We start from the raw sequence: 57671 nt of genomic DNA, 5'->3' as shown, positions 1-57671 counted from the left end.
TGCTGTCGCTGTCGGTTCAGGCGGCGAAGTTTACCGAGGGCGATTACTACAAGGTATTGGATCTGCCAAAGTCCAGCAGCCCGGTGGTGACCGAATACTTCTCGTTTTACTGCCCACACTGCAACAGCTTCGAGCCCATCATCCAGCAGCTGAAGAAAAACCTGCCGGACAATGCCAAGCTGCAGAAGAACCACGTCTCTTTCATGGGCGGCGCGATGGGTAAGTCGATGAGCAAGGCCTACGCTACCTCCGTGGTGCTCGGCGTGGAAGACACCATGACCCCAGTGCTGTTTGCCCGCGTCCATGACATGCAAAAACCACCGCGCAACGACGACGAGCTGCGCCAGATCTTCCTGGATGAAGGCGTCAGCGCAGAAGACTTCGACGGTGCCTTCAACAGCTTTGCCGTGAACTCGATGGTGAACCGCTTCAACAAAGCCTTCCAGGACAGCGGCCTGACCGGCGTACCGGCGATTATCGTCAACAACAAGTACCAAGTTGAAGCCGGCAAGGTCAAATCTATCGACGAGTACTTCGAGCTGGTGAACTACCTGCTGACCAAATAAGTCCGTCCAGCCGATCCGCCAAACAAGACAAAAAGGCCTGCGGGCCTTTTTGTCTTACTGCTCGCTTGCTATGCCCTCTCCGCTCCTATACAGCCTGCGCAGTTAACTGACGCAGCAACCTATCCATTGCCCGGTACCCCAGTGCCTCGGCAAGATGCCCCCGCTCTATCGCTTCGCTCCCAGCCAGATCGGCAATCGTCCTCGCCACTTTGATGATCCGGTGGTAGGCCCGGATCGACAGGCCGAGCTGGTGCAAGGCGGTTTCGAGAAATTCCGCATCCTGCCTGCCAAGCTTGCAGAAGGTATCCAGCTCACGCGTCCCCAGCAGGGCATTAACCCGACCGCTGCGCTCGACCATGCAGGTTCGCGCGGCCAATACCCGTTCACGAATTACCGCACTGGGCTCGCCCCGATCGCCACCATCGGCCAGTGTCCCGCGCGGCAGCGCCGGGATCTCAATCGACATATCAAAGCGGTCGAGGAGCGGGCCGGACAAGCGGCTGAGATAGCGCAGTATGGCCTGCGGGTTGGTACGCGACTGGTTGCCCTCGTAAAAGCCGGTCGGGCTGGGATTCAAGGCACCGATAAGCTGGAACCGGGCCGGGAAAGTGGTCTTGCTGGTGGCGCGGGAGATCACGATCTCGCCGGACTCCAGCGGTTCGCGCAGCGAGTCCAACACCTTGCGCTCGAATTCCGGCATCTCGTCCAAAAACAGGATACCGTTGTGGGCAAGGGATATTTCACCGGGTCGGGGGACCGAGCCCCCACCGACCAACGCCGCCATCGAGCTGGAATGGTGAGGGGTACGGAAGGGACGCTGGCGCCAATTACTCTCATGGATATGCTGCTGGGTCAGCGAGGCAACCGCAGCAGTTTCCATCGCCTCCTCAATGGACATCGGCGGTAGCAAATCGCACAACCGGGACGCCAGCATGGTCTTACCGGTGCCGGGCGGGCCGAGAAACAGCAGGTTATGACCGCCGGCAGCGGCAATTTCCAGCGCCCGCTTGCCTTGCTGCTGGCCAATGATATCTTGCATGTCACGGGCCGGCGCGGATTGCTCTTCGAGATCAGCAACCTCAGACTGCACCAGCAACAATTCGCCCTCGCCATGCAAGTGGGCGCAGACCGCCAACAGACTTTGGGCCGATTTATGCTGCTCTTTACCCACCAGTGCCACCTGATCGCCATTGCCATCGGGTACCACCAGGCAACGCTTGGCCTGTCCGGCCGCCAAGGCCGCGGGCAGTGCTCCCTTGACCGGCCGCAACTCACCGGAAAGCGCCAACTCCCCCAAAAACTCAAAAAATTGCAGCTTATCGGCAGGTATTTGCTCCGAAGCAGCCAGGATCCCAAGAGCAATCGGTAAATCAAAACGACCGCCTTCCTTGGGCAAATCGGCTGGCGCCAGATTAACGGTTATGCGCCGCGACGGAAACTCAAACCCCGCATTGACGATGGCACTGCGCACCCGGTCCTTGGCTTCCTTGACACTGGTCTCTGGCAACCCGACCAGCTGAAAAGCGGGCATTCCATTGCTGATATGCACCTCGACAGTGACCGCAGGGGCCTGAACCCCGACACTGGCACGGCTATGGATAATGGCAAGGTTCATCAATAGTCATCCTGCTGTTATTTCAAACAAAAAAGTTAAACATTTTCACCAAATACGTTTCACCAATAGCCTATTTATGCAGCCGGATTGCAAAATAATTTTGATTTTTTTCTTGTCATGCGAGCGATGTCTGTGTTACCACTAGGTCAACACAACGTCTTAACATAAAAAATCGGACAGACAGTCAATGCAATTTATGGCCAACGCCCTCCTTCTCATTATCAACGTCATCGTGGTGCTTATTTCACTACGAGGGGGTCGGGCAGGCGTAAATTAGCAGCAAGCACAACAAACGCAGAGAAGCCCCCTAAGCCAACAGGCTAGGGGGCTTTTTTTTGGACTATTTCATCAATTTCGCTGAATTAACAATCAGCACGTCACCGACAAGGAACAGGGGAGAGCAGCGATGACGGGAGCAGAGTTAGTCGTAAAGGCGCTGCAGAAGCAGGGGATAAAAACGGTATTTGGCTACCCGGGTGGTGCCATCATGCCTATCTATGATGCCCTTTATGACGGTGGGGTCGAGCATATCCTATGCCGCCACGAACAAGGGGCTGCCATGGCCGCGATCGGCATGGCAAGAGCCACCCAGGATGTTGCCGTTTGCATGGCGACATCCGGCCCGGGCGCCACCAACCTGATGACAGGACTGGCTGACGCCTTTCTCGATTCAGTGCCTATCGTGGCTATCACTGGGCAGGTAGCCAGTTCACACATCGGTACCGATGCTTTCCAGGAAATGGACGTGATAGGCATGTCACTGGCCTGTGCCAAGCACAGCTACCTGGTGACCGATATCAACGAACTGATCCCAACGCTTGCCGAGGCTTTCGAAGTGGCCAAGACCGGCCGCCCTGGCCCAGTGGTGGTCGATATCGCCAAAGATGTCCAGCTGGCCCTGGCACCGGCAGGGGATCTGACTCCCATCACTCCCCCTGCGATCCCTGTCGTTTCCAGCGAGCAAATTGCTGCCGCCCAACACGTATTATCAGCTAGCCAGCGCCCAGTGTTGTATGTCGGTGGCGGGGTCCAACTCGCCCATGCGACCGAGACCGTCAGAACCTTCCTCGCCATGAACCCGATGCCGGCAGTCAGTACCCTCAAGGGACTGGGGACCATCGAACGCCACAACCCGCACTATTTGGGAATGCTAGGCATGCATGGCACCAAGACCGCCAACCTGGTGGTGCAGGAATGTGACCTGCTGATCGTGATCGGTGCCCGTTTCGATGACCGAGTAACCGGCAAGCTAGACACCTTCGCGCCACATGCCAAGGTGATCCATATCGATATCGATGCCGCCGAGTTCAACAAGCTACGGCATGCCCATGCGCCGCTGCGCGGAGATATCAACGTCATCCTGCCGCAACTGGAGCTCAGCCAGAACATCAGCGACTGGGTCGACTACACTGACAGCCTGCGCCAGCAGAACAAGTGGCGCTATGACCACCCGGGCGACTTGATCTATGCGCCGCTGCTGATGAAGCAGCTATCCGACATGATGCCGGACTCTTCCATCGTCTCGACCGATGTCGGCCAGCACCAGATGTGGGCGGCACAGCACATCCAGCCGCGCGAGCCGCAGAACTACATCACCTCAGCCGGCCTTGGCACCATGGGCTTTGGCCTGCCGGCGGCGATGGGGGCCAAGGTCGCCCGCCCGAATGACGAGTCCATCCTGATCACCGGTGACGGCTCGTTCATGATGAACATCCAGGAGCTGGGAACCCTCAAGCGCCGCCAGATCCCGGTCAAGATGGTGCTGATCAATAACCAGCGCCTGGGCATGGTCCGCCAGTGGCAGTCTTTGTTCTTCGATGGCCGCCATAGCGAAACCATTCTCGATGACAACCCGGATTTCGTGATGCTGGCCAAAGCCTTCGATATCCCGGGCAAAACCATCACCCGCAAGGAGGAGGTGGAGCCGGCACTAAAAGAGATGTTGGCGAGCGATACGGCTTACTTACTCCATGTATTGATCTCGGAAGAAGACAATGTATGGCCCCTCGTACCACCTGGCGCGGCAAATCAAGATATGCTGGAGAATACTTAATGGACAGATATTTACTCGACATCAAAGCGGATGATAAGCCAGTATTATTAGAGCGTATCTTGCGCGTGATCCGTCACCGTGGTTTTGTGATAAAACAAGTGAATGCAACCCAAAACCATGAAAGCAAAATCGCCAGTATCGAAATCCTTGTCGACAGCGACCGACCAATAACGACGCTGATCAACCAAATCGAAAAGCTCTGGGATATTCGTACCGTCGAAACCACACTCGTAGCAAACCGAGATTAGATTTTAAGGAAGGAACAAACATGGCCAACACAGCGGATTTTATTTGGTTCAACGGTGAAATGGTGCCTTGGGGCGATGCCAAGGTGCACGTGCTAACCCATGCCATGCATTACGGTACCTCGGTCTTCGAAGGTATCCGCTGCTACAACACCCCGAAAGGCCCGGCGGTCTTCCGCCATAAAGAACACATGGATCGTCTGAAAAACTCAGCCAAAATCTACCGCTTCCCGATCCCGTACAGCTCGGAAGAGCTGATGGAGATCTGCCGTGAGACCTTGCGGGTCAACCAGCTGGAGTCGGCGTATATCCGCCCGCTGGGCTATGTCGGCAATGTTGGCCTGGGCGTTTGCCCGCCAGTGGGCACCGAGATGGACGTGATGGTGGCGGCTTTCCCGTGGGGCTCCTACCTGGGCGAGGAAGCGCTGGAAAACGGGGTCGATGCGATGATCTCCAGCTGGCACCGTGCCGCACCGAATACCATCCCGACCGCTGCCAAGGCTGGCGGTAACTACCTGTCATCCCTGCTGGTCGGCGGTGAAGCCCGCCGCCACGGCTATGCCGAAGGGATCGCCTTGAGTGTTGACGGTTACCTGTCGGAAGGGGCAGGTGAGAACCTGTTTGTGGTTCGCAACGGCATCCTGTCGACCCCACCCACCACCAGCGCCATCCTGCCGGGGATCACCCGTGACACCATCATGACGCTGGCCAAAGAGCGCGGTTATGAAGTGCGCGAAGAAAACATTGCCCGCGAAGCCCTGTACCTTGCCGATGAGATCTTCATGACCGGGACCGCTGCCGAAATCGTGCCAGTTCGCAGCGTCGACCAGATCACCGTCGGAGAAGGTAAACGCGGCCCAGTGACCAAAGCTCTCCAGCAAGCCTACTTCGGCTTGTTCAATGGCGAGACTGAGGACAAATGGGGTTGGCTTGACTACGTTTACCCTGCCGACAAGTAAACACTGACACCGCGGCCGGTATGTCCAGCACACCGGCCAAGCAATACAGCAAAAGGATTTATCGTTATGCCCAAGTACCGCTCCGCCACTACCACCCACGGCCGTAATATGGCTGGTGCCCGTGCCCTATGGCGCGCCACCGGCGTGAAAGATGAAGATTTCGGCAAGCCAATTATTGCGGTGGTCAACTCGTTCACCCAATTTGTTCCGGGCCATGTCCACCTCAAGGATCTCGGCCAGTTAGTCGCGAAGGAAATTGAAGCGGCGGGCGGTATCGCCAAAGAATTCAATACCATTGCTGTTGATGATGGTATCGCCATGGGCCACGGTGGCATGCTCTACTCTCTGCCGTCACGCGAGCTGATCGCCGACTCGGTCGAATACATGGTCAACGCCCACTGTGCCGATGCCATGGTCTGTATCTCCAACTGCGACAAGATCACCCCGGGGATGCTGATGGCCTCGCTGCGCCTCAATATCCCGGTGATCTTTGTTTCCGGCGGCCCAATGGAAGCCGGCAAGACCAAGCTGTCGGATCAGATCCTCAAGCTGGATCTGGTTGATGCCATGATCCAGGGCGCCGATCCTAACGTCTCCGACGAGCAGAGCGAGCAGATCGAACGCTCGGCGTGCCCGACATGCGGCTCGTGCTCGGGTATGTTTACCGCCAACTCGATGAACTGCCTGACCGAAGCACTGGGCCTGAGCCAGCCTGGCAACGGCTCGATGCTGGCCACCCACGCCGACCGCGAGCAGCTGTTTATCAATGCCGGCAAGCGAATTGTCGAGCTGACCAAGCGCTACTACGAGCAGGATGATGCTAGCGCACTGCCGCGCAACATCGCGACCAAGCAAGCGTTCGAAAACGCCATGGCCCTCGATATAGCCATGGGCGGCTCAACCAACACCGTCCTTCACTTGCTCGCTGCGGCGCAGGAAGGTGAGGTCGACTTCACCATGGAAGACATCGACCGCATGTCGCGCCAGGTTCCGCACCTGTGCAAGGTGGCGCCATCGACCCAGAAATACCACATGGAGGATGTTCACCGGGCGGGTGGGGTTTACGGTATCCTGGCCGAGCTGGATCGTGCCGGCCTGTTCCACAGCAGCTGCCAGAATGTGCTTGGCCAAAGCTTTGCAGAATCATTCAAGCACTACGATGTGATGCAGACCGAGTCACAGGCAGTGAAAGACTTCTTCCGTGCCGGCCCAGCCGGGATCCGTACCACCCAGGCCTTCTCGCAAGACTGCCGCTGGGATACCCTGGATGATGACCGTGAAAACGGCTGTATCCGCAGCAAAGAACACGCCTTCAGCCAAGACGGCGGCCTGGCGGTGTTGTCCGGCAACATGGCTCTCGATGGCTGCATCGTGAAGACCGCTGGGGTCGATGAGAGCTGCCTGACCTTCACCGGCCCGGCGATTGTGTTCGAAAGCCAGGAAACCGCCGTTGAGGGGATCCTGGGGGGCAAGGTCAAAGCCGGCGATGTAGTGGTGATCCGCTACGAAGGCCCGAAAGGCGGTCCAGGTATGCAGGAGATGCTCTACCCAACCACTTACCTCAAATCCATGGGGCTGGGCAAAGAGTGCGCGCTGATCACCGACGGCCGTTTCTCCGGCGGCACCAGCGGCCTATCGATTGGCCACGTCTCGCCGGAAGCTGCCAACGGCGGCACTATCGGCCTGATCCAGGACGGCGACACCATTGCCATCGATATCCCCAACCGCAGTATCGAGCTGCAGGTCGACGAAGCAACGCTCGCCAGCCGCCGTGAGCAAGCCGAACAACGCGGCTGGAAGCCAGTGGATCGTCAGCGCGAAGTGTCCTTTGCCCTGCGCGCCTACGCCAACCTTGCGACCAGCGCCGATAAGGGTGCGGTACGCGATAAATCGAAGCTGGAAGGATAATCTATGATGAGCGAAGTCACTCAGGCCCACGAGGCCGAGCTGCCCTGCGGGGCAGACTACCTGCGGGAGATCCTGCGGGCTCCGGTATATGAAGTCGCTCAGGTCACGCCGCTGCAAAGCATGACCCGTCTTGGCAGCCGCATCGGCAACCAGGTTCAGCTTAAACGGGAGGACCGCCAGCCGGTCCACTCCTTCAAGCTGCGCGGTGCCTACAATATGATGGCCCAGCTGACTGAGGCTCAGCGCCAAGCCGGCGTCATCGCCGCTTCGGCGGGTAACCATGCCCAAGGCCTGGCCATGTCGGGCAAACACCTTGGGGTAAAGGCAACCATCGTCATGCCGCGAACCACCCCAGATATCAAAGTCGATGCCGTACGGGGGTTCGGCGGCAAGGTGGTACTGCACGGCGGCAACTTCGACGAAGCCAAGGCCCATGCCGAGATGCTGGCGGGCCAGCACGGCTACACCTTCATTCCGCCTTTCGATCACCCAGCCGTGATCGCCGGGCAAGGGACGATTGGCGTCGAGCTGGTCCAGCAAAATAGCCACCTCGACTACATTTTTGTTCCGGTCGGCGGCGGTGGGCTCGCTGCGGGGGTCGCGGTCCTGATCAAGCAACTGATGCCGCAGATCAAGGTGATCGGGGTCGAGGCCGAGGATTCGGCCTGCCTGCGTGCCGCACTGGATGCCGGTGAGCCGGTGACCTTGGATCAGGTCGGTATGTTTGCTGATGGCGTGGCGGTCAAACGCATCGGCGAAGAGACCTTCCGCCTGTGCCAGCAGTATCTTGATGACTCCATTACCGTAAGCAGCGACGAGATCTGCTCGGCAGTAAAAGATATTTTCGAAGATACCCGGGCAATCGCCGAACCATCCGGGGCGCTATCACTGGCCGGGCTCAAGAAATTTGCCGAGCGCCACCAGCTCAAGGACAAACAACTTGCCGCCGTGTTGTCAGGGGCCAACCTCAACTTCCACGGCCTGCGCTATGTTTCGGAGCGCTGCGAGCTGGGGGAAAAACGCGAAGGGCTACTGGCGGTGACCATTCCCGAACGCCCGGGGGCATTCCTCGATTTCTGCCATATCCTAGGCGGTCGTGCCGTTACCGAGTTCAACTACCGCTACAACAACGACAGTTTGGCGAATGTGTTTGTCGGGGTACGTTTGATCCAGGGCCAGGAAGAGCTCGACAGCATCATTGCCGACCTGCGCAAAGGTGGTTATCCGGTGGTGGATTTATCCGATGACGAAATGGCCAAGGTCCATGTCCGCTATATGATTGGTGGCCGTCCATCCAAGCCATTGAAAGAAAGGCTGTACAGCTTTGAGTTTCCAGAATACCCCGGGGCCCTGCTCAAGTTCCTCAACACCCTGGGCACCCACTGGAATATCAGCCTGTTCAATTACCGCAATCATGGCGCGGATTATGGCCGGGTGCTGTGCGGCTTCGAGCTGGAAGAGCAGGACTTGCTGTCCTTCACCAGCCACCTCCGTGAACTCGGCTATAGCTGGAAAGACGAAACAGACAACCCGGCTTACCAGTTCTTCCTCGCACAATAATGAGGACCCAACGAGACAAGCATCAAGACGACAAGGCAGCCTCGGAGGCTGCTTTGTTTTCCCCAGCCTCATCCACACCGAGGTGCACGAGAATCACTTTCAGCTGATTGATGTGGCAAGCCAGCATTTGGCTCCGTAGAGGTTCGGCTAACTGTTCATAGAGTGCCGACAGCTGGATGAGCTCAGTCTTGAGCTGCTCTTGCTGCATTTCCGGACGCTGGATGTCAAACACGAACCAACCCAGGGGCTGGCCGGTTAATTCCGCGATCTTCACCAGAGTAGAAATCCTCGGCTCCGTTTTTCCCGACTCGAGATCAAGATACGTTTGCCTGGCAACATCGAGATGCTTTGCCATCGCCACTTGGGAGATCCCTTTCCACTCCCGTGCATCTTTGATCCTCTGTGCAATCCACGTTTTTACCTGTTCCATAGCTTCCTCAACGATACCCCTCCATCCACAGCCAATACCCGCAGCGCTTGGAGGAGTATCTCAATTCCTTAATGAGTATAATGTCATTCATATTTTAATTATTCATTAGGAACAAAGATTTACACATCAGCGATGTTTATAATTTGTGACCCCCTCCCCTTAATGACCAGCTATCAAGACACAACGCAAACAATTGTGTCAGCATAGCCTGACACAGATCTGACCAGTTTTACGACTTGTCCCGCTGGGTTAGCGCTCGCGTATACTCCGCCATAAATCCAGCCAAATTAATGCTTTGCTGCAAGATAACATTCCTAGCCGAGTGGGGCAGGCGGCTGAAATACTGCAGCAAGCGATCAATCTCCTCTTTATATTCACTCTCCAAGATTTCAATGCCTTCATCACCGTACACAAACCAGGTCAACGGCCGCTCGGTGATCTCCGAGATTTCCGACAGCATTCTCACCTTGGGTTCGGTTTTACCCGTTTCCAAATCCAGGTAGGTCTGACGCGCTACCTTAAGTTGTTGGGCCATGTGCACCTGGGTCAGGCCTTTCCATTCCCTGGCTTCTTTGATACGGGCTGCGATTTGGGCTTTTGGATCTGTCATGTCACACCTCCAATACAACACAATGAATAATGCCTAGCTTTCATTACTGGATTGCACAACATAAGCCAACTTGAGATTAAATTAAAAAATCATTATTTAATATGCACTTACATTCGAACGCCATTCTGGCTGTCGTAATTTGGTTTGCAAATGATGACCACGTTGCCGGTTTTTCCTAAAACGCAAAAAAAGCAACCATCCCTGTCTAGATAGTAGACGCTCACTCCTTGCCCCAATAAAAAAGGCACCCCCAAGGGTGCCTTTTCTCACTTTTGAGACAAGTTGTTAGGCCTAAGGCTAACAAGCTGATTTTTATTCGACAGTAACCGCCTTGGCAAGGTTACGCGGCTGATCCACATCGGTCCCTTTGATCAATGCCACATAATAAGACAGCAACTGCATCGGAATGGTGTAGTAAATTGCAGCAGTGATTTCGCTAACATGCGGCATGGTGATGATCTTCATGGTTTCATCAGCCTCAAAACCTGCATCCGCGTCGGCGAAGACATACAACAGGCCACCACGAGCACGAACTTCTTCCACGTTTGATTTCAGCTTCTCCAGCAGTTCATTGCTTGGCGCGACGACGACGACTGGCATATCGGCATCAATCAGTGCCAGCGGACCATGCTTCAATTCTCCCGCCGCATAGGCTTCAGCGTGAATGTAGGAGATCTCTTTGAGCTTCAACGAAGCTTCCATCGCAATCGGGTAGAACTCACCACGGCCCAGGAACAGGGTATGGTGCTTGTCGGCAAAGTCAGTGGCCAACTCTTCTATTTCTTTCTCGAAAGACAGTGCAGCATTGATCTGCTGCGGCAGGGCATGCAGCGCTTCAACGATCTCTTTTTCTTTCGCTTTGCTAATGCGGTTTTGCTGCTTACCCAGCGCCGTCACCAGCATCAGCAGGGCAGAAAGCTGAGTGGTGAAGGCCTTGGTTGATGCCACACCAATCTCCACTCCCGCACGGGTCATGAAGGCAAAATCTGATTCACGCACCAGTGAAGAGCCCGCCACGTTACAGATTGTCATGGCCGCCATATAGCCTTTTTCCTTGGCCAGGCGAAGCGCTGCCAGGGTATCAGCGGTTTCACCGGACTGAGACAAGGTGATCAGCAGGCTGTTCGGGCGGGTAACGAACTTGCGGTAGCGGAATTCAGACGCAATTTCCACATCACAGCTTACGCCAGCGATGTCTTCGAACCAGTAACGCGCGGTCATACCGGCATTGTAAGATGTGCCACAGGCCACAATCTGGACATGTTCAACCTTGCTCAGGATGTCTGCCGCGTTCACACCAATCGCTTCAGTCACCACAGAATCAGCCGTGACACGCCCTTCCATGGTGTTGATTAGCGCAGTCGGCTGCTCATAGATCTCTTTTTGCATGAAGTGACGGTACTGGCCTTTGTCACCAGCGTCGTGCTCGGCATTGGATTCAGCGATTTCACGCTCGACGCGTTCACCAGAGGCATCATACACCGTTACCTCGCGACGGGTAATTTCTGCCACATCACCTTCTTCCAGGTACATGAAACGGCGGGTAACGTTAAGCAGGGCGAGCTGATCGGAAGCGAGGAAGTTCTCACCGACACCAAAGCCGATAACAATCGGGCTGCCAGAGCGCGCGACCACAATCCGAGACGGGTCCTTGCGATCCAGGGCAACCGTACCGTAAGCCCCTGTCAATTGCTTCGCGGTTTTCTGCACCGCTTCTAGCAGGGTATCCGCGGTGCGCAGTTCCCACTCCACCATGTGAGCAATCACTTCGGTGTCGGTTTGCGATTCAAAGACGTAACCACGAGATTGCAGTAGCTCACGCAGCTCTTCGTGGTTCTCGATAATACCGTTGTGAACCACGGCAATATCACCAGACATGTGTGGGTGGGCATTGGCTTCCGACGGCTCGCCATGGGTTGCCCAGCGGGTATGTGCGATACCAGTACCACCAACCACATGGGCTTCGTCAACGGCATCAGCCAGCTCCTGGACTTTACCCAGACGGCGGACGCGGGTCAGATTAGACTCGCCATCAACAATCGCGACACCGGCAGAGTCATAACCGCGGTACTCGAGGCGGCGTAGCCCTTCGACCAGAATTTCCGCTACATCACGCTGTGCTACCGCACCAACAATCCCACACATAGTTTCTTGCTCCTAAATTTTATTCCGCAGCCGCGCAGACCACCTGCACGCCATGCTGTTCAATCTGTTGTTTGGCTTCCATGTCCAAGCCGTCATCGGTGATCAAGGTGCTGATGCTCGCCCACGGCAGCTCAAGGTTAGGGATCTTGCGGCCGACCTTGTTGGATTCGACCATCACCACCACTTCCCGCGCTACCTCGGCCATCACCCGGCTCAATCCCACCAGCTCGTTAAAGGTCGTCGTTCCCCGTGCCGTGTCTATGCCATCGGCCCCAATAAACAACTGGTCAAAGTCATACGAGCGTAATACTGATTCCGCAACCTGTCCCTGGAACGCCTCGGAATGCGGGTCCCAGGTCCCGCCCGTCATCAGCAGGGTCGGCTCGTTCTCCAGGCTGTTCAGCGCGTTGGCCACATTGAGCGAATTGGTCATCACCACCAGGCCATGCTTGTCATTGAGCAAGCTGATCAGGCTGGCAGTGGTGCTGCCGCTGTCGATGATGATCCGGTTATGGTCGCGGATCCGAACGGCTGCTGCCTTGGCAATAGCCAACTTACGAACCGAAACTTGTTCTTCCGGCTCACTGACCATTTCGGTCGGCATTGACACAGCACCACCGTAGCGGCGCAGTAGCAGGCCATTCTTCTCGAGCTCAGCGAGATCCTTACGGACCGTCACCTCTGATGTGGCAAAGTGCTTTGCCAAGGTATCGACACTGACTTCGCCCTGCTCATTGACCATTGAAAGAATGGCATGGCGGCGCTGCTGGGTATTACGCTTTGACATGAAATTACGAACTGATAGCTATAAGTTTCGAATTGAAAGAAATACTAGCAGATCAAAACTTTTTTGATCAACTATGTGCAATTAATTTTTTATTCGAAAGAAGACGGATAGAAGCCTGGCACTATTGGCTGCAGGCATGAAAAAGGCAAGGGCTCAGCCTTGCCTTTGGGTATAACGGAGCAAAAAGAATTACTTCTTCTCAGGACGCTTCCAGCCTTTGACGGTACGGGCTGGCGCGCGGGTGATCACCAGCTCGCCTTCGCCCACATTGCGGTTGATGGTCGCACCGGCACCGATGGTCGCACCTTTGCCAACCTTGACCGGGGCAATCAGCTGGGTATCCGAGCCGACAAACACATCGTCGGCAATCTCGGTCTTGAATTTGTTGGCACCGTCATAGTTGCAGGTAATGGTGCCGGCACCGATGTTCACCCGATCGCCGATCTCGGCATCACCCAGGTAGGTCAGGTGATTGGCCTTAGAGCCCTGGCCCAGGCGTGCTTTTTTCATCTCGACAAAGTTACCCACATGCGAGTCACCCACCAGCTCGGCACCCGGGCGCAGGCGGGTAAATGGCCCCACCGTACAGTCTTCGCCCACCGTCGCACCTTCAATGACGCTATATGGACGGATCACCGTGTTGTCATCAATCTCGCAGTCCTTGAGGATCGAGCCGGCGCCGATCACGACATTATTGCCCAGCGATACGCTGCCTTCGATAATCACATTGGCATCAATCTCCACATCGGTCCCGCACTGCAGCTCACCGCGCAAATCAAAGCGGGCAGGATCGCGCAGCATGACACCTTGCTCCAGCAAGCGCTCTGCCTGCATGCTCTGGAAAGCACGCTCAAGCTTGGCCAACTGAACACGGTTATTGACCCCTTCTACTTCGATGGCACGCACCGGGTGTACCGCTTCAACCGCCCGACCTTCGTTGTGGGCGATCTCGATAATATCGGTCAGGTAGTATTCGCCTTGTGCGTTATCGTTCTTCAACGCCGACAACCAACGTTTCAGATCGCCACCATTGGCCACCATCACCCCGGTGTTGATTTCCTTGATCAGCTTTTGCTCTTCCGAGGCATCTTTCTGCTCAACAATCGCCACCACAGGGCCGTTGCGGCGCACGATGCGGCCGTAACCCGTCGGGTCATCAAGCACCACGGTCAATAGGGCAATACCGCCGTCAGGCTGGGCATCAAGCAAGTTCTCCAACGTCTCGCTGCTGATGAGCGGTACGTCACCGTACAGAATAAGCACCTTCTCGTCTTCCGCCAGATCAGGGCAAGCCTGGTTGACCGCGTGGCCAGTACCCAGCTGCTCGGCCTGCAGCACCCAGTTAACCGGCTCTTCGCTCAAGGCGGCCTGCATCTGATCGCCACCATGGCCGTAGACCAGGTGGATATTGTTGGCGCCAAGGCCAGCGCAGGTATCGATAACGTGCTTAGCCATCGGCTTACCTGCCAGGGTATGTAGTACTTTAGGCAGGTTGGAGTACATGCGGGTTCCCTTTCCCGCGGCGAGAATCACAGCACTGAAGCTCATGAATTAATCCTCTTGGTGCATATCAAATAAGTAACCTAAAGCCATTGTATAATGCCAATGTCAGGGGAGGCAGGAAAAATAGATATTTTTTTACGAGTAATAACTCACTATGAAACAGCCATCACCGCCCCCCCCCTTTCTAGCAGTGCTAACCGCCGGGCATAAAAAAAGCGACCCGAGGGTCGCTTTTTGTGCCTTGCTGATGTTAGCGGGCTTTCTTGGTCAGCTCGATAACTCGAAGCTGAGCAATGGCCTTGGCCAAATCGCTGGCTGCCTGTGCGAAGTCGATGTCGCCATGCTGGTTGTGGATACGCTCCTCAGCCTGACGTTTCGCTTCTGCCGCTTTCGCTGCGTCCAGATCTTCACCACGGATAGCGGTGTCAGCCAACACGGTAACCGTGCCCGGCTGAACCTCCAGCATGCCGCCAGAAAGGTAAATCACCTCTTCTTGGCCATGCTGTTTGGTAATACGGACCATACCCGGCGTGATAGCGGTCAGCAGCGGGGTGTGACCTGCGTGAATACCCAGTTCACCTTCGCTACCGGTCACCTGAATGTTTTCAGCGCGGCCAGAAAACAGACGTTTCTCTGCACTTACTACATCCAGATGGAAGGTTATCGCTGCCATGTCGCCTCCTACTTAGCTCAAAGCTTCTTCGCTTTTTCCAATACGTCTTCAATCGCGCCGCAGTACATGAATGCCTGCTCTGGGATATCGTCGTATTCACCCGCAAGAAGACCTTTGAAGCTACGTAGCGTATCTTTCAGCGATACGTAGATACCAGGGTCGCCAGTGAAAACTTCTGCAACGTGGTAAGGCTGAGTTAGGAAACGCTCAATCTTACGAGCACGGGATACAGCCTGCTTATCTTCTTCAGATAGCTCGTCCATACCCAGGATTGCAATGATGTCTTTCAGCTCTTTGTAGCGCTGCAGGATGCTCTGTACGCCACGTGCGATATCGTAGTGCTCCTGACCAACCACTAGCGGATCAAGCATACGAGATGTTGAATCCAATGGGTCGATCGCAGGGTATAGACCCAGAGAAGCGATCTGACGAGAAAGAACAACTGTCGCATCAAGGTGGGCGAACGTGGTCGCCGGCGATGGGTCAGTCAAGTCATCCGCAGGTACGTATACGGCCTGTACAGACGTGATAGAGCCTGTCTTGGTCGATGTGATACGCTCCTGAAGTACACCCATCTCTTCTGCAAGAGTTGGCTGGTAACCTACCGCAGAAGGCATACGGCCAAGCAATGCCGATACCTCGGTACCCGCAAGGGTGTAACGGTAGATGTTATCGATGAACAGAAGAACGTCACGGCCTTCGTCACGGAACTTCTCAGCCATTGTCAGGCCGGTCAGTGCAACACGTAGACGGTTACCTGGTGGCTCGTTCATCTGGCCGTATACCATCGCTACTTTCGATTCCTCAGGATTCTCGACGTTAACAACGCCCGCTTCCTGCATCTCGTAGTAGAAGTCGTTACCTTCACGAGTACGCTCACCAACACCGGCGAATACTGACAGACCAGAGTGCTGCAGGGCGATGTTGTTGATAAGTTCCATCATGTTAACGGTCTTACCTACACCCGCACCACCGAACAGGCCGATTTTACCACCCTTAGCGAATGGACAAATCAGGTCGATAACCTTAACACCTGTTTCTAGTAGTTCAGTCGCGTTTGACTGCTCTTCGTAGCTTGGTGCTTCACGGTGAATCGCGTAACGCTCTTTCTCACCGATATCACCACACTCATCAATTGGCTGGCCCAGAACGTTCATGATACGTCCTAGGGTTGCATTACCAACTGGAACCTCAATTGGGCGGCCTGTGTTTTCAACAGACAAACCACGACGCAGGCCATCAGAAGTACCCATTGCGATACCACGGACAACACCGCCACCAAGCTGCTGCTGAACTTCCAGTACTAGCGTACCGTTCTCTTTCGCATCAACGTGAAGGGCATCGTATACCTGTGGTACGGAGTCCTGTGGAAACTCTACGTCGACTACCGCACCGATGATCTGTACGATCTTACCTGTAGCCATCGTTAATCCTCTAAACTTATTAAATCTTTGCCTTAAACAGCAGCTGCACCAGAAACGATTTCAGACAGCTCTTGCGTAATCGCGGCCTGACGGGCCTTGTTGTACACAAGCTGCAGTTCATCAATCAGGTTTCCTGCATTATCGGTTGCTGCTTTCATCGCGACCATTCGAGCGGCCTGCTCACTGGCAAGGTTCTCGACCACGCCCTGGTACACCTGGGATTCGACGTAACGAACCAATAGGGTATCCAGCAGGGCTTTCGGCTCAGGCTCGTAAATGTAGTCCCAAGCATGGTTGCGCTGCATCTCTTCGTCTTCTGACTTAGGCAAAGGCAGCAATTGATCAATCACTGGTTCCTGAACCATGGTGTTCACAAACTTGTTGTAAACCAGGTACAGGCGATCCAATTGGCCTTCATCATATTTCTTCAGCATCACGCCAACGGTACCGATCAGCTCATCCACTGATGGGTGGTCGCCCAGGCCAGAAACCTGAGCCGCCACGTTGCCGCCGTAGCTGTTAAAGAATGCGGTCGCCTTGGAACCAATCAGGCCCAACTCAACCTCAGCACCCTGTTCAGACCAGCCCTGGATGTCTGCAATAGCTTGCTTGAACAAGTTAATGTTCAGGCCACCACACAGGCCACGGTCTGTAGAAACAATGATGTAACCAACGCGCTTGGCTTCACGCTCCTCGAGATAAGGATGCTTATACTCAAGACTACCAAGGGCGATATGACCGATCACTTTGCGCATAGTTTGTGCGTATGGGCGTGATGACTCCATTGCGTCTTGCGTTTTACGCATTTTAGACGCAGCCACCATTTCCATCGCTTTGGTGATCTTCTGAGTGTTCTTGACACTACCGATCTTGTTACGAATCTCTTTTGCGCCGGCCATCGTTACTCTCCGTTAGTAGGTGATCGCGAGCGATCACCAACCAATTACCAAGTCTGGGTCGCTTTGAAACCTTCAACCAGTTTCACGAACTGGGCTTCGATTTCATCATTCCAAGCACCCGTTTCATCAACCTGAGACACTAGCTCAGCAAAGTGACCTTTGGCATATGAAAGCAACGCGGCTTCGAAATCAGCAAGCTTAGTCAGCTCGATGTCATTCAAGTAGCCTTTTTCAGCAGCAAAAATAACCAGTGACTGTTCGAACACAGACATCGGTGCGTACTGCTTCTGCTTCATCAGCTCAGTTACTTTCTGACCGTGATCAAGCTGCTTCTTCGTTGCTTCATCAAGGTCAGACGAGAACTGGGCGAACGCCGCAAGTTCACGGTACTGTGCCAGTGCGGTACGGATACCACCGGACAGTTTCTTGATGATCTTGGTCTGGGCAGAACCACCTACACGCGATACAGAGATACCTGGGTCAACCGCTGGACGAATACCGGCGTTGAACAGCTCTGTCTGTAGGAAGATCTGGCCATCAGTGATAGAGATAACGTTAGTCGGTACGAATGCCGATACGTCACCAGCCTGCGTTTCGATGATCGGCAGGGCAGTTAGCGAGCCGGTACGACCTTTCACTTCACCGTTGGTGAATTTTTCTACGTAGTTCTCGTTAACGCGAGCAGCACGCTCTAGCAGACGAGAGTGGAGGTAGAAAACGTCACCAGGGAAAGCTTCACGGCCCGGCGGACGACGTAGCAACAGTGAGATCTGACGGTAGGCAACAGCCTGCTTAGACAGGTCATCGTATACGATCAGGGCATCTTCACCGCGGTCACGGAAGTATTCACCCATTGCACAGCCAGCATATGGTGCTAGGTACTGCAGTGCTGCCGCTTCAGACGCTGAAGCTACAACAACAATGGTGTTTTCCAGTGCGCCGTGCTCTTCCAGTTTGCGAACCACGTTAGCAATGGTTGACGCTTTCTGGCCGATAGCCACATAAACAGAGTAAATACCAGAGTTCTTCTGGTTGATGATGGCATCGATCGCCATAGCTGTTTTACCAGTCTGGCGGTCACCGATGATCAGCTCACGCTGGCCACGGCCGATAGGGATCATCGAGTCAACGGCCTTGTAACCAGTCTGTACAGGCTGGTCAACCGATTTACGGTCGATAACACCCGGTGCAATCACTTCAACCGGAGAGAATGTCTCGGTTTCGATTGGACCTTTACCATCGATTGGCTCGCCCAGTGTGTTCACTACGCGGCCTAGTAGTGCAGGGCCTACTGGTACTTCAAGAATACGACCAGTACCCGTTACTTTCATGCCTTCCTGAAGGTCAGCATATGGGCCCATTACAACCGCACCTACCGAGTCACGCTCAAGGTTAAGTGCCAGTGCAAAACGGCCACCAGGTAATTCAATCATTTCGCCTTGCATTACATCAGCAAGGCCGTGGATACGAATGATACCGTCGCTTACCGACACGATAGTACCTTCGTTACGCGCTTCACTTACAACGTTGAAGTTTTCAATACGCTGCTTGATCAGTTCGCTAATTTCCGTGGAATTAAGTTGCATGCTCCAATTCCCCAAATCAAGACTGCAAAGTATCGCTCAGGCGGTCTAGCTTGCCGCGTACTGAGTTATCGATGACCAAGTCTCCAGCTCTAATTACAACCCCGGCAATCAGGGTCTCGTCTACACTGCAGTTCAGCTTCACCTTACGGGACAGACGCTGTTCCAGCTTCTTGCCAATCGCTTCAAGTTGGCTATCGTCCAAGGCAACCGCAGAGGTCACAGAGGCTTCGATAGTCTTCTCCAGCTCGCTTTTCAGCAGCAGGAACTCGTTGCAGACAGCAGGAAGGGCTTTCAGGCGTCCGTTTTCGGCCATCACCTTAATCAGGTTCTGTCCGGATTCGTTAAGTTGCTCGCCGCATACCGACAGAAAGATTTCTGTCAGCTTGTCCGCCGCGTAACCGCTATCCAGGATGTCCTGGATGGTCTCGTTACGGGTGACTTCGGCAGCAAAGGTGAGCATTTCCGCCCATTGGGCCAGCTCACCTTTCTCAACCGCAAGATCAAAGGCTGCTTTAGCGTAGGGGCGTGCGATAGTAGTCATATCCGACATGTGCTGCCCCTTTAATTACAGTTCTGCAGTGACTTTGTTAAGAAGATCAGCGTGCGCATCTTTATCGATAGAACGCTCAATGATTTTCTCAGCACCAATCACAGCCAGAGTTGCAACTTGTTTTCTTAGCTCATCGCGAGCGCGGTTACGTTCGGCTTCGATCTCAGCAAGACCTTGGGCCAGAATTTTGTCACGCTCAGCCAGGGCTTCCGCCTTCGCTTCGTCGATGATCTGAGCTTTGCGCTTGTTCGCTTGCTCAACGATCTCAGTTGCAGTGCGTTTTGCTTCTTTCAATTGGTCAGAAGCATTGCTCTGCGCCAGGTTCAGGTCTTTGGCAGCGCGATCAGCCGCTGCCAAACCGTCAGCAATTTTTTTCTGACGCTCTTCAATCGCTTCCATGATTGGTGGCCATACATATTTCATGCAGAACACCACAAACATAAAGAAGGCGATAGCCTGACCCAGCAAAGTTGCATTCATATTCACAACGCATCTCCTTAAAAAGGGTTGCTATGGGTCCGTTCGTTCAGTGTGATTAACCAGCTAGCTGGCCAACGAATGGGTTTGCGAATGTGAATAGTAGAGCGATTACGATACCGATCATTGGAACCGCATCAAGCAGACCAGCGATGATGAACATCTTAACCTGTAGCATTGGAGCCATTTCAGGCTGGCGTGCAGCACCTTCAAGGAATTTACCACCAAGAAGGGCGAAGCCGATCGCAGTACCCAGTGCAGCAAGACCTACAATAATGCCCACGGCAATTGCAGAAAAGCTTAGTAAAGTTTCCATCACTATCTCCAGTTTATAGTTGTCGGCTAAAGTGCCAGTAAAAAATTGAATAATTTACAAATAATCGTTAATGATTGTCTTCATGCGCCTGAGACAGGTACACAATAGTCAACATCATAAACACGAATGCTTGAATTGTAATGACTAGAACGTGGAAAATTGCCCACGGTACCGAGCCCAGCCATTGTGCCCACCACGGCATAAGTGCCGCGATTAGGATAAACACCACCTCACCGGCGAACATGTTACCGAACAGACGCATACCCAATGAAAGCGGCTTCGCCAGGAGCGAAACAATTTCAAGAAGCAGGTTGAACGGGATCATGACCGGGTGATTGAACGGGTGAAGAGCCAGTTCTTTCGCAAAGCCACCGAGACCTTTTACTTTGATGCTGTAGTAGATCATCAAGGCAAAAACGCCCAGCGCCATTGACATGGTGATGTTGACATCAGCACTCGGTACCACCTTAAGGTAAGGAATACCCAACCAATGTTCAGCAGGATACGGAAGAAAATCAATTGGCACTAAGTCCATGATGTTCATCAGCAAAATCCAGCAGAAAATGGTCAGAGCCAAAGGAGCTATCAGCGGGTTGCGGCCATGGAAGGTTTCTTTGACGTTGTCGTCAACGAACTCAACTACCATTTCCACAAAACACTGTAGTTTCCCAGGAACTCCTGATGTCGCTGTTTTCGCAGCCTTACGGAATACCCAAAGAAAGAGTAGACCGGTCAGGGCTGAGAAAAACAGGCTATCTATATGTACCGCCCAGAATCCCTCACCGACTGACAAGTTAGTCAGGTGGTGAGTGATGTAGCCTGACGGCGTTAGCGCTTCACCTGGCGCAGCCATAACTCATCCTATTTGTTGTTGTTAATGAATAAAACCGGCCCAAAGATATTGATCCCAAGAGCCAGCAAATAGGTCAGTTTGAGGGGAACAAGTTCCACCTCGACATACAGGTAAACAATGGCAAACAGGATGACCGTGATGAGAATTTTCAGCACTTCACCACCATAGAAAGACGCCATGATCAAACGGGCCTTGCGGGCACCGCTGAACAAAAACGCACAGGTCGCAAAGACAGCATTGGCAATCACAAAAATGCCGCCGCCGATTAATGCAGAGATTCCCCAGTCAACACTGACAGCAAAAACTGCCATGATTGCCGTTATCAAAACGACGCCAGATTGTAGCAACAGCAACCGTTTCGCCAACTGGCGTCCCGGTCTAACTAGCGCCGATACCATGTATTCGTTCCTCGAGTCCGTTCCACTGCACTTACGACGTGCTGGGAAAACAGCGAAAATTATACGGCTCATTAGATTGAATGCAATCTAATCGCAGCAAAAAAAGATGTTAGATTTTACAACACAATAACTTGATCACGATGTTGTAATTTTTGCAACAAAATATGCACGTTTCAGATCACATTTCGTGACCTAGCATTGCAATAATTTGCTGAAGCTTGTCGGCCTGATCAAAACTGATAACGATCTTTCCTTTGCCATTTTTCTGCTGATTTATCGCCACCTGGGTGCCAAACTGCTCACTTAGCTGGTTTTCTACCGCTTCGATTCGCGGGTTAGCCACGGCTACTTTTGGCTCAGGTTCCGGCGTCAGCATCTTCTTCACCAAGCGCTCGGCATCACGAACCGTTAACATCTTGGCTACAACAATTTGCGCCGCTTCCAACTGCTGCTCATCGGGCAGGGCAAGCAAGGCACGGGCATGGCCCATTTCCAGCTGCTTTTGCTCCACCATCCGCTTGACTGGCGCTTCAAGCTGATTGAGACGCAGCAAGTTCGATACCGCAGCGCGGGACTTACCGACCGCTTCGGCCACCTGCTGGTGAGTCAGTGAGAACTCACTCTGTAGCCGCTCCAGTGCCTGTGCTTCCTCTATCGCATTGAGATCTTCACGCTGGATATTCTCAATCAGAGCAATCGCCACAGTGGCCCGGTCGTTGACATCCTTAATAATACAAGGGACTTTCTGAAGGCCCGCTTGACGCGAAGCACGCCAGCGCCTCTCCCCGGCGATGATCTCAAACTGCTGCGGCGCCATTTCGCGCACCACGATAGGCTGGATCACCCCTTGGGCACGGATTGATTCTGCCAATTCGGCCAATGCCTCATCCGACATATCTTTCCGGGGCTGGTAACGGCCCGGCGCTAGTTGGCTAATCGCCAATTCCCTCAAGTTGCCATCAGCCGACAATGTTTGTGCTTTGTCTGCCTGCTGCTGCTTAGTCGCGGCAACAGAGCTGGTGGCCAGCAAGGCATCAAGGCCTTTTCCCAGACCCCGTTTATTCATGTTCATGGTTACCCTTTATGCATCGACCGCACCGGCATTTTTTGCCAGCTCGTCACGGCGGATAATTTCACCGGCCAAAGCCAAGTAAGCTTTGGCACCACTCGAATACTTGTCGTAGTACATGGCCGGTCGACCGTGGCTAGGTGCTTCGGCCAAACGAACATTGCGCGGAATAACGGTGCGATATACCTTGTCGCCAAAATGCTTCTTGAGTTGCTGGGAAACTTCACTTGCCAGCCGGTTGCGCGGGTCATACATGGTTCGCAGCAACCCTTCAATTTTCAGCTCGCTATTGACGACGGCGGTGAGTTTACTGATGGTGTCCATCAATGCCGTCAGCCCTTCGAGGGCGAAATATTCGCACTGCATAGGAACCAGAACAGAGTCTGCAGCTGTCATTGCATTGATTGTAAGAAGGTTTAAGGCAGGAGGACAATCAATAAAGATGAAATCATAGTTATCACGAACTACCTCTAAGGCATTACGCAACCTTACCTCGCGGGCGAAGACTTCCATCAATTTGATTTCTGCCGCCGTGACATCACCGTTGGCAGCTATCAGGTGATAGCCGCCAGTGGTGTCGGTGATCACGACATCGTGGAATGCAGTTTCTTCGACAAGAAGCTCATAAGCCGTTGCATCGACTTGGTATTTGTCTACACCACTGGCCATGGTGGCATTGCCCTGGGGATCCAGATCAATAACCAATACCTTGCGCTGCGTGGCCGCCAGTGACGCTGCCAAGTTGACACATGTTGTGGTTTTACCCACGCCTCCCTTCTGGTTGGCTACCGCTATGACTCTTCCCACAAAAAAACCTCATCCGTTAATCCTTTGCTGTCAAGATTACTAGATGGCGCTCGCCTTCTAACTCCGGAACTTGCAAAGATTTGACTTCCGTCACAGAACACCATTCCGGCAGTTCTGTCACTTCCTGTTGATTAAATTGCCCCTTCAGCGCCAGAAAACACCCATCGCTGGCAGGAAGGTGGTGGCACCAGGAGACCATGTCATTCATCGAGGCAAAGGCGCGGCTGAGTACGGCATCGAAGCCGATTTCAGGCTGGAATTCCTCAACCCGGCTCTGGACCGGAGTGACATTGTTGATCTTCAGTTCATGGATCACCTGACGGATAAAACGGATCCGCTTGCCCAGGCTGTCCAATAAGGTGAACTGTTTGTCCGGGTTCATGATCGCCAGAGGGATCCCTGGCAATCCCGGGCCGGTACCGACATCGATAAACCGCTCACCGTCTAGATGAGGGCTTACCACAATACTATCCATAATATGTTTCACCAACATCTCATACGGATCACGTACCGATGTCAGATTATACGCTTTATTCCATTTATCCAGCATGGCTACATAGCCAACGAGCTGGTCAATTTGCTGTTCTGTGACTGCGAGATCAGTTTGCGCTATCAGTTGCACCAGACGTTGTTTCACAACTTACTCCTATTCGCCTTTTTTCAGCAAACCTTGCTTCTTGAGATACACAAGCAGCAGGGAAATTGCTGCCGGGGTGATGCCTGAAATACGCGAGGCCATACCGATGGTTTCCGGTTTGGCGTCGTTAAGCTTGGCAATCACTTCGTTCGATAGGCCTTTAACCACGCTGTAGTCAAGATCGAACGGTAGCTTGGTCTTCTCGTGACGCAACGATTTTTCGACTTCGTCTTTCTGGCGGTCGATATAGCCCTGATATTTCACTTGGATTTCAACCTGCTCGCTCGCCTGGCTATCTTCGTGGGCCGGGCCAAACATCTCGATGTTGGTAAGCTGGTTGTAGGTCACTTCCGGGCGGCGCAGCAAGTCTTCACCGCTCGCCTCGCGGACGATAGGCGTTTTGAGAATTTGGTTAACCGCCTCAACCTGCTCTGAGGTTGGGGTTACCCAAATACTTTTTAGGCGCTGACGTTCCTGCTCCATATTCTCCAATTTCTGGTTGAAACGAGCCCAGCGCTCATCATCGACCAAGCCAAACTCACGACCGATTTCGGTCAGGCGCAAATCCGCGTTGTCTTCACGTAGCAACAAACGGTATTCCGCGCGTGATGTAAACATACGGTACGGCTCTTTGGTCCCCATGGTCGACAAATCGTCAATCAATACACCCATGTAGGCCTGGTCACGGCGTGGGCTCCAGCCTTCACGGCCTTGCGCCTGCAGGGCGGCATTCATACCAGCCAGCAAACCTTGGGCTGCGGCTTCTTCGTAGCCGGTGGTACCGTTGATCTGGCCGGCAAAGAACAAGCCATTGATGAATTTGGTCTCGAAGGTCTGCTTCAAATCACGCGGATCAAAGAAATCATATTCGATGGCATAACCCGGGCGGACGATGTTGGCATTTTCGAAGCCCTTCATCGAGCGGACAATCTGCATCTGGACATCAAACGGCAAGCTGGTGGAGATGCCGTTCGGGTACAATTCGTGCGTCGTCAACCCTTCCGGTTCAATGAAGATCTGGTGGCTGTCCTTATCGGCAAAGCGCATCACCTTGTCTTCGATCGATGGGCAGTAACGAGGCCCGATCCCCTCGATCACACCCGAATACATCGGGCTGCGATCCAAGTTGTTACGGATCACATCGTGGGTTTTCTCATTGGTGTGGGTAATAAAACACGGGATCTGTCGTGGATGATCCGAGGCTTTACCCATGAACGAGAACAACGGTGTCGGATTGTCACCATGCTGAGCCTGCAGCTGACTGAAGTCGACACTACGGGCATCGATACGCGGTGGTGTCCCCGTCTTAAGACGATCGACACGGAAAGGCAATTCACGCAAGCGCGCAGCCAGAGTGATCGACGGTGGATCCCCAGCACGGCCCCCGCTGTAGTTTTCCAGGCCAATGTGGATCTTGCCGCCCAGGAAGGTCCCTACGGTCAAAACGACAGCCTTGGCACGGAACTTAAGGCCCATTTCTGTCACGGCACCAACGACGCGATCGTTTTCGATGATCAGATCATCAACCGCCTGTTGGAATAACATCAGGTTCGGCTGGTTTTCCAGCGCTTCGCGAACTGCAGCTTTGTACAGGGCGCGGTCTGCTTGGGCACGTGTCGCCCTAACAGCAGGGCCTTTCGACGAATTCAAGGTACGGAACTGGATCCCACCCTTATCGATCGCCCGGGCCATTAAACCTCCAAGGGCGTCAACTTCTTTAACCAGGTGTCCTTTCCCGATCCCGCCGATTGCTGGGTTGCATGACATCTGTCCCAACGTATCAATGTTGTGTGTCAGCAGCAGGGTTTTTTGGCCCATACGGGCTGCTGCCAATGCAGCTTCTGTTCCTGCATGGCCGCCACCTACGACGATGACATCAAAATTGTCCTGGTAAAACATGAAACTACCTCGGGTATTCAAAATTGCCAGTGATTTATCTTTGAGCAAAGGTGCAACATTCTATCCTGTTTCCGTCGTTGAGAGAATCCTTACTGAAGATCATTTGATCCGGAGGGAAATCACATTTTGAATATAGATAAGATCTTTTAAATAGATCTTCTGTTAGATCTATTATATGGATCCACCGATCGTGTGGATAAGTGATAAATGATCCTTATGATCATGATGTTAGGAAGGATCATTTGTTGTGGAACGGCATGGATCTCTACAAGGATTAGCTGGGATCAAAAACGGTAGTTATCAACAAGCGAATATGAGCCTAGAAGTTATTAAATGGATAACTATTGGTTGATCACTGTTTAGATCTATAGTTATCCACAGAAAAAAGTTTACGGATCGTATAATTCTGAGTAAAAATCTGTGTGTTTTTTGCTCAGTTTAGGTTTTTTTTCCAGTTGTCCAACCATGCCTCAGCTGGATCTTCCGGTACCGGATCCTGTGAAACATCAATTTCCAATCGCTCTCCGAGGCGGATCGCCCCCAGTTTTGCCAGTAGTTGATCGATATTCTTGGCTGCGGCACAGAAGGTATCGTAGCTGGAGTCACCCAGACCGATCACACCATAGTGTAAGCGGGCAAGATCCGGCTGCTGGCTGGTCAATTGTTCTACGAAAGGCTGGAAATTGTCAGGAAACTCGCCGGCACCGTGGGTGGAGCAGACCACCAGCCAAATATTGTCAGTCGGAAGCTGTTCCAGTTCGGCCTGATTGATGATCTCGGTGCTGTGGCCGGCTTGCTCCAGCAGTTCGCTGAGGTGATCGGCGACATATTCGGCGCCTCCGAGGGTACTGCCGGTAATAAGGGTGATGTGGCTCATGGTATACATACCTGTGTAGATATTCACAACAAATTTATACACAGCATTGTACTGGCTCAGAGCAGGGATGAAAGCCTGATCTTGCGGTAAGGAGGATCTTTTCCGAAAGGTTATTCACAGCCTGCCCCGAGGATCCGAAGCAGGCTGCGAAGGGGATCGCGTTGGCGGGCTCGGTTATTTACCGATACAGAACGAGGTAAAGATCCGGCCGAGCAGATCATCGGAGGTGAACTCGCCGGTGATCTCACTCAGGTGCTGCTGGGCGAGGCGCAGTTCTTCGGCCAGGATTTCCCCAGCCATGAAGCCTTCCAGCTGCTCTTTACCCGTTTCCAAGTGGCTGGCTGCGCGCTCCAGGGCATCAAGGTGACGGCGGCGGGCCATAAAGCCCCCTTCGGTCGTGCCGGCAAAGCCCATACACTCCTTGAGGTGCTCACGCAGTGGCTCTACGCCATCACCGGTGCGGGCTGATAGGCGGATCAGGGTTGGGTTGTTGACGTGGCAGATCCCGGTCTTTTCGCCCGTGAGCTCGACCTTGTTGCGGATCACTGTGATGCCCAAGCCTTGCGGCAGGCGTTCGACGAACTCTGGCCAGATCTCTGCCGGGTCAGTGGCGTCGGTGGTGGTGCTGTCGACCATGAACAGCACGCGGTCTGCCTGCTGGATTTCTTCCCATGCGCGTTCGATACCGATGCGCTCTACTTCGTCAGAAGCCTCGCGCAGGCCGGCGGTGTCGATGATATGCAGCGGCATGCCATCGATGTGGATATGCTCGCGCAGGACGTCACGGGTGGTGCCTGCGATGTCGGTGACAATAGCGCTGTCTTTGCCGGACAGGGCGTTGAGCAGGCTGGACTTACCGGCATTGGGACGACCGGCGATAACCACCTTCATCCCTTCGCGCATAATTGCCCCCTGGTTGGCTTCGCGGCGTACCGCATCGAGGCGGCCGATAATGCCATCGAGATCGCCGGCAACCTTGCCGTCGGACAGGAAGTCGATTTCCTCTTCCGGGAAGTCTATGGCGGCTTCGACATAGATACGCAGATGGATAAGGGCCTCGACCAGTTCGTTAACCCGGGTCGAGAAGGCGCCCTGAAGCGATTTGAAGGCACTTTTCGCCGCTTCCTCTGAGCTGGCATCAATCAGGTCGGCAATCGCCTCTGCTTGTGCCAGGTCGAGCTTGTCGTTCATGAAGGCACGTTCGGAGAACTCCCCCGGCCGGGCTGCTCGAATGCCGTCGATTGCCAGGATGCGGCGGATCATCATATCCATCAGTACCGGGCCGCCATGGCCCTGCAGCTCAAGGACGTCTTCACCAGTAAAAGAGTTCGGTCCCTTGAAGAACAACGCAATACCTTGATCCAATGCCGTGCCATCTTCATTCTTGAAGGGCAGGTACTCGGCATAGCGTGGCTTGAGTTCGCGGCCGGCAACGGCAAGGGCGACTTCTTTGGCTTTCGGGCCCGAGACGCGGATAATGCCGACGCCGCCTCGTCCCGGCGGAGTGGCTTGGGCAACTATGGTATCTGTATGTTCAGTCATAATTTTGGCTTAGCTTGATAAATACGCTGCAATTGTAAACAGAGTAGTGGCGATTGCCCAGCAATGGCAAGCGCTTGGGGTTAAGGGAATAAAAAAGGCGGCCCGCAGGCCGCCTTCTATCTCAACGTGGGTCTGCATTATTTGCTATGCAGGCCTTTCTTCTCCAGCGAACGGTAAATCAGCGTCTGCTGGATCAGCGTTACAATGTTCGATACCAGCCAGTAAAGCACCAGGCCTGACGGGAAGAACAGGAAGAAGAAGGTGAACATCACCGGCATGAAGGTCATGATCTTCTGCTGCATCGGGTCTGTTACCGTTGTCGGGCTCATCTTCTGGATCAGGAACATGGTCGCACCCATCAGCAGCGGCAGGATGTAGAACGGATCCTGTGCTGACAAGTCGTGAATCCAACCGAAGAACGGTGCGTGACGCAGTTCAACTGATTCCATCAGTGCCCAGTATAGGGCGATGAAGATTGGCATCTGTAGCAAGATTGGTAGACAGCCACCCAGCGGGTTCACTTTCTCTTTCTTGTACAGCTCCATCATTTCCTGGCTCATGCGCTGGCGGTCGTCGCCTAGGCGCTCACGCATTGCCTGCAGTTTTGGCTGCAGCATACGCATCTTCGCCATCGAAGTGTACTGCGCTTTGGTCAGCGGGTACATCGCACCACGAACGATGAAAGTCAGGATGATGATCGCCAGACCCCAGTTCACCACGATACTCTGGATGAACGACAGCAGGCTGTGTAGTGGGCTTGCGATGAACCATAGCCAGCCGTAATCAACGGTTAGGTTAAGGTTGTTAGCGGTCGCAGCCATCTGGTCTTGCAGCTTAGGACCTACCCACAGTGTTGCTGTTAGTGATTCCTCACTACCCGGTACAACCGTTGTGGTTGGCATGCGAACACCGATGTAGCCCTGACCATTGCTGGTACGGGTGTATAGGTTGCTCGCTTGCTCTGCGCGCGGGATCCATGCAGTGACGAAGTAGTGCTGCATCATCGCCGCCCAGCCTTGGTTCATATCCAGGTTCAGGTTCTTGTCCTGCATATCATCGAAGCTGTATTTCTTGTACTTCACGTTGTCAGCCGAGTAGGCACCGCCACGGTAAGTTGGCATGGTTAGGCTGCCACCGTCATCCATCAGGTTTTGCTTCAGCTGGGCATACATCTGCACGCTGGCTGGCTGCTCTGATTGGTTGTTGATGCTGTATTCAACATCAACAGCGTAGCTGTTGCGCTTAACGATGATGGTTTTGGTGTAGCTGATGCCGTCCTGCTCGTAGGTCATTGGAACACGTAGTTCGTCCTGGCCATCTTCTAGCGTGAAGCTGTCAGCAGAAACTTGTAGCTGGGCACGGCCGGCTGCTGTATCGATACCCTGGGCACCGATAAGACCTGATTGAGCCGTGTAGCTGTGGCCCTGGTCATTTTTCAGAAGAACGAATGGGTCTTCCGATTCCAATTCGTTGTCGTAAGCCAGTAGTTTGGCTTCGATGATGTCACCACCAAGCGTATCGACAGTAAGCGCCAGTACATCAGTGTTAATGGTGATAAGGTTGTTTGAGGTGCTTTGGTCAGTGATAGGCTGGCCGTCAGCGGAATGCGAAGGGACATCACCACTGTGAGTTACTTGTTGCGCTACACCCTGCGGTTGCGGGTTGCTGTCGGCATTCCACTGTTGGAACAGTAGGAAAGAGACAAACAGTAGGGCAATTAACAGAATATTGCGTTGGGAATCCATCGTTAATTATCTCTGTCGTTATGCTTGGTTGGCGGAACGGGGTCATAACCACCGTCGTTTAAAGGATGACATCTTAATAGACGTTTCGCCGCGAACCAACCTCCTTTTATTGCTCCGTGCGTTTTTATGGCTTCGATCGCGTATTGGGAACAGGTAGGGGTGAAGCGACAACGAGGCCCGATGAGAGGGCTAATTGCCAGTTGGTAAAAGCGGACTAGTCCAATGACTAGCCACGCGAAGGGCGAGACAGGCGATGCCATAATTTATCTAGCAGCTTGAAAAGTTCTTCGTTGCTCAACTCACTGGCACTCTTCTTGGCGATAACGACAAAATCCTTCGCCGGCAGATCGTGTTGCTTCTGGCGGAAACTCTCACGCACGATACGTTTGAATTTGTTACGGCCAACGGCGGTTTTGATCTGTTTCTTAGGGACAGCCAAGCCAAGACGCGGATGGTCAAGGTTGTTATTGCGGGCAAGAATAGTTAAATGGGGAGAGCCAGCACGATGAGCTTGCTGGAAGACTTTTTTGTAATGTTCGGGAGTTAACAGACGTAACTCCCGAGAGAAAGCGAGCTTACTCAAAATAATCTAGCGATTACTTAGAAAGACGCTTACGGCCTTTAGCGCGACGAGCATTGATTGTTGCGCGACCGTTCTTAGTAGCCATGCGTGCACGGAAGCCGTGAGTACGCTTGCGCTTTAGAACTGAAGGTTGAAAAGTGCGTTTCATGGGTTTTACCTTAAATTAACTGATCAGTTTTTAAGTTTGCTTAGAGTTTAGCGACTGTTTTCAGTCGTTGCCTCTAATCAAAGAGGCGGAATTGTAATCACTGACTCTTAAATAGTCAATAATTATGCCCAGCAGAGAACTGCGGGCGCTGAATTATACTTCCTATACGCTGGAGTGCAAGGATCCTTAACGGATCCCGACCTGGCTCAGGAACTTTTTCAGCCTCGGATCTTGCGGGTTACCGAAGATCTGATCCGGTGTGCCTTGCTCGACGAAACTGCCATCGGCCATAAAGATCACTCGATCGGCCACTTCGCGGGCAAATTGCATTTCGTGGGTGACGACCAACATGGTCTGGTGGCGGGTCGCCAGTTTTTGCATCAGGCTCAGCACCTCGCCGACCCATTCGGGATCCAGTGCCGATGTCGGCTCGTCAAACAGCAGCAGCTCGGCTTCAAGTGCCATGGCCCGGCCTATGCCGACCCGCTGCTGCTGTCCGCCTGACAATGCGGCCGGGTAGTGGTCGCCTTTATCGCCCAGACCGATATCGTCTAAGATCTGCTGCGCTTTGTTATAGGCTTCCTCTTTGTTCCAGCCTTTAACTGTGATGAGACCTTCAGCAATATTCTGTCTCGCTGTCAGGTGGGCAAACAAGGCATAGTTCTGGAACACGAAGCCGGTTTTTCGGCGTAGGGCCAAAATATCTTTCTGGCCGGCCTGCATACTCTCAACCGAGACATCGCCGAGTGTTAGGTGTCCTTCATCAGCGGTTTCGAGGAAATTGATGCACCGGAGCAGGGTGGATTTACCGGTACCCGAAGGGCCGATCACCACTACGATCTCCCCTTTGCTTATAGTCAGATCCAAGCCGGAGAAAATCGTCGCATCACCAAAGCGTTTAGTCAGGTTTTCAATCTTTATCATCGTGTGTAGGCCCTGTTGAGTTTAGCTTCTGCCCAGTTTTGCACCCGGGTCAGGACAAGGACGATACCCCAGTAAATCAGGGCAACGGCAAGGAAGGCTTCGAAGAACTTGAAGCTTGAAGAGGCTTCCATCTGGGCCGTAGCCATGATTTCTGCTACCCCGAGGGTAAAGGCCAGCGAGGTCGATTTGATCATGTCGATGAAATAATTCATCAACGAAGGCAGGGCGACTCGGGTGGCCTGTGGCAGGATAATCCGGCGCATTGCCTGCAACTCGGTCATGCCTATCGACAGGCTGGCTTCCCGCTGGCTGCGGTCGATACCAATAATTGCAGCCCGGATACTCTCGGCCATGTAGGCGGCAAAGTGAAGGCTCAGGCCGATAATTGCTGCGGTAAAGGCGTCGAGGCCGACAAATACCGGCATGACTTGCGGCAGGCCGTAATAGAGCAGGAACAGTTGAACCAGCAGCGGAGTGCCGCGGAAGAAGCTGATATAAAGCTGGCTAAGCTGATCGAGTACCGGCATACGGTAAATGCGAAGCAAGGCCAGTACCAATGCAATGATCAGGGCGAATACTAGGCCCCAAAGTGCCATTCCCATGGTGGTGCCGAGGTAGTTGAACAGGATCGGCATAAGGGAAAGCATGTAGTCAAAATCAAAACCCATAATGGTGTCTTCTTATTTACCGTGGTTTATCAGCGACAAAGACCCACCCGAGGGTGAGTCTTGTGATTATGAAGGAGAGCAGGCGGAGTTAGTGGGTGATGTCGGCATCAAACCACTTGATGGAAATCTCAGCCAAGGTGCCGTCTTTGCGCATTGCCTCAAGCGCAACGTTGACTTCGTCGCGAAGCTTTTCGCCTTTTTCGCCCTCAACAAATGGCCAGGCGTTTTCAATCTTCTCGAACGGTTCGCCAGCCAGCTGTAGCGGCAGGTTGGCTTTCTTGATTAGCTCAAGTGACGACAGACGGTCCATTACGAATGCATCGGTACGGCCCAGGGCCACATCGTGCTCGATACCGGTGTCGTAGGTTTTAATTTGGATCTTACCGTCAGTATCGAGCTTGCGTAGCAGCTGTTCGTAGTTCGATCCCAGGTTGACGCCGACGGTTTTACCGGCCAGATCCTCGGTGCTGGTGATCGTGTCATTGCCCTTGCGAACGACTAACTGTGCACCATCAACCACATAAGGCTCGGAGAACAGGTATTTGGCTTTACGCTCATCGGTCATAGTGATCTGGTTAGAGATGGTGTCGATACGACCGGTTTCCAGCAAACCGAACAGGCCAGAGAAGTTAGCGGTAACAAATTCGACATTGTAGTCATTGCGTTTGCCGATTTCGTTCCACAGATCGACCTCAAAACCTTGTAGCTGATCTTGCTTAACAAAAGTAAAAGGGAAATAGCGTCCTGACATTCCTACTTTTACATCGGTGGCAGCCATCGCGGCTTGGCTAACAGACAAGGTTAGGGCGATTGCAGTCAATGAAGTTGTTACCCAGCTTTTCATCCTGTTTACTCCTCAGGTTGCTGTGATGATGTTCTGTTTGAATCATCCTATCTGTTGATAACTGGTTTCCATAAATAACTTGGAGTTATTTTAAATAACAAAAAGTATGTTTATTGAGTGACCGATGTTCATGGATTTGTGGGTAAGCAGGGGTAAAATTGTGGTGATCAACAATAATATTGTGCGATCTATGTGAATAAGTCTGATCTTATTCACTTGATCTGCGATCTCTTTGCTGGCGATCCTGAGCCAGCGGGTATAAAATTGCATCCCTTTTCGTGTTTTGTTATTCAGTGTGGAGTCGAGCTTGTCATCTTCGCTTTGGTTGCAGTGCCTTCAACGCCTTCAAGAAGAACTCCCTGCAACAGAATTCAGTATGTGGGTTCGACCGCTTCAAGCCGAGTTGAGCGACAATACGTTGACCCTTTTCGCCCCTAACCGCTTTGTGCTGGATTGGGTGCGCGATAAGTACCTCAACAACATCAACCGTCTGCTCAATGAGTTCTGCGGTAACGATGTGCCAATCTTGCGATTTGAGGTCGGCAGTAAGCCGGTTGTTGCCCCGCCGCCTCAGCCTGTGGCCCCCCCGCCGGCATTGACACCGGCTCCAACCCACGTGGCATCGGCCCCAACGCTAGAAGACGATGCGCCTTCGCGGACTTGGGAGCCAGCACCATCGCCGGTCCAGCCTGAATCACAGGCGGGTTACCGTTCTAACGTGAACCCGAAACACAACTTCAATAACTTTGTTGAGGGTAAGTCGAACCAGTTGGGTCTGGCTGCCTGTCGTCAGGTTGCCGATAACCCGGGTGCGGCCTATAACCCGCTGTTCCTCTATGGGGGGACCGGGCTAGGTAAAACCCACTTGCTACATGCGGTGGGCAATGCGATCGCCGATCGCAAACCCAACGCCAAGGTGGTGTACATGCATTCAGAGCGCTTTGTCCAAGATATGGTCAAGGCGCTGCAGAACAATGCCATTGAAGAGTTCAAACGTTACTACCGCAGTGTCGATGCCCTGCTGATCGATGACATCCAGTTTTTCGCCAACAAGGAGCGCTCGCAGGAAGAGTTCTTCCACACGTTTAATGCGCTACTGGAGGGCAACCAGCAGATCATCCTGACTTCCGACCGCTATCCGCGAGAGATCAACGGGGTGGAGGATCGCCTTAAATCTCGTTTTGGTTGGGGCCTGACGGTGGCGATTGAGCCGCCTGAGCTGGAAACCCGCGTGGCGATCCTGATGAAGAAGGCTGAAGACCACAATATCCGCTTGGCAGACGAAGTGGCGTTCTTCATTGCCAAGCGCCTGCGCTCCAATGTCCGCGAGTTGGAAGGGGCGCTGAACCGGGTGATTGCCAATGCCAATTTTACCGGTCGGGCGATTACCATTGATTTTGTCCGTGAGGCACTGCGCGATTTGCTCGCCTTGCAGGAAAAACTGGTCACTATTGATAATATTCAAAAGACCGTGGCCGAGTACTATAAAATTAAGATGGCTGATATGCTATCCAAGCGCCGTTCCCGCTCGGTTGCCCGTCCACGCCAAATGGCGATGGCGTTGGCCAAAGAACTAACCAACCACAGCTTGCCGGAGATCGGTGATGCCTTTGGTGGTCGGGACCATACTACGGTGCTACACGCATGCCGCAAGATTGAGCAGCTGCGTGAGGAAAGCCATGACATCAAAGAAGATTATTCTAACCTAATAAGAACACTGTCATCTTAATATGAAATTTACAGTTGCACGCGAACAGCTATTAAAACCCCTGCAGCAGGTTTCTGGTGCATTGGGTAGCCGTCCTTCATTGCCGATCCTCGGCAATATTCTGTTGGTTGTCGAGCAGGGCTGCCTGTCGATGACTGGTACCGATCTCGAAGTTGAGATGATTGCCAAGCTGGCTTTGGAAGGCGACTTCGAGGAAGGCGCCGTGACCGTACCGTCACGCAAGTTCCTCGATATCTGTCGTGGCCTGCCTGACAGTGCTAATATTGCGATTTCCCTGGAAGGGGATCGTGCGATTATCCGCTCTGGTCGCAGTCGCTATACGCTATCTGTTCTACCAGCTGCCGATTTCCCGAATATCGAAGACTGGCAGAGCGAAGTGGAAATCACCCTTCCTCAGGGCCAGATGCGCCAGCTTATCGACAGCACCCAGTTTTCGATGGCCCACCAAGATGTGCGTTATTACCTCAACGGCATGCTGTTTGAAACCGATGGCCAGTTGTTGCGTTCGGTCGCGACTGACGGCCACCGGATGGCGGTGTGCTCGGTATCAACCAGCACCGAGCTGCCTGCCAAGCAGATCATTGTCCCGCGTAAAGGGGTTATGGAGCTGATGCGCCTGCTTGATAGTCCTGAAGATGCGGTTCGCCTGCAGATCGGTCACTCCAATATTCGCGCCGAGGTGAACAATTTCGTGTTTACTTCTAAGCTGGTAGATGGTCGCTTCCCTGATTATCGTCGGGTGATGCCACAGAATAGCACCAAGGTCGTGGAAGCGAGCTGTGATGAACTGCGCAAGGCTTTTTCCCGTGCCGCCATCCTGTCGAACGAGAAATTCCGTGGTGTGAGGTTGAACCTGTCACAGGGTGAAATGCGTATCACGGCCAATAACCCAGAGCAGGAAGAAGCGGAAGAGTTCCTGGATGTCGACTACCAGGGTGAACCACTCGAAATTGGTTTCAATGTCAGCTATGTGTTGGATGTGCTCAATACACTCAAGTGTGAGCAGGTACGCTGGTCGCTGACCGATGCCAATGCCAGTGCCTTGTTGGAAGACAGTGCCAGCGGTGATGCCATGTACGTGGTGATGCCAATCAGGCTATAGGGTCATGTCGTTAACACGTCTGATCGTCAAAGATTTCCGGAATATAGAAGCCTGTGACCTGTCATTGTCACCAGGCTTCAATTTTCTTGTTGGTGCCAACGGCAGCGGCAAGACCAGTGTTTTGGAAGCGATCCATTATCTCGGCCATGGCCGCTCTTTCCGTAGTCATCTTACAGGGCGGGTGATCCGCCATGACCAGCAAGAGCTGTTTGTCCATGGGCGGTTGCAATCTTCTTCGTCTTTCGAGCTGCCTGTTGGCATCAACAAAAAGCGCGATGGTACGACCGAGTTGAAAATCGGTGGGGAAGGGAGCCAAAAGCTGGCCCAGCTCGCCCAGTTACTACCGTTGCAGCTGATCACGCCGGAAGGGTTTGATTTGCTAATCGGTGGGCCGAAGTTCCGTCGCTCATTCATTGATTGGGGTGTGTTTCACGTGGAACCCCAGTTTTATCATGCTTGGTCAAGGGTCAAGCGACTAACCAAACAGCGCAATGCCTTGCTCAAAACGGCGCGGCATTACCGGGAGCTGAGTTACTGGGATCAGGAACTTAGCCTGTTGGCTGAAGAGATTTCGCAATGGCGTCATGATTATCTCGAGGCGGTAAAACTCAAAGCCAAAGAGATCTGCGAAGTCTTTTTGCCTGAATTTGATATCCAACTCGGGTACTACCGGGGTTGGGAAAAAGACACCCCTTATGCTGAATTGCTTCAGCGTAATTTCGAACGGGATAGCCAACTGGGTTACACCGCCAGCGGCCCGCATAAAGCGGACTTGCGGGTGAAGGTAGCCGGCACCCCAGTAGAGGATGTGCTTTCCCGCGGTCAGCTCAAGCTGATGATGTGTGCTTTGCGCCTTGCGCAAGGATTGCACCTGACCGAAGCAACGGGTAAGCAGTGTATATATTTAATTGATGATTTTGCTTCCGAGCTGGATAGCCATCGTCGGGCACTGTTGGCGCAACGGTTGAAAGAGACCGGGGCGCAAGTCTTCATCAGTGCGATCAGCATTGACCAAATAGCGGAAATGCATGATGAAAATGGCAAGATGTTTCATGTGGAACACGGTAAAATAACCGCAGGATAATTTAAGCGAGAGTAACTCAATGTCCAACAACTACGATTCATCAAGTATCAAGGTACTTAAGGGCCTTGATGCGGTACGTAAGCGCCCAGGGATGTATATTGGCGATACCGATGACGGTACAGGCTTGCACCACATGGTATTTGAGGTAGTCGATAACTCTATCGACGAAGCTCTTGCTGGCCACTGTGAAGATATCATTGTCACCATCCACGAAGATGGCTCTGTGTCTGTGAGTGATGATGGTCGTGGTATTCCGACTGAAATGCACCCTGAAGAAGGCGTGTCGGCGGCAGAAGTTATCATGACGGTACTGCACGCTGGTGGTAAGTTCGATGACAACTCGTACAAGGTATCCGGTGGTCTGCACGGGGTAGGTGTTTCTGTTGTTAACGCCCTGTCTGAAAAAGTCGAGCTGACTATCCACCGTGGTGGTTCTGTCCACCAGCAGGTGTACCACCATGGTGAGCCTCAAGCGCCACTAGGTATCATTGGCGAGACCGAGAAAACCGGTACCCGTATCCGTTTCTGGCCGAGTGCAGAGACCTTCAGCAATATTGAATTTCAATATGAAATCCTGGCTAAGCGCCTGCGTGAACTGTCGTTCCTGAACTCCGGCGTGTCAATCAAGCTGATTGATGAGCGTGAGGAAGACAAGCAGGATCACTTCATGTATGAAGGTGGTATCCGTGCTTTCGTTGAGCACCTTAACCGCAACAAAACGCCAATCCACCCGAAAGTCTTCCACTTCGAGTTTACCCGCGAAGATGGTATCGGTGTGGAAGTGGCGATGCAGTGGAACGATGGTTTCCAAGAAAACATCTACTGTTTCACTAACAACATCCCGCAGCGCGATGGTGGTACCCACCTTGCTGGTTTCCGTGGTGCACTGACTCGTACCCTGAATAACTTCATGGATAAGGAAGGCTATTCGAAGAAAGCCAAAACGGCGACATCCGGTGATGATGCCCGTGAGGGCCTAACGGCGGTTGTATCGGTGAAAGTGCCGGATCCTAAGTTCTCAAGCCAGACAAAAGACAAGCTGGTATCGAGTGAAGTGAAGCCGGCGGTTGAATCGACCATGGGTGAGAAGCTGAGCGAGTTCCTGTTGGAAAACCCAGCTGACGCCAAAACGGTATGTACCAAGATCATCGACGCATCACGTGCCCGTGAAGCAGCACGCAAAGCACGTGAAATGACCCGCCGTAAAGGTGCGTTGGACTTGGCTGGTCTACCGGGCAAACTGGCAGACTGTCAGGAAAAAGACCCAGCCCTTTCTGAACTCTACATTGTGGAGGGTGACTCTGCGGGCGGTAGTGCCAAGCAGGGTCGTAACCGTAAAAACCAGGCTATCCTGCCGCTGAAAGGTAAGATCCTGAACGTTGAGAAAGCACGCTTCGACAAGATGCTGTCTTCTCAGGAAGTGGCAACGCTTATCACCGCTATGGGCTGTGGTATCGGCCGTGACGAGTACAACCCGGATAAACTGCGTTACCACAACATCATCATCATGACCGATGCCGATGTCGATGGTTCCCACATCCGTACGCTGCTGCTGACGTTCTTCTACCGTCAGATGCCGGAGCTTATTGAACGTGGTCATATCTACATTGCCCAGCCACCGCTTTACAAAGTGAAGAAGGGCAAGCAGGAGCAGTACATCCAGGATGACGAGGACATGGGTCAGTACCAGGTAGCCTTGGCACTGGATAACGCTGCGCTGTTTACCGCGGAAGGTGCACCAGCGATTTCTGGTGAAGCGCTGGAGTCGTTGGTCAAGCAGTTTAACGGTGCAACCAAGCTGATTGAACGTATGAGCCGTCGTTACCCGACCTTGATGCTTAACGAGTTTACTTACCAGCCACGTTTGACGGCAGAGATGCTGAATAACGAAGGCGATGTTGAAGCTTGGACTAAGGCATTGGTTGCTGCGTTGAACGCCAAGCAATCTGGCGAGAGCCAGTACTCTTATGCAGTGGTTCGTGACGAAGAGCTGAGCCTGTACCTGCCGAAAGTGACCGTTCGTACCCACGGTGTTGAACATGAGTACCTGCTAAGTGCTGATCTGCTTAACTCGAAAGAGTACGGCAAGCTGGCATCATTGTCTGAAGCGTTGTTCGAGCTGCTTGAGGAGTCTGCCTACGTACAGCGTGGCGAGCGCAAGCAGCCGGTAAGCAGCTTCAAAGAAGCCTTGGAGTGGTTGATCAAAGAGTCTCGCCGCGGCCTGTCGCTACAGCGATACAAAGGTCTGGGTGAGATGAACCCTGAGCAGCTTTGGGAAACAACTATGGATCCTGAAACTCGCCGTATGATGCAGGTAACCATCAACGATGCCGTTGCTGCAGATGAGCTGTTCACCACGCTGATGGGTGATCACGTTGAGCCGCGTCGTAACTTCATTGAGGCGAACGCGCTGAATGCGAACTTGGACGTGTAATTAAACGCGTACCGCTATTCAGTTCCGAAACGCCGCACTCAGTGCGGCGTTTTTTTATTTCAGCCACCTCCCAACCAAAATCGTATTTACCACTTTTCTTCCCAGATTCTCGGCATCCAGTACATCAGGCCTTATTACCCCATATTTGGGGTAATAAGACCGTGTCCTTAATGAGAATACCGGATTGTATTGGCTGTAGATTTCGCGCCTGTCGGTGGCAAGCATTAAGGCAACAATATCCGCATTTCACCAACAGCGTAACTGTATTAAGGACGATTTATTGAACGCTGATGTAGTGCTGTTGGATTCAGGGATAAAAAAGATGTACGGAAAAAATATTTTGTCACCGGGGTTGGGATCATATTGCGCTGCCCCTATATCTATTTATGAAGAGCAAGGTGCCACACATTGGGCCTTCGACCGGCTTGTCCGCAGATGGAAAGCCTCTTCGACAATTCAATCGTTTAATGTATTGCTTCATAAGAAGGATAAAGTTTATGCGTAACCTAGATTTCACTCCTCTATACCGCTCTGCTATCGGCTTCGATCGTCTGTTCAACCAAATGGAAAAATCGGCAACCAATGCCAATGTTGGTTACCCGCCATATAACATCGAACAGCAGGATGATAACCACTATCGTATTACCATGGCTGTGGCCGGTTTTGCCGATGAGCAACTGGATATCACCCAGCAGCAAAATAAACTGATTGTGCGTGGTACCCGTGAAGCCAATGGTGAGACTGAACGTCAGTACCTGTACCAAGGCATTGCCGAGCGAGATTTCGAGCGTAAATTCCAACTGGCAGACTACGTGAAGGTCGTCGGTGCCGAGATGGAAAACGGCCTGCTGCATATCGATCTTGAGCGAGAGATCCCTGAAGAGCAGAAGCCACGCAAGATTGCGATCAACGGTCGCCACTTGCTTGAGAGCGAGTAATTATAAACAGGAACATTTTTTCCTTTAGAGGTGTGAAAGGTCAGTCAGCATGCTGGCCTTTTTTATTTCCTTTTTCTTCTGTCTTTTTTATCCGTCTCTCTGTGGTTCTACACCCATGCTCGGTGATTCAATATTGAGTATAAAGCAGAAGTTATCACTGACTAATTAGTTTCAAAGCCAGTTCATCCTTTCGGCATATTGTCTTAATAGTTACTTCGTTAGGGTAGGACATCCATCGTTCTCCAATATTTCTTCATTGCGCAGCCAGTTTGTTTCACGTGAAACTTTGCTGAGATAATAGAGCTACCTAGTAAAGATCACTCTCCTAAAGCAACCACACCTTTTCATCATCAAGCCAAGTTAATAGTGTTTAGGTGGAAATCAAAATCTGCGTAAGTGAGTGACCTTTGATGCTTCTTATCGAATGAAGTAACGACTGCAAAGAGAGTTGCGCATAGATTGGGTTTGCATTGATTAGTAATGATAAAAAACAGGCTACCCGTGGTAGCCTGTGTATGTTGTCTAGTCGTATGCACTGAGTGGGTTATTGCTCTTGGTAGGCTCTTTCCACTTCCTCGGCAATGATTGCGATGCCCTTACGCATTACTTCATCTTCCTGAACGTAGTTCATCCGTAGACACTCATGGCCATGCTGCCAGTCCTCATCAAGGCCAATGAAGAAATACTCCCCAGGCACAATGAGCACACCGCGGGCTTTTAATCGGCGGTAAAGCTCCATGGTGCTGATTGGTAAGTCCTTGAACCATAGCCACAGGAACATCGCGCCTTCTGGCTTGTGGATCCTAAAGCGAGAGTCAGTAATGGCCTGTTGCAGCATTTCCACGGCATGCTTGGACTTGCGCAAGTAGAAAGGTTTGATGACATCTTCGCTCAAGCGCATCAGGTCATTTTGCTCAATCATCTTATAACCAATCGCCGGGCCGACACTGCCCGGTGCCAGGCTGAGAACGCCATTCATATTGGCGATGGCGGTGGCGATTTCTTCGCTGGCAACCACAATCCCGCAGCGCACGCCTGGCAGACCAAGTTTCGACAAGCTCATGCACAAGATCGTGTTGTCGTTCCAGAATGGGGTGACATCTTCAAAGATGATATCAGGGAACGGCATACCATAGGCATTGTCGATGATAAGCGGGATATTGTGCTCGCGAGCCAGCTGATCAAGGTGGTGGATTTCCTCGTTGGTCAGGACATTACCCGTCGGGTTGGTAGGGCGAGAGGCACAGATAGCACCGATACTGTTATCAACCACCAGGTGGTTGAAGTCAACATGGTATTTGAACAGACCGTTCTTAAGCAGGCTGATCTCCGGTTTGTAGGAGATAAACATTTTTTCACTTAAGCCTGAGTCACCATAGCCAATGTATTCAGGTGCCAATGGCAGTAGGATTTTTTTCTTCGTGCCGTTCTTGAAATCACCGGCTAGCAAGTTGAACAAGTTGAAGAACGCACTTTGGCTGCCGTTAGTCAGGGCGATATTTTTAGCGCTGATATTCCAGCCGTAACGAGACTTTAATAGTTGGGCGAGGGCATTGATGAAAACATTCTTACCCTGCGGGCCGTCGTAGTTGGTCAGTGCTTGGGTGAGTTCACCTGTAGCTGCCATCTGGCTGCAGAGCTGGTTGAAGTACTCTACCATTTCAGGGATCTGGGCAGGGTTACCGCCACCGAGCATAATGGCATCGGGGTTACGTAAGCCATCGTTCAAATCATCCATCAGCTGGGTGATACCTGAGTAGCGGGCGAACTTGTCACCAAATGTAGAAAACTCCATCTTTACTTCTGACCTCGGGGCGTTGTGTTTGTCTTATGCGATATGGTTATGCTTTATGTTGTGCTGTTGGTCAACATACCTCAACGAAGCGTTTTATTAAACCCCTTGTAACACCTGTTCTTCATCCCATTAGCCTGCACTCAAAATCAGCGGGAAAGTCTGATGATATATAGAGTCTCGCGGTACTTGTCCGAGGGGTATCCATTGTTCCACGTGAAACCGTAGTGATTTGGGTGGCTATTTATATCAGCGTGTTTCACGTGAAACAGCTTAATGTAAACCGTTTAAGGTTAATAGGCTTGAAACTGGAGGCTGTGAAAACCTAAGGGCACAAATAAAAAAGCCCCGGTCTAAACCGGGGCTTCAATATCGTTATAGCTCTTTCGCCATTACTTTTGCAGTAGCGAAATATCTGCCACTTTTAGGAACTCGTTACGTAGCTGGTTCAGCATGGTAAGACGATTCACTTTTAGCTTCTCGTCATCAGCCATAACCATCACGTTGTCGAAGAACGCATCAACTGGCTCACGAAGGTTTGCTAGTTCTGACAGTGCCTGCTGGTAATCACCTTCGGCAAAGACAGGCGCAAGCTGTTCTAGCGTTGATGCGATATCAGCCGCCAATGCTTTTTCTGCATCTTCAACCAATAGGCTGCTATCAACACCTGAAGCTAGTTCACCATCGAATTTCGCTAGGATGTTACCCACACGCTTGTTGGCGGCTGCTAGTGATTCAGCAGCGTCTAGAGAGCGGAAGTGTGTTACCGCTTTAACACGCTTGTCGAAATCAGCAGGCTGGGTAGGGCGTAGTGCCAGTACCGCCTGGATAACGTCAACGCTGTGGCCTTCGTCTTGGTACCAAGCACGGAAGCGGCCTAGCATGAAGTCGATCACTTCGTCTGCCACATTGGCGTTCGTTAGCTTGTCGCCGAATAGTGATTGTGCTTTGGCAATCAGGTCAACCAAATCTAGGTTGTAGCCTTTCTCAACGATGATACGTAGAACACCTAGCGCTGCACGGCGCAGGGCAAATGGGTCAGAACCTTTCGGTGCCTGGCCAATGCCGAAGATACCCACTAGCGTATCTAGCTTGTCTGCCATCGCAACAGACGCTGACACGCCTGTGCTTGGCAGTTCGTCACCGGCAAAGCGTGGCATGTATTGCTCGTTTAGCGCTAGAGCGACTTCTTCTGCTTCACCGTCATGGCGAGCGTAGTGCATGCCCATCACACCCTGGGTATCGGTAAATTCGAATACCATGGAGGTCATCAGGTCACACTTGGCCAGTAGGCCAGCGCGTTTAGCGTTAGTCACATCAGCATCGATCTTTTCGGCAATGTAGCCAGCAAGTTCAGTGATACGGTCAGTCTTGTCTTTGATCGTACCTAGCTGCTTCTGGAAGATAGCTGTTTCTAGTTCAGGCAGGCGATCAATCAGTGGACGCTTACGGTCGGTGTTGAAGAAGAACTCTGCATCGGCAAGACGAGGGCGGACAACCTTCTCGTTACCTTCGATGATTTGTTGAGGATCTTTCGAAATGATGTTGGTTACGAAGATGAACTTAGGCACTAGGTTGCCATCTGCGTCGTAAACCGGGAAGTATTTCTGGTCACCTTTCATGGTGTAAACCAGCGCTTCAGACGGTACGTTCAGGAAGTCTTCTTCGAAAGATGCAGTCAGTACGACAGGCCATTCAACCAGAGACGTCACTTCTTCAACCAGCTCGTCTTCAAGGTCGGCTTTACCGCCAACCGCTTCAGCAGCTTTCTGGGCATCAGCCAAGATGATGGCTTTACGTGCTTCGTAATCAGCCATTACCTTACCGCGCTCTTCCAGGATCGCTGGATACTGATCGGCATTGTCGATAGTAAACTCAGCTTCACCCATGAAGCGGTGGCCACGAATAGTGCGTGCAGATTCCACACCCAGGATAGTACCCGGGATCAGCTTGTCACCCAGAAGCATGGTCAGGGTTTTCACCGGACGGATAAACTGAGTGTCTGTGTCACCCCAGCGCATTGGCTTAGGAATTGGCAGTTTAGCAAGCGCATTGGCAGCCATATCGCATAGCAGTGCATCAGCCGCTTGGCCTTTGACTTCTTGCTTGAACAGTAGCCATTCGCCTTTGTCGGTAACCAGGCGGTCAGCTTGTTCAACGGTGATGCCATTACCACGTGCCCAGCCTTGAGCCGCTTTGGTTGGGTTACCGTCTGCATCGAATGCCACAGAAATCGCCGGGCCGCGCTTTTCTACCACCTTGTCAGGCTGGTTTTCAGCAAGGCCAGCAACCTTAAGTGCCAGGCGGCGAGGAGAAGCAAACCACTTCACACCCTGGTGTGGTAGGTCTGCTGCTTTCAACTCAGCTTCGAAGTTTGCTGCAAAGGCTTCTGCCAGTGTGCGCAGTGCCGTTGGCGGTAGCTCTTCGGTACCAAGTTCAATAAGGAAATTGTGTTCAGCCATGGTGATCCTTACTTGTCTTTTTTGCACATTGGGAAGCCAAGAGCTTCACGGGAAGCGTAGTAGGCTTCAGCCACTTGCTTGGTTAGGTTACGGATGCGCAGGATGTAGCGCTGACGCTCTGTAACAGAAACGGCTTTGCGTGCATCAAGAAGGTTGAATGCATGGCCTGCTTTTAGAATACGTTCGTAAGCAGGTAGAGGAAGTGGTTTCTCTAGTGCTAGTAGCTCCTGACATTCCTTTTCGCACTGGTCGAAGAATGTGAATAGGAAATCAACGTCTGCGTATTCGAAGTTGTAAGTTGACTGTTCAACTTCGTTTTGGTGGAAGATATCACCGTATGTCACTTTGCCTAGCGGACCGTCTGTCCATACTAGGTCGTATACGGAATCAACACCCTGGATGTACATCGCCAGACGTTCGATACCGTATGTGATTTCACCGGTTACTGGCTTACATTCAAGACCACCAACCTGCTGGAAGTAAGTGAACTGAGTAACTTCCATACCGTTTAGCCATACTTCCCAGCCTAGACCCCAGGCACCCAAGGTTGGGTTTTCCCAGTTATCTTCTACGAAGCGGATGTCGTGGACTTGGGTATCGATGCCAAGAGCTTCCAGCGAGCCTAGGTATAGCTCCTGAATATTGTCCGGTGATGGCTTGATGATCACCTGGAACTGGTAGTAGTGCTGAAGGCGGTTCGGGTTCTCGCCGTAGCGGCCGTCGGTAGGACGACGTGATGGTTGCACATACGCTGCTGCAATAGGTTCTGGACCCAGAGCACGAAGACATGTCATCGGGTGAGAGGTACCTGCACCTACTTCCATGTCCAGAGGTTGCACAATAGTACAACCCTGTTGGCCCCAGTAATCCTGCAGCGCGAGGATCATGCCCTGAAAGGTTTTAATATCGTATTTCTGCATTGTCAGCTTCGCGTGATTAATGGATTGAGAGATTTTTAGTAACTATCCAGTATACCTTGCCAACACCTGCGCTAGTAGGGGGAGTGCATGTTTTTTGGTCATCTTTAATTAATTTGCTTAAATTAATGTGCCTAGCTTGTCAGGGGATAGACTTTTTTGACATTGTTCTGATATCAGCTTATGACGGTCAGATACAATACTGCCGCCAATGAACAGCTTTGGCTTGCCAAAGACGCTGCACACAATGACATCGGCCCTGAGCCGAGAATAAGAAAGGTAAACAATATGGATTTGTCTAATCGCGCTATATCTAGCAAATGGATGCGTAACCTGGTGTTTGCTACGGCAACGGCTGTGGTTGCGACAGGTTGTTCAACAACTAACCCTTACACTGGCGAACAGCAAACGGCGAAAGCGACCAGTGGCTCAATTATCGGTGCGGTGGCGGGTGCTGCTATCGGTGCTGCGTCTTCAAGCAAGAGTGATCGTGGCAAGGGTGCCTTGATTGGTGCAGCTTCTGGTGCGGCACTGGGTGGTGGTATCGGCTACTACATGGATGTACAGGAAGCTGAGCTGCGTAAGCAGTTGCAATCCACCGGGATCAGCGTAACCCGTGATGGTGACAATATTATCCTCAATATGCCGAACACCATTACCTTCGGTGTTGATGATACAGCATTGAGCGGTCAGGCTAAGAATGCACTGCAAAGCGTCGCGTTGGTTGCCAAAGAGTATGACGAAACCATGCTTAACGTATACGGCTTTACCGACAGTACAGGTGCGGCGTCTTATAACCTACGTCTGTCACAGGTGCGTGCCAGCGAAGTAAGCAATGAGCTGATGCGTGGTGGTGTTGCCAGCAACCGTATTGTGACTAAAGGTATGGGTGAGTCACACCCGATTGCTTCTAACGATAACGAGCAGGGGCGTGCCCAGAACCGCCGGGTAGAGATCGTACTTTCGCCACAAGGTTAATTTCACCAAATAACCTTGATTGGATAAAAGGGCCTCATGCAGGCCCTTTTTTGTGCCTTGCGATCCGTGTTGCTGCTGTGTAGAATTGCCGTACCTTTGGGGAGTAGCCTCTTGTCCTGGCAAGACAAACGTCAACATAATTGAAGCAAAATCTTCATGGCGTTTGTGACTCACGTTTATCCTACTAGTGAGTTTGGCGAGACCATCGGTAAACCAGCATGAACCGGGGTGGGGCATGTGCGTTTACCTGTGGTTTTTTACTGTATTCCTCGCCCCAAAGAGCATGTCGTGAGTGTTTTAGCTATCTCTATTACGTCGGTTGCCTTGGCAGAAATTGGCGATAAAACGCAACTGTTATCCCTGCTGCTTGCAAGTCGTTACCGCAAACCTATTCCTATTATTCTGGCGATCTTCTTCGCCACCATTGCCAACCATGCATTGGCAGCTTGGCTTGGAGTAGTGGTTGCTGACTACTTAACGCCAGAAATGCTCAAGTGGGTGTTGGTGGTGAGCTTTGTTGCTATGGCGGGGTGGATTTTGATCCCTGACAAGCTTGATGATGACGAACAGATCTCCAACCGCGGGCCGTTTGTCGCCAGCTTTATTGCCTTCTTCATTGCCGAGATCGGTGACAAGACCCAAGTCGCTACTACCATGCTTGGAGCTAAATACAGTGATGCGCTAATGTGGGTAGTACTGGGTACCACTATTGGTATGTTGCTGGCCAATGTGCCCGTGGTCTTGATTGGTAAATTGTCAGCCGAGCGTATGCCGCTGAGTTTGATCCGTAAAATCACTGCGGCGTTGTTCTTTGGCCTGGCTCTTGCCGCCGCGTTTGGCATGTAATCTCCGCTAGCTGTGTTCCACGTGGAACATGGTTATTTGAGCCTTGCTCACAAGCCATTATGACACTGTGATAACAACCACTTAAATTGTGAGCATGGCAGCAGTGCCGGGAAGCTTGGCGTGATATGTTGGTACCAGTACCTTTGGACGGTTGCCGCTGTATAGGAGGGGGTTATGAACCGTTTTCTTGCAATATCGCCCCAGAGTCAATTCTGGTTATTCAACTTTGCGTTGGCGCTGAATATTCTCGGTATGGTGCTGACGGACATGTGGTTGCCGATGGTGGTCGGTGCTATTGTGACGACGTACCTATCGGTCGATGCCTTGGTTCGCTTGCGTTATGTCCTGCCGATGAAGAAGGAAATCCGCGACCTGCGCCACGAACTCGATAAAGCCAACCGCCAATTGCGGGATTCGTACCGTAATGAGGATTAGCCGTTAGCCGGTAACAGGACAGTAAAAAGGCAGCTCAATGAGCTGCCTTTTTTTGATCGTTTAGTTAGTGCCTTTTCTTATCAAGTAACGGTAAGGCAGGCTGTCGGTTTCTGCCGCAACCAAGGTGTGATCCATGAAACGGCAAAAGCTTGGAATATCCCTAGTAGTTGAAGGGTCATCGGCAGTGACGAGCAGGGTATCGCCTTCGGCCATTTTCCTTACGGTTTTACGCACCATCATCACAGGCTCAGGGCAGCGGAGTCCTTCAGCTTCCAAACTGTGGGTGGGGTTGTCAAAAATAGCGGTCATAGCATCTACATCTTCTGTTGAAGATTGTGATCATACTTATGGGCAAGAATTAATCAATAAGGGTTGGCAAATCAAAATAAAACGTGTAACGTATTTAACAAGTCATTAACGTTTATCTTCTGAAGGATTAGGAGGAACTATGTTGACTCAGATGGATCGCCTGACAATTTATAGCGTACTGTGCTTCATTACGTTTTGCTCTTTGATGCTACGTTCTCCGAATGAGACTAGTTTTATCGCGCTGGGTGGCCTGATTGCCGCCGCGCTAGGACTTTGGCTCGAGCTCACCAATTCTCCCGAGCTCGAGGAAGAAGAAAGCTAACATTGCACATCTACTACACTCCCCCAGTTTTCTTGGGCTTCCCCGCTTTTATAGCGGGATTTTTTTTATCTGGACGATAAAATAATACCAAACTAAGTAATATGTTGTTTGGTATTAATCCCAATATCTTGCCAAGGTAGCTCGAAGTGGAACTAGAAGACATCTATCGCCGTGATTTGAATTTGCTGGTGGCATTGCGGGTACTGATTGAAGAGAGCAGTGTCAGCAAGGCTGCCACACGCCTGAACCTGAGCCAGTCGGCGATGAGCAGGGTGCTGGGTAGGCTGCGCGACTTGCTTGGCGATCCGTTATTTACTCGCCAGGGCCAGCATTTGATCCCGACCGAAAAGGCGTTGGAGTTTGACCGGGCACTGGGTGAGCCATTGGAATCCCTGCGCCAGTTGCTGTCACCGGTCGAGTTTGATCCGCGAAGCTGCGATCAGACCTTTGCCATCGCTACTACCGATTATGCCATGCAAACCATTTTGCCGTTTGCCCTACCGCGGATTTATCAGGAGGCACCGGAGGTCTCGTTTGAGTTCTTGCCGTTGCAGCATGATAGGTTGGCCGATCAGCTGACTTATGAAGGTGCGGATTTGGCGATCTGCCGTCCGACCGGGCCCGTTGAGCCATTGCGCAGTGAAATTTTGGGAAGAGTCGGTGTGTTATGCCTGCTATCCAAGCATCATCCATTGGTCGATAAAGAGATGAGTTTGGTGGATTACCTGGCTTACCCCCATGCAATGATTGCGATCAGTGACGGGGTCAAGGCGCTGATTGAGCAAGCGCTGGTTGACCAACCCAAACGCAAAATGGTCTTGCGCGCCTATCACCTTGAGGCGGCATTGGCGATAGTCGATACCATGCCGTTGATTATTACCGTCCCTGCGGATTTAGCTTATCTGGTGGCAGAGCGCTACGACTTGGTCGTCAAACCTCTGCCGTTTGCCTTTACGCCGTTTGATTACTCGATGATTTGGCATCCGCGCTGTGAGCACTCACCGGCCCAGGAGTGGCTAAGGGCGATTGTTAAGGAAGAGTGTAGCCGCCTGATCGCCAAACGCATCGATGATATGGGATTGGAATAAAAAAGCCGGGTAAACCCGGCTTTAATAATTGGTATTACGTTCGCAATCGCGGCTATAGCTTGATCACGACTCGGCCGGTTACTTGGCCGTTGGTAATGTCTTCCGCGTACTTAGGTGCGGCATCTAGTTCAACCTCGGTGCACGCTTGCTCATAGAAGCTTTCAGGTAATAGCTCGACCAGTTTTTCCCAAGCGGCGATACGCTTGTCCGTTGGGCACATCACCGAGTCGACACCCTGCAGGCGGACGTTACGTAGGATGAATGGCATAACCGTTGTCGGCAAATCAAAACCGCCAGCCAAACCACAAGCGGCAACAGCGCTGTTGTAGTCCATTTGCGCCAGTACTTTTGCCAGTACCTTGCTACCGACGGTATCGACAGCACCTGCCCACACTTGCTTCTCTAGTGGACGTGCCGGCTCTTCGAATTCACTACGGTCGATAATACGACTCGCACCAAGCTTCTCTAGCAGTGGACCATTTTGCTCTACACGGCCAGTAACAGCTGTCACTTTGTAGCCAAGCTGGGCCAGAAGGGTAACGGCAACAGAGCCGACACCACCACTGGCTCCGGTGACTAATATTTCGCCAGCTTCTGGTTTGATACCGGCATCAAGTAATGCTTGTACACATAGCATTGCGGTAAAACCGGCAGTACCTACCATCATGGCTTTCTTGCTATCAAAACCTGTTGGTAGCGGCACCAGCCAATCGGCTTTCAGGCGTGCACGTTGTGCCATACCACCCCAGTGGTTTTCACCGACTCCCCAGCCAGTTAGCACGACTTTGTCACCCGCCTGGTAGCGTGCATCCTCAGAGCTAACGACCGTACCGGCTAGATCGATACCCGGTACCATTGGGAAGTTACGGATGATCTTACCTTTGCCTGTGATGGCCAAGCCGTCTTTGTAGTTCAGGGAAGAGTAATCGACATCAATCAGAACATCGCCTTCAGGAAGGTGGCTATCGTCCAATTGTTCGATGGTCGCAATTGTTTTTTTCTCTTCTTGGTTTAGAACCAGTGCCTTAAACATAGGGATGCTCCAAATTAAACAAGCGTCTTAAGTGGTAATGAGTGTAGATCCGAAATAACTATGAATAAAATGAAAGTTAATCATTTAATCTATGTCATTACTGCATGTGTGGAAAAGATCAAAAAAGCCCGCCGAAGCGGGCTCTTGGTGGGTAAAATGGGCTACTCAACCCGCTCGAAAACCGTGGCAATACCTTGGCCTAAGCCAATACACATTGTTGCCAGACCGAATTGGACATCATGGTGCTCCATCAGGTTGATCAAGGTGGTGGAGATACGTGAACCTGAGCAGCCTAGTGGGTGACCGAGCGCGATGGCTCCGCCATTGAGGTTGACCTTTTCTTCTACCACATCCAGCAAGCCGAGATCTTTGGCGCAAGGGAGTGATTGGGCGGCAAAGGCTTCGTTGAGCTCGACCATGCCGATATCTTCGATAGATAGGCCGGCACGTTTCAGAGCCTTCTGACTGGCCGGTACCGGTCCATAACCCATGATAGAGGGATCGCAACCGGCAATCGCCATGGCTTTTACCCGGGCACGGATAGTCAGACCGAGTGCCTTGGCTTTGTCTTCGCTCATCACCAGCATGGCTGATGCGCCATCCGACAGGGCGGAAGACGATCCTGCGGTAACGGTACCGTTAGCCGGATCGAACACCGGGCGTAGTGCAGAAAGTGACTCTGCGGTTGTTTCAGGACGAATCACCTCATCATGGCTAAGTAGGGTCAAACGACCATCTGCATCATGCCCCTCGGTAGGGTAGATCTCGTTGGTAAACCGGCCTTCAATAGTCGCGGCATGGGCGCGCTGGTGGGAGCGGGCGGCAAAGGCGTCCTGCATTTCCCGGCTGATACCATGCATACGGCCCAGCATTTCAGCGGTTAATCCCATCATGCCTGCTGCTTTGGCGACAGACTTTGATAGCCCCGGGTGGAAGTCGACCCCGTGGTTCATTGGTACGTGGCCCATATGCTCGACACCACCGATCAGGCAGGTATCGGCATCACCGACCATAATCGCGCGGGCGGCATCATGCAGTGCCTGCATCGATGAGCCACACAGGCGATTGACGGTTGTCGCGCCCACTGTGTGGGGGATCCCCGCTAACAGGGCCGCATTGCGGCCGACATTAAAGCCTTGCTCCAGTGTCTGCTGGACACAGCCCCAGTAGATGTCTTCAATGCTGCTCGGATCAACCTGTGGATTGCGTGCCAGCAGTCCCTTCATCAGGTGGGCCGACAAGTCTTCGGCGCGGACATGGCGGAAGGCCCCGCCTTTCGAGCGTCCCATCGGGGTACGGATACAATCAACGATTACAACGTTATTCATTTTCAATTCCTCATCCTTAAGCCATGATTACGCGTTGCTCGGTACAGGGTAGTAGCAGCTGTCTTGGGCCGCTTTTTCACGCAAGCCCGCCGGTACTTCATAAACGGCACCAAGGTGGGCATAGCTGTCGGCCAACTGGACATAGTTGGCCAGGCCAAGGCTATCGAGATAACGGAAAACACCGCCACGGAATGGAGGGAAGCCTAAACCGTAGACCAGGGCCATATCGGCTTCGGCTGGGCTGGCAATGATCCCTTCTTCAAGACAGCGAACCACTTCGTTGATCATTGGGATCATCATACGGGCAATGATTGTTTCGGCATCATATGGGGTGGCATTGCCGGTGACCGGCGCAATCAATTCGGTGACCTCGGGCGCGCTGGTTTTCTTTGGCTTGCCCTTGCGGTCGGTAGTATAGGCGTAGAAACCCTGGCCATTCTTCTGACCATAGCGGCCATTGTCGAACATCACATCGACGCCATCTCTGTAGTCTTTGCCCATGCGATCCGGGAAGCCTTCTGCCATTACGGCCTGGGCGTGGTGAGCGGTATCGATACCGACCACATCCAATAGATAAGCAGGTCCCATCGGCCAGCCGAACTGTTTTTCCATCACTTTATCAATTTGCTGGAAATCGGCCCCGTCACGGAGCAACAGGCTGAAACCGGCAAAGTATGGGAACAGCACGCGGTTGACGAAGAACCCGGGGCAGTCGTTGACCACAATCGGGGATTTCCCCATCTTGGCAGCATAGGCAACGACCCGGTTGATGGTTTCGTCGGAGGTATGCTCGCCACGGATGATTTCGACCAGCGGCATGCGGTGGACCGGGTTGAAGAAGTGCATGCCACAGAATTTCTCGGGGTGTTTGAGTGATTTTGCCAGCAAGTTGATAGGGATAGTCGAGGTATTGGAAGTAATAACCGTCTCCCCACCGACGAGGCTTTCGACCTCACTCAATACTGCTGCCTTGACCTTTGGGTTTTCAACCACGGCTTCAACCACTACATCGACATCTTCGGCACCAGCATAGTGTAGGCTAGGGGTGATCCCACCTAGGACTTTGGCCATGCCAAGGCCGTCAATACGGCCTCGCTCTAACTGTTTGTTAAGCAGTTTAGCCGCTTCACCCATGCCCAGGTCGAGTGATGCGTCGCTGATATCTTTCATTAATACCGGCACCCCTTTGAGGGCGGATTGGTAGGCAATGCCTCCTCCCATGATCCCAGCACCCAAGACCATTGCCTTACTGGTGGGCTGTCCGGCTTTCGCAGCTTGCTTGGCCTGGCCTTTGATGTACTGGTCGTTGAGGAAGACCCCTACCAAGGATTTGGCGACATCGGTTCTTGCTAGGGTCACAAAGTGTTTGTTCTCAATCGTTAGCGCTTCGTCTCGCTCACAACGTGCAGCTTCTTCAATGGCCTTTACCGCCGCTATGGGGGCCGGGTAGTGAGGGCCTGCAACCTGAGCCACCATCCCCTTGGCGATGGTAAAGCTCATGGTCGCCTCTATCTTGTTCAGGGCCAGCGGCGCTTTTTTCTGGGCTCGACGCGACTGCCAGTCGAGATTGCCAGCAATAGCGTCCTTAAGCATAGCCAGTGCTGCGGTGTGTAGTTGCTCAGGCTCGACTACCCCGTCGACCAAGCCAAGCTTGAGGGCATCGAGGGCTTTCTTGTCTTTACCGGCAGTAATGATTTCCATTGCCGAGTCAGCGCCGATCAAGCGCGGCAGGCGGACGGTTCCTCCGAAACCGGGCATGATGCCGAGTTTGGTTTCCGGTAGGCCGATGCGGGCTTTGCTGTCGGCCAGACGCATATCAGTAGCCAGAATACATTCGCAGCCACCGCCAAGGGCGTGGCCATTAACTGCTGACAGGGTCGGAACCGGTAAGTCTTCCAGCTTATTAAAGATGTCGTTGGCATGGGTGACCCACTGTGACAGCTCCTCGGCAGGCTTGGCAAACAAGCTAAGGAACTCAGTGATATCAGCCCCAACCACAAAGGCGTCTTTGCTTGAGGTCAACAGTAATCCCTTCAAGTCACTCTGGTGGTAGAGCGCATTGAGGGCTTCGTTGAAGCTTTTCAGGGTTTTGAGGTCGAACTTGTTGATTGTGCCGGGAGCGTTGAGGTTAAGCTCGGCGATGCCATCTTCCAGATAGCGAACGGATAGGGTTTCACCTTGGTAAATCATCTTCTATCTCCATGAGTTCCGGTCTATGCCGGATTTGATTTAACTGGTTTGACCTGTCGGTAGGTTAAATAATAGTCTGAACCTGTTATGCAACGATTACAACACCTATTTTAAACATTTGTTTAACTTTTTTGGTGGGGCAAAGAGACGTTATCACTGAGTAGATAAGTGATGGGTGGTATTTTTGTTATTGAATTCAGCTGGATAGGTTTTTTTGTTTGGGGCTTGGGTTAGTTGATATTTTGTGGCGCCGAGTAAGCTGTCAAAGCTTAATGGTCGATTTTCGGCATTCTGTTGCTATAGAGGGTGGAGCGGTTACAGCGACAACAGGGGTTGTGGTATCCTGAGATATTCGACCTATAACAGAGAAATACGGCAGGATATGACCGTTAGTGAGCCCTACCTGATCCCAGCAAGCAGTGCGACTCTCGAAGAAGAAATCAAGAAAAGCCGCTTTATTACCTATTTGGCACATACCCCGAATGTCGACGCTGCTAAGGCGTTTGTCCAAAGCATTAAGGATAAACACCATGATGCCAGGCATAACTGTTGGGCGTTTGTTGCCGGGCGACCTGAAGATTCGATGAAGTGGGGATTCAGCGATGATGGCGAGCCGTCAGGAACGGCGGGTAAGCCAATCCTTGCCCAGCTGACTGGATCCGGCGTGGGAGAAATTACGGCTGTGGTAACGCGCTACTCTGGCGGTATTAAGCTCGGTACCGGTGGTTTGGTCAAAGCCTATGGTGGCGGTGTTCAGCAAGCCTTAACTGTGCTGCAAACCAAAGAAAAGTTAATAACTTCGGAACTGCTGATTAGCTGCGAGTATAATCAGGTATCGCTGGTGGAGTCTTTAGTCACTGAGTTCGCCGGCCGCCAAGTTGAGGCTGATTATGGCCAGCGGGTGACATTGGTGATTGAGTTGGATCGCCGCCGGGTCGAGTCATTCAGTGCGACCCTGTTTAGTCGCAGTGGTGGGCAGGTGAGTGCGGTAGACCGTTCAGAGTAGCCCTGCTAACGTTTTCTAATTATAAATGAGAGCCGAATAGGCAATGCAATTTCGTTCCATTATCAGGATTGTCGGGCTGCTGCTCGCCTTATTCAGTGTCACTATGCTGGCGCCAGCCTTGGTGGCCTTAATCTATCGCGACGGAGCGGGACTGCCGTTTGTCGTGACTTTTTTTCTTCTTTTTGCGGGTGGTGCCTTGTTATGGGTGCCTAACCGTCATTACCGTAGGGAACTAAAAGCGCGGGATGGCTTCCTGATTGTGGTGCTGTTCTGGACCGTTATCGGCAGTGCCGGTGCTGTTCCCTTTATTCTGGCTAAAACCCCAGACCTATCAGTAACAGATTCCTTTTTTGAATCTTTTTCAGCGCTGACCACTACCGGGGCTACCGTGATTGTCGGGCTGGATCATCTCCCAAAGGCGATTTTGTTTTATCGACAGTTGCTGCAATGGTTCGGCGGTATGGGGATCATCGTATTGGCTGTTGCCATTTTGCCGGTACTGGGTATCGGTGGTATGCAGCTTTACCGGGCTGAGATCCCTGGCCCGGTCAAAGACAGTAAAATGACCCCGCGTATTGCCGAAACCGCCAAGGCGCTATGGTATATCTATCTCGCGTTGACCATCAGTTGTGCGTTGGCTTTCTGGCTAGCGGGCATGACCGCATTTGATGCGGTAGCCCATAGCTTTTCCACGGTGGCGATTGGAGGGTTTTCTACCCATGACGCCAGCATGGGTTATTTCAATAGCCCGACGATTAACATGATCACCGTGGTGTTCCTGCTGATTTCCGCCTGTAACTTTTCACTCCACTTTGCAGCCTTTGCCAATGGTGGCATTCATTTGCGTACCTATTGGCGTGATCCGGAGTTTCGGGCATTTTTCGCATCGCAGCTGATTTTGTTCCTGATCTGCTTTGGCATGTTGCTCAAGCACCATTCCTATGACTCGTACCACGATGCCTTTGATCAGGCGTTGTTCCAAACGGTCTCCATCTCAACGACCGCAGGTTTCACCACCACGGGATTCTCTGAATGGCCACTGTTTTTGCCAGTACTACTGCTGTTTTCATCATTTGTCGGCGGGTGCGCGGGATCGACCGGTGGTGGTATCAAGGTGATCCGGATGTTCTTGTTGTTACTGCAAGGTGTCAGGGAGCTCAAGCGCTTGGTTCACCCGCGGGCGGTTTATACCATTAAGGTCGGAAATAAAGCCTTGCCGCAACGTGTGGTTGATGCGGTGTGGGGGTTCTTCTCGGCGTATGCCTTGGTCTTTGTGATCTGCATGTTGGCGTTGATCGCAACGGGGATTGATGAGCTAACGGCGTTCTCAGCCGTGGCTGCTACCTTGAATAACCTCGGACCGGGCCTCGGGGAAGTCGCGGTTCACTTTGGCGAAGTTAATGATCCGGCAAAATGGGTATTGGTGATTGCGATGCTATTTGGTCGCTTGGAAGTCTTTACCTTGTTGGTGCTGTTTACTCCTACATTTTGGCGTAGTTAATAGATAAGGAAATGCCGTGGAAAAAGTTCTTTTGCTTCATTCGAGCAGTGATGGGCAAACCATCAAAATCATGCGTCATATTGAGAAAACTCTGGGAGAGGGCTATCAGTGTGAGTTGGCAGATTTGAACCAGCTGCCTGCTGTTTCTTTTGAGCAGTATGACCGCATCTTGATTGGGGCTTCGATCCGTTATGGGCATCTTAATAAAAAGCTCTATCAGTTTATCAATCAGAATCTGCCAGCGTTGGAGCAGCATAAAGTGGGTTTCTTCTGTGTCAACTTAACAGCCCGTAAAGAAGGCAAAAACACACCGGAGACAAGTGCCTATATGAAGAAGTTCCGTCAGAAGTCACCATGGCAACCTGGCTTGCAGGCAGTATTTGCCGGAGCGCTCCGCTATCCACGATATAAATGGTTTGATCGGGTAATGATTCAGTTCATTATGCGTATTACTGGTGGGGAAACTGATACAAGTAAAGAGGTGGAATATACGGATTGGCAAAAAGTAGAGGCCTTTGCGGCCCAGTTTAAGGCCTATTAAGCTGCCTTTTTGATGGCTTTGGGTGTTTTTTGTTCGAACTGTCAGCTTTTACTTAATTTTTTAAAAAACTCCCTTGCCAACGTGATCGAAGTCTCTATAATGCCACCTCACTGACACGGAGCACGGCAACTTAAGTCGCTAACCAATCAGTATTGTTCTTTAACAATTTGACCATGCAATCTGTGTGGGCACTCGTGAAATGATAGTCAAAAAAGAATTATCAATGAAACTGAGTGACCAAATCGAATCGTAAGATTCGGCACAGTCAATTCATTCATTACTTCGGTAATGGATTAACAGTATTCATTGAGCCAAAACTTTAATTGAAGAGTTTGA

54 protein-coding genes and 1 riboswitch (1 of these 55 running past the window's edge) are annotated in these 57671 nt (G+C 52.2%); of the genes, 19 read left to right on the top strand and 35 right to left on the bottom strand.

Going from position 1 to position 57671, the window contains the following annotated elements; translation table 11 throughout:
• Positions 1–566 carry the 3' portion of a thiol:disulfide interchange protein DsbA/DsbL gene (locus C9J03_RS20530; RefSeq protein WP_039468253.1) on the top strand. The gene continues 37 nt to the left of window position 1, outside the view, so the window shows 566 of its 603 coding nt (coding positions 38–603); the start codon falls outside the window, past its left edge; it ends in the stop codon at positions 564–566.
• 85 nt (positions 567–651) lie between these two features.
• Here the strand turns inward: C9J03_RS20530 and C9J03_RS20525 are convergent, their stop codons facing one another.
• On the bottom strand, positions 652–2181 hold the full coding sequence (locus C9J03_RS20525) for a YifB family Mg chelatase-like AAA ATPase (protein ID WP_044622192.1): 1530 nt from the start codon (positions 2179–2181) through the stop codon (positions 652–654).
• 406 nt (positions 2182–2587) lie between these two features.
• Between C9J03_RS20525 and ilvG the strand changes: the two genes are divergently transcribed.
• The 5 genes from ilvG (at position 2588) to ilvA (ending at position 8906) form a co-directional block, all read left to right on the top strand.
• Positions 2588–4234 carry an acetolactate synthase 2 catalytic subunit gene (ilvG, locus tag C9J03_RS20520; protein ID WP_044622193.1) on the top strand — a complete coding sequence of 549 codons (1647 nt, stop codon included), beginning with the start codon at positions 2588–2590 and terminating at the stop codon, positions 4232–4234.
• Positions 4234–4482, top strand: a complete 249-nt coding sequence (ilvM, locus tag C9J03_RS20515) for an acetolactate synthase 2 small subunit (protein ID WP_039468244.1) — start codon at positions 4234–4236, stop codon at positions 4480–4482. The genes ilvG and ilvM overlap by 1 nt, the downstream gene beginning before the upstream one ends.
• Positions 4483–4502: 20 nt before the next feature.
• The gene (gene ilvE / locus C9J03_RS20510; RefSeq protein WP_044622194.1) at positions 4503–5438 is read left to right on the top strand and encodes a branched-chain-amino-acid transaminase; all 936 of its coding nucleotides are present in this window, start codon (positions 4503–4505) and stop codon (positions 5436–5438) included.
• Positions 5439–5504: 66 nt separating this feature from the next.
• A complete protein-coding gene (gene ilvD / locus C9J03_RS20505; protein WP_044622195.1) occupies positions 5505–7346 on the top strand; it encodes a dihydroxy-acid dehydratase in 1842 nt (613 codons plus the stop codon).
• A 6-nt stretch (positions 7347–7352) separates the two neighbouring features.
• Positions 7353–8906: a threonine ammonia-lyase, biosynthetic gene (gene ilvA / locus C9J03_RS20500; protein WP_044624343.1), complete on the top strand. Its 1554-nt coding sequence runs from the start codon at positions 7353–7355 to the stop codon at positions 8904–8906.
• A 22-nt stretch (positions 8907–8928) separates the two neighbouring features.
• On the opposite strand, the gene C9J03_RS20495 is transcribed toward ilvA, so the two are convergent.
• From C9J03_RS20495 to C9J03_RS20365, 27 genes are all read right to left on the bottom strand, one after another.
• Positions 8929–9336, bottom strand: coding sequence for a helix-turn-helix transcriptional regulator (locus C9J03_RS20495; protein WP_044622196.1), 408 nt, complete (start codon positions 9334–9336; stop codon positions 8929–8931).
• A gap of 229 nt (positions 9337–9565) precedes the next feature.
• Positions 9566–9946 (bottom strand): helix-turn-helix transcriptional regulator, encoded by a 381-nt coding sequence (locus C9J03_RS20490; RefSeq protein ID WP_039468230.1) that lies wholly within the window; start codon positions 9944–9946, stop codon positions 9566–9568.
• A 312-nt stretch (positions 9947–10258) separates the two neighbouring features.
• Positions 10259–12091: a glutamine--fructose-6-phosphate transaminase (isomerizing) gene (gene glmS, locus C9J03_RS20485; protein ID WP_039468227.1), complete on the bottom strand. Its 1833-nt coding sequence runs from the start codon at positions 12089–12091 to the stop codon at positions 10259–10261.
• Between the two features lie 19 nt (positions 12092–12110).
• A complete protein-coding gene (locus tag C9J03_RS20480; RefSeq protein ID WP_039468224.1) occupies positions 12111–12878 on the bottom strand; it encodes a DeoR/GlpR family DNA-binding transcription regulator in 768 nt (255 codons plus the stop codon).
• A 189-nt stretch (positions 12879–13067) separates the two neighbouring features.
• Positions 13068–14426: a bifunctional UDP-N-acetylglucosamine diphosphorylase/glucosamine-1-phosphate N-acetyltransferase GlmU gene (gene glmU, locus C9J03_RS20475; RefSeq protein WP_039468222.1), complete on the bottom strand. Its 1359-nt coding sequence runs from the start codon at positions 14424–14426 to the stop codon at positions 13068–13070.
• Between the two features lie 205 nt (positions 14427–14631).
• Positions 14632–15054: a F0F1 ATP synthase subunit epsilon gene (locus C9J03_RS20470; RefSeq protein ID WP_044622197.1), complete on the bottom strand. Its 423-nt coding sequence runs from the start codon at positions 15052–15054 to the stop codon at positions 14632–14634.
• Positions 15055–15071: 17 nt separating this feature from the next.
• Positions 15072–16478 (bottom strand): F0F1 ATP synthase subunit beta, encoded by a 1407-nt coding sequence (atpD, locus tag C9J03_RS20465; protein ID WP_044622198.1) that lies wholly within the window; start codon positions 16476–16478, stop codon positions 15072–15074.
• A gap of 32 nt (positions 16479–16510) precedes the next feature.
• Complete coding sequence (gene atpG, locus C9J03_RS20460) at positions 16511–17377, bottom strand: F0F1 ATP synthase subunit gamma (protein WP_044622199.1); 867 nt, start codon at positions 17375–17377, stop codon at positions 16511–16513.
• 44 nt (positions 17378–17421) lie between these two features.
• On the bottom strand, positions 17422–18963 hold the full coding sequence (gene atpA / locus C9J03_RS20455) for a F0F1 ATP synthase subunit alpha (protein ID WP_044622200.1): 1542 nt from the start codon (positions 18961–18963) through the stop codon (positions 17422–17424).
• Between the two features lie 16 nt (positions 18964–18979).
• Positions 18980–19513 carry a F0F1 ATP synthase subunit delta gene (gene atpH / locus C9J03_RS20450; RefSeq protein ID WP_044622201.1) on the bottom strand — a complete coding sequence of 178 codons (534 nt, stop codon included), beginning with the start codon at positions 19511–19513 and terminating at the stop codon, positions 18980–18982.
• A gap of 15 nt (positions 19514–19528) precedes the next feature.
• Positions 19529–19999: a F0F1 ATP synthase subunit B gene (atpF, locus tag C9J03_RS20445; RefSeq protein WP_039468204.1), complete on the bottom strand. Its 471-nt coding sequence runs from the start codon at positions 19997–19999 to the stop codon at positions 19529–19531.
• Between the two features lie 49 nt (positions 20000–20048).
• Positions 20049–20306, bottom strand: a complete 258-nt coding sequence (atpE, locus tag C9J03_RS20440) for a F0F1 ATP synthase subunit C (RefSeq protein ID WP_005302247.1) — start codon at positions 20304–20306, stop codon at positions 20049–20051.
• Positions 20307–20373: 67 nt separating this feature from the next.
• Positions 20374–21159 carry a F0F1 ATP synthase subunit A gene (gene atpB / locus C9J03_RS20435; protein WP_039468196.1) on the bottom strand — a complete coding sequence of 262 codons (786 nt, stop codon included), beginning with the start codon at positions 21157–21159 and terminating at the stop codon, positions 20374–20376.
• A gap of 8 nt (positions 21160–21167) precedes the next feature.
• Positions 21168–21557, bottom strand: a complete 390-nt coding sequence (locus C9J03_RS20430; protein ID WP_039468193.1) for a F0F1 ATP synthase subunit I — start codon at positions 21555–21557, stop codon at positions 21168–21170.
• A gap of 178 nt (positions 21558–21735) precedes the next feature.
• The gene (locus tag C9J03_RS20425; RefSeq protein WP_044624344.1) at positions 21736–22623 is read right to left on the bottom strand and encodes a ParB/RepB/Spo0J family partition protein; all 888 of its coding nucleotides are present in this window, start codon (positions 22621–22623) and stop codon (positions 21736–21738) included.
• Positions 22624–22638: 15 nt separating this feature from the next.
• Entirely contained in the window at positions 22639–23433 is a 795-nt protein-coding gene (locus tag C9J03_RS20420; RefSeq protein ID WP_039468190.1) for a ParA family protein, read from the bottom strand.
• A gap of 16 nt (positions 23434–23449) precedes the next feature.
• A complete protein-coding gene (gene rsmG, locus C9J03_RS20415; protein ID WP_044622202.1) occupies positions 23450–24070 on the bottom strand; it encodes a 16S rRNA (guanine(527)-N(7))-methyltransferase RsmG in 621 nt (206 codons plus the stop codon).
• Positions 24071–24079: 9 nt separating this feature from the next.
• A complete protein-coding gene (mnmG, locus tag C9J03_RS20410; RefSeq protein ID WP_044622203.1) occupies positions 24080–25969 on the bottom strand; it encodes a tRNA uridine-5-carboxymethylaminomethyl(34) synthesis enzyme MnmG in 1890 nt (629 codons plus the stop codon).
• Positions 25970–26402: 433 nt separating this feature from the next.
• Positions 26403–26846, bottom strand: a complete 444-nt coding sequence (mioC, locus tag C9J03_RS20405) for an FMN-binding protein MioC (protein ID WP_044622204.1) — start codon at positions 26844–26846, stop codon at positions 26403–26405.
• Positions 26847–27020: 174 nt separating this feature from the next.
• Positions 27021–28388, bottom strand: coding sequence for a tRNA uridine-5-carboxymethylaminomethyl(34) synthesis GTPase MnmE (mnmE, locus tag C9J03_RS20400; protein ID WP_044622205.1), 1368 nt, complete (start codon positions 28386–28388; stop codon positions 27021–27023).
• A 137-nt stretch (positions 28389–28525) separates the two neighbouring features.
• Positions 28526–30133, bottom strand: a complete 1608-nt coding sequence (gene yidC / locus C9J03_RS20395; RefSeq protein WP_044622206.1) for a membrane protein insertase YidC — start codon at positions 30131–30133, stop codon at positions 28526–28528.
• Positions 30134–30135: 2 nt separating this feature from the next.
• On the bottom strand, positions 30136–30393 hold the full coding sequence (yidD, locus tag C9J03_RS20390) for a membrane protein insertion efficiency factor YidD (RefSeq protein ID WP_082008577.1): 258 nt from the start codon (positions 30391–30393) through the stop codon (positions 30136–30138).
• A complete protein-coding gene (gene rnpA, locus C9J03_RS20385; RefSeq protein WP_039463498.1) occupies positions 30360–30716 on the bottom strand; it encodes a ribonuclease P protein component in 357 nt (118 codons plus the stop codon). Before rnpA ends, yidD begins: the two co-directional genes overlap by 34 nt.
• 13 nt (positions 30717–30729) lie before the next feature.
• Positions 30730–30864, bottom strand: a complete 135-nt coding sequence (gene rpmH, locus C9J03_RS20380) for a 50S ribosomal protein L34 (protein WP_004411068.1) — start codon at positions 30862–30864, stop codon at positions 30730–30732.
• 186 nt (positions 30865–31050) lie between these two features.
• Positions 31051–31788: an amino acid ABC transporter ATP-binding protein gene (locus tag C9J03_RS20375; RefSeq protein WP_044622207.1), complete on the bottom strand. Its 738-nt coding sequence runs from the start codon at positions 31786–31788 to the stop codon at positions 31051–31053.
• Positions 31785–32456 (bottom strand): amino acid ABC transporter permease, encoded by a 672-nt coding sequence (locus C9J03_RS20370; RefSeq protein WP_044622208.1) that lies wholly within the window; start codon positions 32454–32456, stop codon positions 31785–31787. The genes C9J03_RS20375 and C9J03_RS20370 overlap by 4 nt, the downstream gene beginning before the upstream one ends.
• 88 nt (positions 32457–32544) lie before the next feature.
• A complete protein-coding gene (locus C9J03_RS20365; protein ID WP_420813018.1) occupies positions 32545–33234 on the bottom strand; it encodes an amino acid ABC transporter substrate-binding protein in 690 nt (229 codons plus the stop codon).
• Positions 33235–33607: 373 nt separating this feature from the next.
• On the opposite strand from C9J03_RS20365, the gene dnaA reads away from it, so the two are divergent.
• The 5 genes from dnaA to ibpA all read left to right on the top strand — a co-directional run bounded on the left by dnaA (position 33608) and on the right by ibpA (position 40587).
• Positions 33608–35029: a chromosomal replication initiator protein DnaA gene (gene dnaA, locus C9J03_RS20360; protein ID WP_044622210.1), complete on the top strand. Its 1422-nt coding sequence runs from the start codon at positions 33608–33610 to the stop codon at positions 35027–35029.
• Between the two features lies 1 nt (position 35030).
• On the top strand, positions 35031–36131 hold the full coding sequence (gene dnaN / locus C9J03_RS20355) for a DNA polymerase III subunit beta (protein WP_039463484.1): 1101 nt from the start codon (positions 35031–35033) through the stop codon (positions 36129–36131).
• A 4-nt stretch (positions 36132–36135) separates the two neighbouring features.
• Positions 36136–37215: a DNA replication/repair protein RecF gene (gene recF / locus C9J03_RS20350; protein WP_044622211.1), complete on the top strand. Its 1080-nt coding sequence runs from the start codon at positions 36136–36138 to the stop codon at positions 37213–37215.
• 19 nt (positions 37216–37234) lie between these two features.
• Positions 37235–39649 (top strand): DNA topoisomerase (ATP-hydrolyzing) subunit B, encoded by a 2415-nt coding sequence (gene gyrB / locus C9J03_RS20345; RefSeq protein ID WP_044622212.1) that lies wholly within the window; start codon positions 37235–37237, stop codon positions 39647–39649.
• A gap of 497 nt (positions 39650–40146) precedes the next feature.
• On the top strand, positions 40147–40587 hold the full coding sequence (ibpA, locus tag C9J03_RS20335) for a small heat shock chaperone IbpA (protein WP_044622214.1): 441 nt from the start codon (positions 40147–40149) through the stop codon (positions 40585–40587).
• 544 nt (positions 40588–41131) lie between these two features.
• Here ibpA and C9J03_RS20330 read toward each other — a convergent pair.
• From C9J03_RS20330 to glyQ, 3 genes are all read right to left on the bottom strand, one after another.
• A complete protein-coding gene (locus C9J03_RS20330) occupies positions 41132–42382 on the bottom strand; it encodes a valine--pyruvate transaminase (protein WP_044622215.1) in 1251 nt (416 codons plus the stop codon).
• Between the two features lie 389 nt (positions 42383–42771).
• The gene (glyS, locus tag C9J03_RS20325) at positions 42772–44841 is read right to left on the bottom strand and encodes a glycine--tRNA ligase subunit beta (RefSeq protein WP_044622216.1); all 2070 of its coding nucleotides are present in this window, start codon (positions 44839–44841) and stop codon (positions 42772–42774) included.
• A gap of 8 nt (positions 44842–44849) precedes the next feature.
• Positions 44850–45761: a glycine--tRNA ligase subunit alpha gene (gene glyQ, locus C9J03_RS20320; RefSeq protein ID WP_039463466.1), complete on the bottom strand. Its 912-nt coding sequence runs from the start codon at positions 45759–45761 to the stop codon at positions 44850–44852.
• Between the two features lie 285 nt (positions 45762–46046).
• On the opposite strand from glyQ, the gene C9J03_RS20315 reads away from it, so the two are divergent.
• The 3 genes from C9J03_RS20315 (at position 46047) to C9J03_RS20305 (ending at position 48017) form a co-directional block, all read left to right on the top strand.
• Positions 46047–46736 (top strand): YiaD family glycine zipper/OmpA-like lipoprotein, encoded by a 690-nt coding sequence (locus C9J03_RS20315; protein WP_082060681.1) that lies wholly within the window; start codon positions 46047–46049, stop codon positions 46734–46736.
• Between the two features lie 93 nt (positions 46737–46829).
• Positions 46830–46931, top strand: a riboswitch (yybP-ykoY riboswitch).
• Positions 46932–47024: 93 nt separating this feature from the next.
• Positions 47025–47582 carry a TMEM165/GDT1 family protein gene (locus tag C9J03_RS20310; protein WP_044622217.1) on the top strand — a complete coding sequence of 186 codons (558 nt, stop codon included), beginning with the start codon at positions 47025–47027 and terminating at the stop codon, positions 47580–47582.
• Between the two features lie 174 nt (positions 47583–47756).
• A complete protein-coding gene (locus C9J03_RS20305) occupies positions 47757–48017 on the top strand; it encodes a hypothetical protein (protein ID WP_044622218.1) in 261 nt (86 codons plus the stop codon).
• 60 nt (positions 48018–48077) lie between these two features.
• Here C9J03_RS20305 and tusA read toward each other — a convergent pair whose 3' ends face one another.
• Positions 48078–48326, bottom strand: coding sequence for a sulfurtransferase TusA (tusA, locus tag C9J03_RS20300; RefSeq protein ID WP_044622219.1), 249 nt, complete (start codon positions 48324–48326; stop codon positions 48078–48080).
• A gap of 139 nt (positions 48327–48465) precedes the next feature.
• Between tusA and C9J03_RS20295 the strand changes: the two genes are divergently transcribed.
• Together C9J03_RS20295 and C9J03_RS20290 are read left to right on the top strand one after the other, a co-directional pair.
• The gene (locus C9J03_RS20295) at positions 48466–48648 is read left to right on the top strand and encodes a hypothetical protein (RefSeq protein ID WP_044622220.1); all 183 of its coding nucleotides are present in this window, start codon (positions 48466–48468) and stop codon (positions 48646–48648) included.
• Positions 48649–48794: 146 nt separating this feature from the next.
• A complete protein-coding gene (locus C9J03_RS20290) occupies positions 48795–49736 on the top strand; it encodes a LysR family transcriptional regulator (protein WP_044622221.1) in 942 nt (313 codons plus the stop codon).
• A 52-nt stretch (positions 49737–49788) separates the two neighbouring features.
• On the opposite strand, the gene acuI is transcribed toward C9J03_RS20290, so the two are convergent.
• The 3 genes from acuI to fadB form a co-directional block, all read right to left on the bottom strand.
• Entirely contained in the window at positions 49789–50769 is a 981-nt protein-coding gene (acuI, locus tag C9J03_RS20285; protein WP_044622222.1) for an acrylyl-CoA reductase (NADPH), read from the bottom strand.
• 161 nt (positions 50770–50930) lie between these two features.
• Complete coding sequence (fadA, locus tag C9J03_RS20280) at positions 50931–52097, bottom strand: acetyl-CoA C-acyltransferase FadA (RefSeq protein WP_044622223.1); 1167 nt, start codon at positions 52095–52097, stop codon at positions 50931–50933.
• 27 nt (positions 52098–52124) lie between these two features.
• On the bottom strand, positions 52125–54287 hold the full coding sequence (gene fadB, locus C9J03_RS20275; RefSeq protein ID WP_044622224.1) for a fatty acid oxidation complex subunit alpha FadB: 2163 nt from the start codon (positions 54285–54287) through the stop codon (positions 52125–52127).
• A 382-nt stretch (positions 54288–54669) separates the two neighbouring features.
• Here fadB and C9J03_RS20270 point away from each other — a divergent pair, with 382 nt between their 5' ends.
• The 3 genes from C9J03_RS20270 to hemG are packed head-to-tail and all read left to right on the top strand — an operon-like array spanning position 54670 to position 57335.
• Complete coding sequence (locus C9J03_RS20270; protein ID WP_044622225.1) at positions 54670–55293, top strand: YigZ family protein; 624 nt, start codon at positions 54670–54672, stop codon at positions 55291–55293.
• Positions 55294–55336: 43 nt separating this feature from the next.
• Positions 55337–56794 carry a TrkH family potassium uptake protein gene (locus C9J03_RS20265; RefSeq protein WP_039469239.1) on the top strand — a complete coding sequence of 486 codons (1458 nt, stop codon included), beginning with the start codon at positions 55337–55339 and terminating at the stop codon, positions 56792–56794.
• 16 nt (positions 56795–56810) lie between these two features.
• On the top strand, positions 56811–57335 hold the full coding sequence (gene hemG, locus C9J03_RS20260; RefSeq protein WP_044622226.1) for a menaquinone-dependent protoporphyrinogen IX dehydrogenase: 525 nt from the start codon (positions 56811–56813) through the stop codon (positions 57333–57335).
• Positions 57336–57671: the final 336 nt, after the last annotated feature.

The organism is Photobacterium gaetbulicola (assembly GCF_003025515.1).
GTDB classification, from domain to species: domain Bacteria; phylum Pseudomonadota; class Gammaproteobacteria; order Enterobacterales; family Vibrionaceae; genus Photobacterium; species Photobacterium gaetbulicola.
Note: the sequence above shows the minus strand (reverse complement) of the source record. Positions and strands in the feature narration are given on the sequence as shown.

Excerpts from the sequence above, each read along its gene's own strand:
- glmS (WP_039468227.1), bottom strand. The coding sequence starts at position 12,091 with ATGTGTGGGATTGTTGGTGCGGTAGCACAGCGTGATGTAGCGGAAATT.
- ilvD (WP_044622195.1), top strand. The coding sequence starts at position 5,505 with ATGCCCAAGTACCGCTCCGCCACTACCACCCACGGCCGTAATATGGCT.
- gyrB (WP_044622212.1), top strand. The coding sequence starts at position 37,235 with ATGTCCAACAACTACGATTCATCAAGTATCAAGGTACTTAAGGGCCTT.
- atpB (WP_039468196.1), bottom strand. The coding sequence starts at position 21,159 with ATGGCTGCGCCAGGTGAAGCGCTAACGCCGTCAGGCTACATCACTCAC.
- glyS (WP_044622216.1), bottom strand. The coding sequence starts at position 44,841 with ATGGCTGAACACAATTTCCTTATTGAACTTGGTACCGAAGAGCTACCG.
- C9J03_RS20330 (WP_044622215.1), bottom strand. The coding sequence starts at position 42,382 with ATGGAGTTTTCTACATTTGGTGACAAGTTCGCCCGCTACTCAGGTATC.
- atpA (WP_044622200.1), bottom strand. The coding sequence starts at position 18,963 with ATGCAACTTAATTCCACGGAAATTAGCGAACTGATCAAGCAGCGTATT.
- C9J03_RS20470 (WP_044622197.1), bottom strand. The coding sequence starts at position 15,054 with ATGGCAGCGATAACCTTCCATCTGGATGTAGTAAGTGCAGAGAAACGT.
- C9J03_RS20270 (WP_044622225.1), top strand. The coding sequence starts at position 54,670 with ATGACCGTTAGTGAGCCCTACCTGATCCCAGCAAGCAGTGCGACTCTC.
- mnmG (WP_044622203.1), bottom strand. The coding sequence starts at position 25,969 with ATGTTTTACCAGGACAATTTTGATGTCATCGTCGTAGGTGGCGGCCAT.
- glmU (WP_039468222.1), bottom strand. The coding sequence starts at position 14,426 with ATGAGCTTCAGTGCTGTGATTCTCGCCGCGGGAAAGGGAACCCGCATG.
- C9J03_RS20525 (WP_044622192.1), bottom strand. The coding sequence starts at position 2,181 with ATGAACCTTGCCATTATCCATAGCCGTGCCAGTGTCGGGGTTCAGGCC.
- C9J03_RS20305 (WP_044622218.1), top strand. The coding sequence starts at position 47,757 with ATGAACCGTTTTCTTGCAATATCGCCCCAGAGTCAATTCTGGTTATTC.
- dnaN (WP_039463484.1), top strand. The coding sequence starts at position 35,031 with ATGAAATTTACAGTTGCACGCGAACAGCTATTAAAACCCCTGCAGCAG.
- C9J03_RS20430 (WP_039468193.1), bottom strand. The coding sequence starts at position 21,557 with ATGGTATCGGCGCTAGTTAGACCGGGACGCCAGTTGGCGAAACGGTTG.
- C9J03_RS20370 (WP_044622208.1), bottom strand. The coding sequence starts at position 32,456 with ATGGGTTTTGATTTTGACTACATGCTTTCCCTTATGCCGATCCTGTTC.
- fadA (WP_044622223.1), bottom strand. The coding sequence starts at position 52,097 with ATGAATAACGTTGTAATCGTTGATTGTATCCGTACCCCGATGGGACGC.
- atpG (WP_044622199.1), bottom strand. The coding sequence starts at position 17,377 with ATGGCCGGCGCAAAAGAGATTCGTAACAAGATCGGTAGTGTCAAGAAC.
- recF (WP_044622211.1), top strand. The coding sequence starts at position 36,136 with ATGTCGTTAACACGTCTGATCGTCAAAGATTTCCGGAATATAGAAGCC.
- C9J03_RS20495 (WP_044622196.1), bottom strand. The coding sequence starts at position 9,336 with ATGGAACAGGTAAAAACGTGGATTGCACAGAGGATCAAAGATGCACGG.
- mnmE (WP_044622205.1), bottom strand. The coding sequence starts at position 28,388 with ATGACTGAACATACAGATACCATAGTTGCCCAAGCCACTCCGCCGGGA.
- C9J03_RS20480 (WP_039468224.1), bottom strand. The coding sequence starts at position 12,878 with ATGTCAAAGCGTAATACCCAGCAGCGCCGCCATGCCATTCTTTCAATG.
- rpmH (WP_004411068.1), bottom strand. The coding sequence starts at position 30,864 with ATGAAACGCACTTTTCAACCTTCAGTTCTAAAGCGCAAGCGTACTCAC.
- yidC (WP_044622206.1), bottom strand. The coding sequence starts at position 30,133 with ATGGATTCCCAACGCAATATTCTGTTAATTGCCCTACTGTTTGTCTCT.
- C9J03_RS20265 (WP_039469239.1), top strand. The coding sequence starts at position 55,337 with ATGCAATTTCGTTCCATTATCAGGATTGTCGGGCTGCTGCTCGCCTTA.
- C9J03_RS20365 (WP_420813018.1), bottom strand. The coding sequence starts at position 33,234 with ATGGCTGCCACCGATGTAAAAGTAGGAATGTCAGGACGCTATTTCCCT.
- C9J03_RS20425 (WP_044624344.1), bottom strand. The coding sequence starts at position 22,623 with ATGAATAAACGGGGTCTGGGAAAAGGCCTTGATGCCTTGCTGGCCACC.
- ilvE (WP_044622194.1), top strand. The coding sequence starts at position 4,503 with ATGGCCAACACAGCGGATTTTATTTGGTTCAACGGTGAAATGGTGCCT.
- yidD (WP_082008577.1), bottom strand. The coding sequence starts at position 30,393 with ATGGCATCGCCTGTCTCGCCCTTCGCGTGGCTAGTCATTGGACTAGTC.
- C9J03_RS20315 (WP_082060681.1), top strand. The coding sequence starts at position 46,047 with ATGGATTTGTCTAATCGCGCTATATCTAGCAAATGGATGCGTAACCTG.
- acuI (WP_044622222.1), bottom strand. The coding sequence starts at position 50,769 with ATGTTTAAGGCACTGGTTCTAAACCAAGAAGAGAAAAAAACAATTGCG.
- C9J03_RS20375 (WP_044622207.1), bottom strand. The coding sequence starts at position 31,788 with ATGATAAAGATTGAAAACCTGACTAAACGCTTTGGTGATGCGACGATT.
- ilvA (WP_044624343.1), top strand. The coding sequence starts at position 7,353 with ATGAGCGAAGTCACTCAGGCCCACGAGGCCGAGCTGCCCTGCGGGGCA.
- C9J03_RS20295 (WP_044622220.1), top strand. The coding sequence starts at position 48,466 with ATGTTGACTCAGATGGATCGCCTGACAATTTATAGCGTACTGTGCTTC.
- atpD (WP_044622198.1), bottom strand. The coding sequence starts at position 16,478 with ATGGCTACAGGTAAGATCGTACAGATCATCGGTGCGGTAGTCGACGTA.
- ibpA (WP_044622214.1), top strand. The coding sequence starts at position 40,147 with ATGCGTAACCTAGATTTCACTCCTCTATACCGCTCTGCTATCGGCTTC.
- atpE (WP_005302247.1), bottom strand. The coding sequence starts at position 20,306 with ATGGAAACTTTACTAAGCTTTTCTGCAATTGCCGTGGGCATTATTGTA.
- atpH (WP_044622201.1), bottom strand. The coding sequence starts at position 19,513 with ATGTCGGATATGACTACTATCGCACGCCCCTACGCTAAAGCAGCCTTT.
- mioC (WP_044622204.1), bottom strand. The coding sequence starts at position 26,846 with ATGAGCCACATCACCCTTATTACCGGCAGTACCCTCGGAGGCGCCGAA.
- C9J03_RS20490 (WP_039468230.1), bottom strand. The coding sequence starts at position 9,946 with ATGACAGATCCAAAAGCCCAAATCGCAGCCCGTATCAAAGAAGCCAGG.
- ilvM (WP_039468244.1), top strand. The coding sequence starts at position 4,234 with ATGGACAGATATTTACTCGACATCAAAGCGGATGATAAGCCAGTATTA.
- ilvG (WP_044622193.1), top strand. The coding sequence starts at position 2,588 with ATGACGGGAGCAGAGTTAGTCGTAAAGGCGCTGCAGAAGCAGGGGATA.
- glyQ (WP_039463466.1), bottom strand. The coding sequence starts at position 45,761 with ATGCAGAAATACGATATTAAAACCTTTCAGGGCATGATCCTCGCGCTG.
- tusA (WP_044622219.1), bottom strand. The coding sequence starts at position 48,326 with ATGACCGCTATTTTTGACAACCCCACCCACAGTTTGGAAGCTGAAGGA.
- fadB (WP_044622224.1), bottom strand. The coding sequence starts at position 54,287 with ATGATTTACCAAGGTGAAACCCTATCCGTTCGCTATCTGGAAGATGGC.